The organism is Burkholderia sp. Bp9016 (assembly GCF_003857765.1).
In the GTDB taxonomy this organism is placed as follows: Bacteria; Pseudomonadota; Gammaproteobacteria; order Burkholderiales; family Burkholderiaceae; genus Burkholderia.
The window spans coordinates 55469-113139 of the sequence record NZ_QTPY01000002.1; the positions used below are offsets into that span (position 1 = coordinate 55469).

The following is a 57671-nucleotide window of genomic DNA, read 5'->3' on the forward strand; positions in this document are numbered from 1 at the left end:
GGTCCGCGCACAGGGGCGTGCCGCGTCGGGCGCAAGGCCCGCGGAGTCGGTTTCGACGCCCGGCCACGCGGCGAACACGGCCTCGGCCGTCGGGCTGCGCAGCCGGTTGCGGCTGCAAATGAAGAGCACGCGGGTCATGCCGGCTCGTGTGCGGATGCGTGCGCCGGTCGGCGGTGGCCGCCGCGTTGGTTCATCCGTTCCTTACCCTTGCGGAATCGTGCCGGGCCGCACGTACGCGAGCATGTGCGGCACATAATCGGCCTTGCCGAGATCGACGCCGTGATGGCGCAGGATCGCGTAGGCCGCGATCGTGTGAAAGTAGAACTGCGGCAGCGCCCAGTCGCGCGCGTACTGCTCGCCCGTCATGTCGAACGCGATGCCGTTCGGCAGTTCTAGGGCGATCGGCAGCGCCGCGCCGCCGTCGAGCGCATCGGGCGCGAGTTCGCCGAGAAACGCGATCGCGCCCGCGACGATGCCTTGCGCGTCGCTCAGCGTGCCGGGTTGCGCATCGGCGTTCCAGCCGGCTTCCCGCAACGCCAGCAGCGCGGCCGGCAGCGGCTCGCCGCGCAGCCGGTACACGGGTTCCATTGCCTGAAAACACGAGAAGCGCACCTGCGCGGCGAGCGGATACATGTCGGGCGCGAGCTTCAGCGTCAGCATCGCATCGGGCATGTCGCCCGCGGCCTGCCGGTGCGCGGCCGCCTTGTCGAGCCACGCGGCTTGTGCGCGCAGCATCTGGGTCAATGTCGGAACGAGCAGTTGGGTCGGGGACATCCTGGCACTCCGGGTAGTGGTTCGCGTCACGATATCAGCGTCGGCGAAAAACCGCACCCCTGCCGCCGTCAATGCGCCGGCGCGAAACCGGCAACGAATCGCAGCCGCGCGCGTTACGGCTTGCCATGGCGCGCAAGAAAGCGGTCGAGCTGCGACGCGAACGCCTTGCCGTCGCGTGCGCTGAACGGCGCCGGGCCGCCGGTATCGATCCCCGCGCTGCGCAGCTGATCCATCATCGCGCGCGTCGACAGGCGTTCCTCGATGTTCTCGCGGCTGAACCAGTTGCCGCGCGGGTCGAGCGCAAGCGCGCCCTTGTCGAGGACGGCGGCGGCCAGCGGGATGTCGGCGGTGATCACGAGGTCGCCCGCCTCGACGAGTTCGACGATCCGCGCATCGGCCACGTCGAAACCGGCGGGCACCTGCAGCGCCTTGATGAACGGCGACGGCGGCGTGCGCAGAAACTGGTTCGCGACCAGCGTCACGCAGATCTCGGCACGACGCGCGGCGCGAAACAGCATGTCCTTGATGACGGCGGGACACGCGTCGGCATCGACGAGTACTTGCATGGCAGGCATTCCGGTAAGCAGAAACGGCGATCATAGCGCAGCGCCGCCCATCGGCCTGCGTCGTCGATCAACCGGTCAATCCGCGGCAAAGCGATTCGGCCGTCACCCATTGCGCACCCCATGCGCCGGCGAGCCTTTCGCCCTGTCCGATCCGCACGGCCGCATCGTCGAAGTCGACGAACACGACGTGATCGGCGGCCGCCGGTTTCGGCGGCGTCTCGCGCGTGCGCCCGTCGGACAACACCCACAGCCAGCGCTGCTTGTCCGGCGCCGGCGTGCGCCGCGCGTCGCGCGCGAGCAACTGGGCGGCGGCCGCGATGCCATCGGCCAGCGGCGTGCCGCCGCCGCCGTCGACCGGTTCGAGCCAGCGCGCATTCCACCAGCGCGGCACGGCCGGGCCGAAGCGGCGCGCGGCACCGTTGCCGCCGAAGCAGATCAGCGCGGTTTCCATGCGCTCACGCGCGGCCAGATCGAAATACGCGACGATCAAACCCTTCGCGAGCGCGAGCCGTTCGCGCGAGAGCATCGACGCGGAACAGTCGAGCACGAAGCAATGCAGCGCACGCGGCGCGCCGGCCTGTTTGCGAAAGCGCAGATGCGTCGCATGCAACGGGCCGCCGCGCTTCGCGGCGAGCGTCGCGGGCCACGCAACGGCCGTGCCCGCGCGTGCGGTGCCCGGCACCCGCGCGGTCGCGCCTGAGTGCCATCGAGGACCGCGAACGGCGTTCGCGGCGGCGTCGGCTCGATGGCTCAGCGTTTTTTTAGCGGCAGCGGCACGACGCTTTTCACGTCGCGCAGCCCGGCCGGCTCGGGCGGCAGGTAGCCCCAGTCGCCTTGCGATGCGGTGGCGTCGTGCTTCGCCGCGCCCGGTTCGCCAGGCTGCCGACGGGTGTCCGGCGGCGATCGATCGTGCTGATCGCGGCGCTCGCCATTCGCCGGTGACGCGCCGGAAGACGGCGGCGCACCGGCATGGCGCCGGTGCCGCAACACCGTGTCGGCCACGCGCTCCACATGCGACACCGTCACCGCATCGGCATGCTCCAGCGCGGCAAGGGCACGCGCGGCGCGCAGCATCACGAGGTCGGCGCGCAGCCCGTCAACGGCCGCGTCGATGCACAGCGCACTGACGCGCGCATGCACCGCATCGTCGAAATCCAGCCTCGCCAGCCGCGCCCGCGCCGCACGAATTCCGTCACCGAGTTCATGCTGCTCAGTCGCATGACGCGCACGAAACGCGTCGGGATCGAGATCGAACGCCAGCCGCGCCTTCACGATCCGTTCGCGCTGCGCGGCATCGAAGCAGTTCTCGAGCTCGACCATCAGCCCGAAGCGGTCGAGCAGTTGCGGGCGCAGTTCGCCCTCCTCGGGATTCATCGTGCCGACCAGCACGAAGCGCGCATCGTGCGCATGCGACACGCCATCGCGTTCGACCACGTTCACACCGCTCGCGGCGACGTCGAGCAGCGTATCCACGAGCCCGTCGGCGAGCAGGTTCACCTCGTCGACGTACAGCACGCCGCGGTGCGCGCGCGCCAGCAGCCCGGGGCGGAAGCGCACGCCGTTTTCGGCGAGCGCATGCGCGAGGTCGAGCGTGCCCGTCACCTGCTCGTCGCTCGCCGACAGCGGCAGCGTGACGAACTCGCCTTCGGGCAGCAGTTCCGCGAGCGCGCGTGCGGCGGTCGATTTCGCGGTGCCGCGCGGCCCGCTGACGAGCACGCCGCCGAGCGACGGGTCGATCGCCGCGAGCAGCAGCGCCTGTTGCAACGGCTGCTGCGCGACCAGCGCCGCGAACGGGAACACCGCGCGGGCGCGGTGCGTCGTCGGATCGGTCATCGCCTTCCTCCTTCCTGCAGTTGTTCGCTCGCGAGCCAGACCGCTTCGATCCGCTCGTGATAGTCGCCCGGCCGCTGCCACAGCCCGCGCTGCATCGCTTCGACGAAGCGTTCGCAAATGCCGTGCAGCGCCTTCGGGTTGTGCCGTTCGAGGAACGCGCGCGTGTCGTCGTCGAACAGGTAGGCGTCGGCAACGAGCGCGTACTGGTGATCCGACAGCACGCGCGCGGTCGCGTCGTAGCCGTACAGATAGTCGACGGTCGCGGCCATTTCCGCCGCGCCCTTGTAGCCGTGACGCTTCACGCCGTCGAGCCATTTCGGGTTGACGACGCGCGAGCGGATCACGCGAGCGATTTCCTCGCGCAGCGTGCGCATCTTCGGCGCGGCCGGGTTCGCGTGATCGCCGTGGTAGATGCTCGGCTGCTGCCCGGACAGGTGCCGCACGGCCGCCGTCATCCCGCCCTGGAACTGGTAGTAGTCGTTCGAATCGAGGAGGTCGTGCTCGCGGCTGTCCTGGTTCTGCACGACGACGTCGATCGTGGCGAGCCGCTCGCCGAACACGTCGGGCGCGGCATCGCCCGCGCTGTTCTGCGCGTAGGCATGGCCGCCCCACTGGCGGTATGCGTCGGCGAGATCGGCGTCGGTCTGCCAGCGGCGCCGGTCGATCAGGTCCTGCAGGCCCGCGCCGTAGCTGCCCGGCCGCGCGCCGAACACGCGCCAGCCGGCACGGCGCCGCGCTTCGTCGGGCGCCACGCCCCGCGCGATCCACTGCTCGCGTTCGCGCTCGATGCGCGCGCGGATCGGGTTCAGTTCCTCCGGCTCGTCGAGCGCGGCCACTGCCTGCACGGCCGCGTCGAACAGGTGCATCAGGTTCGGGAACGCATCGCGGAAGAAGCCCGACACGCGCAGCGTCACGTCGATGCGCGGCCGGTCGAAGATCTCGATCGGCAGGATCTCGAAGTCGGTCACGCGATGGCTGCCGTGCGCCCATTTCGGCCGCACGCCGATGAGCGCGAACGCCTGTGCGATATCGTCGCCGCCGGTGCGCATCGTCGCGGTGCCCCAGACCGACAGCCCGATCGCGCGCGGATAGTCGCCGTGATCCTGCAGATGGCGCTCGATCAGTTGCTGCGCGGATTTCAGCCCGAGCGACCAGGCGGCCTGCGTCGGCACCGCGCGCGTGTCGACCGAGTAGAAGTTGCGGCCCGTGGGCAGCACGTCGGGACGGCCGCGCGACGGCGAACCGCTCGGCCCCGGCGGCACGAAGCGGCCGTCGAGCCCGCGCAGCAACTGGCGCATTTCCTCGCCGCCGCATGCGTCGAGCGCGGGGATCAGCGTCGAGCGCACGCGGTCGATCACCGCGAGCGTGTGCGGCCATTCGCCGGGCGGTGTCGTGTCGACGCCGCAAGCACCGGAATTGCCGTCGTCGTCGCAAGCGGCCGGGCACAGCCCGTCGAGCCACCGCTGCGCGAGCCATTCGAGCCGCTCGCGCGTATCGCCCGCATGACGCCACGGCGACGCATCGAGCGCCTGCAGGACCGACGGCCGCGGCCCGGTCCACGGCACGGCCCAGTCGGCCGCGAGCGGATCGAAATCGTCGCCGAGCGCGAGATCGCGCGCGAGCGCACCGATCAGCCCGGCCCGTTCGCCCTTGCCGTCGCCGACCGGAAAGCGCGCGAGCGCGAGCAGCGTGTCGCGCCGCTGGCGATCGGCCGGCGACGCGCCGAACACGTGCAGCCCGTCGCGGATCTGCGCTTCCTTCAGTTCGCACAGCCACGCGTCGACGCGCGTGAGCAGCGCGTCCTCGTCGCCCGTGTCGCGCGGCGGCGATACGCTCAGTTCGTCGTGCAGCCGATGCTCGGCGATCGTCGCGAGGATCGTCTTGCGCAGCAGCTTCGCGCGCCGCGCGTCGACCATCAGCGCTTCGTAGTATTCGTCGACCTGCCGCTCGAGATCCTGCAGCGGACCGTAGTTTTCCGCGCGCGTGAGCGGCGGCATCAGGTGATCGACGATCACGGCCTGCGCGCGGCGCTTCGCCTGGCTGCCCTCGCCCGGATCGTTGACGATGAACGGATACAGATGCGGCAGCGGCCCGAGCGTCAGGTCGGGCCAGCACGCGTCGGACAGCGCGACGCTCTTGCCCGGCAGCCATTCGAGATTGCCGTGCTTGCCGAGGTGGATGACCGCGTCGATGCCGAAGGCATCGCGCAGCCAGAAATAGAACGCGAGATACGCGTGCGGGGGCACGAGGTCCGCATCGTGGTAGCTCGCATAGTCGTTCTCGTCGCGCGAACGCGACGGCTGGATGCCGACGAACACGTTGCCCGCGCGCCAGCCGGCGATCGTGAAGCGCCCCTGCCGCAGCGTCGGGTCGGCTTCGGGCGGCCCCCAGCGTTCGTTCAGCGCGTCGCGCACCGCGGCCGGCAGCCGCGCGAAATGCGCGACGTAGTCGGCCAGCGCGAGACTCTGGAACGCCGGGCGCAGTGCGTGCACGGCCGGGTCGTTGGTCACGCCTTCGGTGAGCCGCTCGATCAGCGCGTCGCCGTCGGCCGGCAATTCGGCCACCGCGTAGCCCGCCTCGCGCAACGCCGCGAGCACGCGCAGCGCGGACGCCGGCGTATCGAGCCCGACGCCGTTGCCGATCCGCCCTTCGCTTTGCGGATAGTTCGCGAGAATCAGCGCGATGCGTTTGTCGGCATTGTCGAGCGTGCGCAGCCGGCACCAGCCGCGCGCGAGCGCCGCGACGAACGCGATCCGTTCGGCATCCGGCTGATAGCGCACGACGTCGACTTCGGTGTGCGGGCAACGATACGCGAGCCCCTTGAAGCTCACCGCGCGCGTGACGATGCGCCCGTCGACTTCAGGCAACGCGATGTGCATCGCGATGTCGCGCGCATGCAGCCCCTGGTTGTCGGCCACCCACGCGTCGCGATTGCCGCCGGACAGGATCACCTGCAGCACGGGAGCGTCGCCGGCCAGCACGTCGGGTTCGGGGCTGTCGATCGCGCCCGCCGCGAACGCGGTGGTGTTCAATACGAGCGCGACGTCATGCGTGTCGCAGAGTTGCGTGATGACCTCGCGGCTCACCGCGTCCTTCAGCGACGTGACCGCGATCGGCAGCGGATTGAGCCCTTCGCGCACGAGCGCATCGGCGAGCGCGTCGAACACGGCGGTGTTCGCGGCCTGCCAGTGCGCGCGATAGAACAGGATCGCGACGACGGGCGCGCCGGGCGTCCAGCGCGTACGCCAGTCGTCGATGCTCGCCGTGTCGCGTGCCGGGTGATACAGCGCCGCGGCCGGCAGCGGCCGCGGCGGCTCGGGCTCGTCGCCGAAGCCGAGCGTATGGAAGGCAATGCTGCGCAGCAGCGCGGCGGCGTTGTGCAGCCCGCCTTCGCGCAGGTAGCGCCACCACAGCCGGCACAGGTCCGGCGTGACCGTGCTCTTCGCGACGAGGTTCGGGTCTTCCTGCAGGTCGCCCGAGAACATCGCGAGCCGTTGCCTTTGCTTCGACGCGAGCGTCACGGCCTGCTCGATTCCGTACGGCCAGTACGCTTCGCCGCCGAGATGGTCGATCACGACCGTCTTCGCGTGGCGCAGCACGTCGTCGACATAGAAGTCGACCGACGCCGGCTGCCGCAGGAACGTGACGTTCGCGAGCCGGACGCTCGGAAAACCCGCCGGCATCGTCGGCACGACGCTCGCCAGCAGCGACAGCGTCGTGTCGGCCGAACTCAGGATCACGATGTCGGCCGGCTGCTGGTCGATCCGGACGACACCCTGCGTATCGTCGACGAAGCCGCCCGGCGTGGTGCGCAGCAGATGCATCGTGCGTTACGCCTGTTGCGTCCGGGCCGCGCACGCGGCGTCGAACGCGCGTTGCAGCGCGGCCGCGTCGAGATCCTCGCCGATCAGCACGAAGCGGCTCGCGCGCGTTTCGCCGTCCTGCCAGCGACGATCGAAATAGCTGTCGAAACGACGGCCGACGCCCTGGATCACGAGCCGCATCGGCGCACCGGGCAGCGCCGCGAAGCCTTTCGCGCGGTAGATCGTGTGCGTCTCGACGACACGTTGCAGCGCGGCGATCGTCGCTTCGCGCGAACCCGCATCGCCCGACACGACGACCGAATCGAAATCGTCGTGATGGTGGTCGTGGTCGCCGTCGTCGGCCGAGCCGTGATGGTCGTGACGCAGATGGATGGTTGCCTCCGACGCGGATTCGAGCCCGAGCAGCATCGCGAGATCCAGTTCGCCGCGCGTCGCGCGCACGATCTTCACCTGCGGCGGGATGTCTTCGCGGATCGCGGCTTCGACTTCCGCGAACTGCGCGTCGCCGACGAGGTCGGCCTTGTTCACGATCACGAGATCGGCCGACGACAGCTGGTCGGCGAACAGTTCGTGCAGCGGCGATTCGTGGTCGAGATTCGGATCGGCGCGACGCTGCGCGTCGACGGCCTGCGGGTTTGCCGCGAACTGGCCGCTCGCGGCGGCCGGCCCGTCGACGACGGTCACGACCGCGTCGACCGTGAAGCTGTTGCGGATCGTCGGCCAGTTGAACGCCTGCACGAGCGGCTTCGGCAACGCGAGGCCCGAGGTCTCGATCAGCACGTGGTCGATGTCGGCGCGGCGCTCGACGAGCGCCTCCATCACCGGATAGAACTCTTCCTGCACGGTGCAGCACAGGCAGCCGTTCGCGAGTTCGTACAACTGGCCCGCCGCCTCGCCCTGAGCGCCGTCCGCGCCGTCTGCGTCCTCGCAGCCGATGCCACAGCCCTTGAGGATTTCGCCGTCGATGCCGAGCTCGCCGAACTCGTTGACGATCACCGCGATGCGGCGGCCTTCGGCGTGCTGCAGGATGTGGCGCATCAGCGTGGTCTTGCCGCTGCCGAGAAAGCCCGTGACGATCGTGACGGGAAGCTTGCGTAGGGACATGGTAGATCCTGTGTCGAGAATGGAATCAGGCCGGGATCGTCGCGTCGGATGCGGCGCGGCATGTCAGCTGGCGGATCGCGGGAAGGTCGTGGCGCAGTCCGGACGGACGGCCGCGGAACGGACGGAACGACGAATCGGACATGACGCTTCCTTGCGAACGGTCGACATGGTGAATGCCAACACGGCCGTCGTGGGCCCTGCTCCCGCGCTGCCTGCCGTTCGTCGCGCCGGCCCGGGCGCGCAGGCGCGGCGGGCCAATCGGCGAAGAAAGCGGGAAACGCTCGGGCGTCGGGCGTGCTGCGGCCGTGGACGATGCGCCGCCTCCCCGCGGCGCTGAACCCCAACGTTTCGGCCGGTATCCGGGCTGACGAACACGCCGCTTCGCCTTCCCGGATGCACGCGGCATCCAGTGGCGGTCGTCCGCATGCGGCTGGCATGCGGCGAAGCGGCGCTGCATCGCGCTGGGCGCGACGCGTTCGCTTACCGTTGCGGGGGCAGCACAGGTTGGCTCGACTGCGGCGCAGTCACGCTCCCTGTTTCCCGTTTAACTGCGCGCGCCGGAGGAGCGCGCGCGAGCACCAAAACGCGTGCGAGTGTAGGCGGCGGTGCGGGGAGCGTCAAGGCGAAACGGGCTACCGCGGGATGTTCGGCACGGCCGCGGCACCGTGCGGGAAGCCGCATCCGGCGCCCGCGTGACGGGTTCGCGCGAATCGGTCGCTGTGCTATCGTATGCGCCGCGTTCGGTGCTCGCACGCGCATTTGCGCGCATGCAGTCAAACGGGAAACAGGAGGCGAATGTCCGCCCGGCCTGTGCTGTCCCCGCAACGGTACGCCGCCCGCGCGCCGCGCTTGCCGCGCGCGCGCCCAGGCCGCCCGCGATGCCACTGCCCTTCAGCGGGCGGGAAGGCTGCGGCCTGGCAAGCGGCCAGCCCGGATACCGGCCGACGCAAGGGGCGAGCCCGATGCTCGCCGAACGCCCGGTCCGCGGGGGACGGATGGGGTGCGTATTCCGCCCGCGCTCGCGCGGGCTTCGCTCGATCGATCATGTCTTGCCTGTCCGTCGGCAGCCGATGTGCCGCCCGCTTTCCCCTTTCCACTGCTTCGACACGGTGCGCGCCGTGCCGCCCGCGATGAGCCGCGCATGGCTCGTCGGCGCCGGCCCGGGCGATGCCGATCTGCTGACGCTGAAGGCCGTGCGCGCGATCGCCGCGGCCGACGTGCTGCTCGTCGACGATCTCGTGAACCCCGACGTGCTGTGCCACGCGCGCGCCGACGCGCGCATCGAGCATGTCGGCAAGCGCGGTGGCCATGCGTCGACGCCGCAGGACGCGATCGTCGCCGCGATGCTCGCGCACCTGCGCGCGGGCCGCAGCGTCGCGCGGCTCAAGGGCGGCGATCCGTTCGTGTTCGGCCGCGGCGGCGAGGAATTGCTCGCACTCGGTGCGGCCGGGTTCCCGGTCGAAGTCGTCAACGGCATCACGGCCGGCATCGCCGCGCCGGCCGCGCTCGGCATTCCCGTCACGCATCGCGGCGACGCGCAGGGCGTGATCTTCGTCACGGGCCACGGTGCGGGCGCCGACGAACCCGACTGGCGCGCGCTGGCCGCCACGCGCATGACGATCGTGATCTACATGGGCATTCGCCGGCTCGACGCGATCGCGGCCGCGCTGCGCGACGGCGGGCTGGCCGGCGACACGCCGTGCGCGGCGATCGAGAACGCGACGCGTGACGGGCAGCGGCACGTGCTCGCGACGCTCGATACGGTGGTCGAACGCGTCGGCGCGACCGGTATCGGCTCGCCGGCGATCGTCGTGATCGGCCGGGTCGCGGCGCTTGCCGACGACCCGGCGGTGCGCGCGGCGCTCGGCGGTAGCGGCGCGTGATGCGCGTCGCGCTCGGCGTCGGTTTCCGCGCGGGCGTGACGGCCGCACAACTCGATGCCGCGATCCGCGCAGCGCTCGCGCGTTACCCGGCCGTCGAGCCGGCCGTCGTCGCGACGCTCGCCGACAAGGCCCGCGCGCGTGCGCTGCGCACGCTGTGCGCGCGGCGCGGCTGGCCGCTCGTCGCATTCGACGCGGCGCAGCTCGCGCATTGTCCCGAACCGGCGCCGAGTGTGCCGTCGGCGGCCGCGCTTGCGCGTTTCGGCGTCGCCGGCGTGGCCGAACCCTGTGCGCAGCTCGCGGCGCCGCATGGCCGGCTGCTCGGCCCCAAATCCATCCTGGGCGGCGTGACGGTTGCACTCGCCGGCCCGCTCTGAACCCTTTGTTTCGCTTTCGACAGGACGACTCCCGATGAAGACCGATGCCGAATCCCATCAACGGATGACCGAACGCCGCCGCGCCGGCCATGAAAAGAAGCAGGCCGCCGCCACGCACGAGAAGGGCCTGCTGATCGTCAACACCGGCAACGGCAAGGGCAAGAGCACGGCCGCGTTCGGCATGGCCGTGCGCGTGCTCGGCCACGGCATGCGACTCGGTGTCGTGCAGTTCATCAAGGGCGCGCTGCACACGTCCGAGCGCGATTTCCTCGGCGCGGTCGCGGAGTGCGACTTCGTGACGATGGGCGACGGCTATACATGGAACACGCAGAACCGCGACGCCGACATCGCGACCGCCCGCAAGGGTTGGGACGAGGCGCGCCGGATGATCGAAAGCGGCGAATACCGGATGGTGATCCTCGACGAGCTGAACACCGTGCTGAAGTACGAATACCTGCCGCTCGACGAAGTGCTCGCGACGCTCGCCGCGCGACCGGATGCGGTGCATGTCGTCGTCACCGGGCGGCATGCGCCCGATGCGCTGATCGACGCGGCCGACCTCGTCACCGAAATGCGGCTCGTCAAGCATCCGTACAAGGAGCAAGGCGTAAAGGCACAGCGCGGCGTGGAGTTCTGACCGATGCCGGCCTGCCCCGCGCTGTTCGTCAGCGCACCCGCGTCCGGACAGGGCAAGACATCGGTGACGGCCGGCCTCGCGCGGCTGCACCGGCGGCTCGGCCGGCGCGTGCGCGTGTTCAAGACCGGGCCCGATTTTCTCGATCCGATGCTGCTCGAGCGCGCGAGCGGCGCGCCCGTGCATGCGCTGGACCTCGGAATGGTCGGTGAAGCCGGATGCCGCGCGCTGCTCGCCGAGGCCGCGCGCGACGCCGACCTGATCCTGATCGAAGGCGTGATGGGGCTGTTCGACGGCACGCCGAGCAGTGCCGATCTCGCGACGACGTTCGGCGTGCCGGTCGTCGCGGTGATTTCCGCGAAGGCGATGGCGCAAACCTTCGCGGCGATCGCGTTCGGGCTCGCGCGGTTCCGGCCCGGGGTGCCGTTTTACGGCGTGCTGGCGAACCGTGTCGGGTCGCCGCGCCACGCGGAACTGCTGCGGCAGGCGCTGCCCGACGACTTGCGCTGGCTCGGGCACGTGCCGGCCGATGCGGGCATCGCGCTGCCGGAGCGGCATCTCGGGCTGCACCAGCCGGCCGATATCGACGATCTCGACGCACGGCTCGATCGCGCGGCCGACGTGCTCGCGCACACCGCGCTTGTCGAGTTGCCGCCTGCCGTCACGTTCGCGGAACCGGACGTTGTCGCTCTGCTGCCGCGCGCGCTCGCCGGCAAGCGAATCGCGATCGCCCGCGATGCGGCGTTCTCGTTCATCTATCCGGCCAATCTCGCGCTGCTCGATACGCTCGGCGCGCAGTTGCGGTTCTTTTCGCCGCTTGCCGACGAACCCGTGCCCGACGATTGCGATGCGCTGTTCCTGCCGGGCGGCTATCCGGAGCTGCATGCGGCGACGCTGGCGGCGAATGCCGTGACCGCGCGGACGATTCGCATGCACGCGGCGGCCGGTCGGCCGATCGTCGCGGAATGCGGCGGGATGGTGTATCTGTGCGAATCGCTGACCGACGTGGAGGGCGTCACGACGCCGATGCTCGGACTGCTGTCAGGCCAAGCGACAATGCAGCGCCGGTTCGCGGCGCTCGGCATGCAGCGACTCGATACGTGCACCGGGCCGATGCGCGGTCATACGTTTCATTATTCTCGGCTGGATACGCCGCTGGTGCCGGTCGCGACCGCCGCCCGGCCCGATGGCGAGGCTGGCAGCGGCGAAGCCGTTTATCGCGCGGGCGCGATCGTCGCGACGTACATGCACATGTACTGGCCGTCGAATCCGGATGCGGCGGCGGCGTTGTTCGGCGGGGACGCGTTCTAGCCTGGCCGATGTCCCAATTGGTCTCGGGCAGCCGGGACCAGCGCACGCATGCACGGCCCCGGACCTCACGCGCCATCCGTCACACCAGGAACGTCTCGGCCAGCCTGACCCAGTACGACGCACCGGTCGGCAGTGCCGCGTCGTTGAAGTCGTAGCCGGGGTTGTGCACCATGCAGCCGCCCTCCCCGTCGCCGTTGCCGATGATCAGGTAGCAGCCCGGCCGCTGCTCGAGCAGGAACGCGAAATCCTCGCTGCCGGTGAGCGGCACCATCCCGTCGATCAGGTTCGCTTCGCCGACCCACTCGCGCGCGACGCCGCGTGCGAACGCGGTCATCTCCGCATCGTTGACGAGTACCGGGTAGCGCCGCTGGTAGTCGATCGTCGCGGTCGCGCCGAACACGGCCGCCTGCGCGTGAATGACTTCCTTGATGCGCGTTTCGAGCAGGTCACGCACCTCGGGCTTCAGCGCGCGCACGGACAGGCGCATCTGCGCGCGATCGGGAATCACGTTCGGCGCCTCGCCCGCGTGGATCGCGCCGACCGTGACGATCGCCATGTCGAGCGGCGACACGTTGCGCGACACGATCGTCTGCAGCGCGACGACGATCTGCGCACACACGACGACCGGATCGATCGCCTTGTGCGGCACCGCGCCGTGGCCGCCGCGCCCCTGCACGTCGACGATCACGGTATCCGACGACGCCATGAACGGCCCCGGCAGGAAGCCCAGCTTGCCCGTCGGGAAACCGGGCATGTTGTGCATCGCGAAGATCGCGTCGCACGGAAACAGATCGAACAGCCCGTCGTCGAGCATTTGCTTCGCGCCGCCGAGCCCTTCTTCGGCCGGCTGGAAAATCAGGTTCAGCGTGCCGGAGAAACGGCGCTCGCGCGCCAGGTGCTTCGCGGCCGCGAGCAGCATCGCCGTGTGGCCGTCGTGGCCGCATGCGTGCATCTTACCGGCGATCGTGCTCTGGTACGGCAGGCCGGTCGATTCGTGGATCGGCAGCGCGTCCATGTCGGCGCGCAGGCCGAGGCGCTGCGTGCCGTTGCCGACTTTCAACTGCGCGACGACGCCCGTGCCGCCGAGCCCGCGATGCACCGTGTAGCCCCACCCTTGCAACTGCTCGGCGACGAGGTCACTCGTCGCGAATTCCTCGAAACCCAGCTCGGGGTGAGCATGGATGCGGTGCCGGATCTCGATCATTTCGTCGGCGAGGCCTGCGGGGATCACGCTGTGCGTCACGGTGTCGTCTCCTGTTGTCCAGTGGGGAATGTGCAGGCAAGGATAGTCCGTTGAGCGACAACCGGACAGACATAAAGTCGTCGTGGCGACAACTACTGGTTGCTGGTTGATCATGCCGGCGCGGGACGAAGCGCGCGGCGCCCGGAAGCGCTGTCCATCCGGACGACTGCCGCATTCGATCGGTCCACCCGACACCATGCGTTCGTGATCGATTTTTCATGCGGAGGGTGTCGTTTTCTGTTGCCCATCATCCTGGAATACTTCATTTACATCAAATGGTTGAGAGAATTTGTTCATTTTTTGAAAGCTGTACATTTTTTGTGTACACTGACAAAACAGTGAACAAGCGATCCTCCGTGATGCCCGCGAACGCTCCTCTCCCGATATCGGAACAGCACGTGCTCGACGAGGCCTGCGCCGCGTTCGCGCGCGCGACCCGACGCTTCAATGCTCGGCCCGTGCGCGTGCCGGCGGCGGGCCAGGCGCGTGCCGACGCAATGATCCGCTTCGACATCGCTGGGCAGACCTTCGAAATGCCGGCGGCCGTGAGCGTCGGCGTCGAATCGCTGCAGGGCGCGCTCGCGCTGCTGCGTCGCCGCGGCGGCACGCCGGCGCCGGGCGAACGGCCGCTGATGCTGGTCGCGCCTTATTTTTCTGCCGAACTGGCCGCCCGCCTGACCGAGCACGACATTCCGTTTCTCGATACCGCCGGCAATGCGAGCCTGATCCAGCCGGAGGCCACCGTGATGATCGCCGGCCGGCCGAAACCTGCCCGCACGCCGCGCCGTCAGGCCTCGCGCGCAACGACGCCCAAGGGGCTCGCCGTGATGTTCGCGATCGCCACGCAGCCGGGGCTTGTCGCGCAGCCGTATCGCGCGATCGCCGCCGAGTCGGGCGTCGCGCTCGGCACCGTCAATCTCGCGATGGACGATCTGATTGCGCGCGGCCTCGTCGCGCAGCGGCGCAACGGCGAGCGCCTGATTCCCGACTGGCCACGCTTCGTGCAGGAATGGGTCGCACTGTACCCGAGCCGGCTGCGCGCGAAACTGCCGGCCCGGCGGTTTGCCGCGCTTGCGCCCGACTGGTGGCGCGACTTCGATTTCGCGGCGTTCGGTGCGCGGCTCGGCGGCGAACCGGCAGCCGACCTGCTGACGCACGACCTGAAACCGGCCGCGATCACCGTCTATACGCACGGCACCGTGCCGAACCGCCTGCTGCTCGAGGCGCGCCTGCGTCCGGACGAGCGCGGCGACGTCGAGTTGCTCGAAGCGTTCTGGCCGCCGTCGCCGGCACTCGACTGGCGCGAGCAGGAGGTGCCGCTCGTGCCGCCGCTCCTGATCTACGCGGATCTCGTCTCGTCTGGAGACAGCCGCAATCTTGCCGCCGCCGAGCAGATCCATGACCGATACCTCGCCCATCCGCCCGCTTGAAGTCGACCCGCGCCGGCCGCTCGAGCCGGCCGCGCTCTCGCTGCTGCGTGCGGTCGGCGCGGCCTGCACACGGCTCGACGCGGCATTCGTCGTCGCCGGCGCGACCGCGCGCGACATCCTGATGTGGCACGTCCACGGCATCCGGCCGGTGCGCGCGACGCGGGACGTCGACATCGCGGTGTGCGCGGTGAGCTGGCCGTTTCACGCGCAGCTCGTCGATGCGCTCGTCGCGACCGGGCAATTCGCGCACGCGCCGAAGCATCAGCAAAAGCTGCTGTTCGACAGCGGCACGCACGGGTTTCGCACGGAGCTCGATCTCGTGCCCTTCGGGCCGCTCGAAACGCCGCCCGGCGAAATCGCGTGGCCGCCCGGCGGCGAATTCGTGCTGAACGTGCTGGGTTTCCAGGAAGCGGTCGATACGGCGCTGCCCGTGTCGGTCGGCGCGGGCGTCGTGGTGCCGGTGGCCAGCCTGCCGGCACTCGTGCTGCTGAAACTGCTTGCGTGGAAGGACCGGCGCGCGCGCCAGAACAGCGACGCGTACGACCTGCTGTTCCTGCTCACGCATTTTCACGACGCGGGCAATCGCGAGCGCATTTGGGACGTTGCGCCCGATCTCGTGGAACTGCATGGCTTCCAGCCGGAACTGGCGGCGGCGGCGTTGCTGGCGCGCGATGCAAAGCGGATTGCGTTGCCGCCCACGCGCGACGCCATTCACGCGCTGTTATCCGACGAAGCGATTTACGCGATGCTCGGGCAGGACCTGCTGGCACGTGCGTTCGCGCTGTTGCCTGGTGAATTCAACGACGACGCAGACCGGTATCTCGACGCGTTCCGCGGCGCCTTCCTCACGGATCGGCCCGTTTCCCGGGCGTGACGTGCATCGCCGACACCGGCCTGCGCTTCATCCGGAAGAACCTGCATGATGCGTCGATCGCTTTCACGGGTATCTATCCGCATGCCGAAGATGAGCGGCAGTACGACAAACAGTCCGGGGCGCGCCAGCAAGATGCGAGACGCGCCCTCGAGACTTGCGGGCGTAAAATGCCGTGCATGTCGTCGATCTGACTCCTCTTTTCCATCGATGCCATACTCGCCGATAACGCATCGGGAAACGTCAAGTTCTCGGCCGACGATATCGAGGCGTTGTTCGAGCCCATTCCGAGTCTGCCGATGTACGTGTCAGCCGCCCGAACCGGGACATGACTTTTTCACTTGCGGGAACGCACGTTAGGCCGACATTGCCCAGTCTTCGACGGACAACCCCGCGACGCAACTGAATTCACGACTGTTATTCGTCACGAGCACCGCGCCGGCGGCAATCGCATGGCCGGCGATCGACGCATCGTTTGCGCCGATCGGCGTGCCGCGAGCCCGGCTCGAACCGCGGTCGTTGCGTCGACTGCGGCCGTATCCCACGACAGCCCGCCGTCCAGCCTTGCGACGAAGGCCGTCACGAGTTCCGCATGCCTGGGCGATGCCTTCTTGCCCACGGCGCCGAATCGCATTTCGGCATAGGTGATCGCCGACACGACGATCCGGTGCTGCGCATTGACGCACGACTGCAGCCGGGACAACGCCACGGGCGGCCGCTCGCGCATGATGAACGAACGGATGTTCGTATCGAGCATGTAGAGCGTCGTCACTGGCCCGACTCCGGCGAGGCGTCGTGATCGGCGCCGGACAGGTCGAAACGGCCGGTTTCGACGACGGCCGGGCGCTCGATGAGGAAGTCGGAATCGGCCAGAGGTTCGTTCGCGAACGACAGCCATGTCGGTCGCACCGGACGCAGCAGCGTATCGCCCTCGCGGCGGATCTCGAGCTCGGTTACGCCCTCGAATTCCATGTCCTTCGGGATACGGATTGCCTGGTTACGGGCGGTCTTGAAAATGGAAACGGTGCGCATGAGCCACTCCTCGGGAGTTCGATGCGCCCATTCCAGGCATATGTTGGCATATGTCAATGCCGGGGGCGTGGACCGGGAGGCGCGCCCCGCGCTGTGGCGAGTGTACTGGCCATATCGTCACGACCTGTCGTGGATGGGAAGGAAATCCATTCTTCCTCATGCGGCCCGGCTGATCCATATCCCGAACGGCCGATGCCCACCCCGGCAGGTCGCGAGGCACGTCACCCGGCCGCCGCGCGTCCCCGTCCGGTCACGGCAACCGGAAAGTGTCGAAGAACGTTTCGCGCTCCATCACGGTCAGCGCCGCGCGCTTGTGCGGGAAATCGAATTCCTTCAGCGTGTAGAACCCGAGCCGGTGCATGTATGCGATATGCCGCACGTGATCAACCCGCGGCTCGCCCACGAGCCGCTGCGTGCGCGGTTCGTCGACGAACATGTAGTGCAGCACCCCGCTCCACCACGCATGCAGCTTGCCCGCGCTCTGGAACCGCGAGTCGCCGATCAGCAGGTGCAGCCCGCGATCGTAGTCGTGCGCATCGTAGAACGGCGCGAGCCGATCCTCCTTCGCCCAGTAGAACTCGAAATAGCCGAACGGCGTGTCGTCGAAATAGCCGATCATCGGATGCATGTGCGGATCGGCGAGCCGCTCCGTCAGATACGCGGCGTGCTCGTCGCGCGTGCCGCGCTGATCCCAGAAGTGCGCGACGCGATCAAGGTTCATCCAGTCGCTGAAAAGCTGCGCATGCGTGTCGACGTCGACGGTGCGCAGGCTGAACGTCATCCCGACCTGCGGCATGTAGCGCGCATAGATCTCGCCGGCCGGCGACGGCGGTCGCACCGGATGCCGATGGCCGTTCGTGATCGCGTAGCGCAGCGGCATCCCGCTCGATGCGGGCGCCGTCAGCCACGGTTGCGGGTTCTGCCAGAACGTCGCGCGCGATGCATTCAGGCGCAACCGGCCGCCTTCGATCTGCGCGCCGTCGATCACGCCCCCGCGCACCGCGCGGTCGACGTACGACGCGATAGCCGCCGGATCGGCACTCCCCAGCGGCACGGACACCGTCGCCATATCGTGCCGCGTATCCGTGTTGAACAGCGCGACGAATTCCGCGAGCAGCGCAGCCGGCGGATCGTCGGGCCGCCATGCATCGAGCGCGCGCTCGACGGGAGACGTCGGCTGCGTCCTCGCATGCGCCGCGCCGTCGAGCGCCGCGGCCACCTCGCCTTCGACGGCATCTGCCGCACCAGCCGGTTTCGTCAGCGTGTCTTCCATCACAGTGCTCCCGCGTCGTGGCGGTCGGCGAGGATGTGCAGCCCCCGCTCGAGCGCCGGAAACAGGCTGCGCTGGAAGTTGTTCCAGCGCAGTTCGAGAATCGTGTCGTCCGGCGCGATCGGCGTGTCGAGCACGTCGCAGATCACTTCGCCGGAATCGATGCCGTTGTCGACGTAGTGAAACGATGCACCCGTCATCGTCACGGGTTCGACGCGCGTGCTCGCGCCGCTTGCCCAGTCGACGCGCTCGCCGCGCGCGCCGTGCAGCGCATCGAGCGTCGCCCATGCGCCGCGCCGCTGGTACGGTGAATCGTCGGCCGTGATGCCGGGGTGGATGTTCGCGATGCGCCGGTGAAAGCGCGCGCCGGGCCGCACGAGCTCGTCGAGGATCACGAGCAGCCCGTCGAGCACAACCACGTCGGCGTCGAGCTCGAGCAGGCGTTCGAGCAGCCGGCGCTCGAACGCCTGCTTGCCCGTCACGCGCTCACGCGCATCGCGCGGCAGCCGGCGATACGTCGACGCAATCGTGCAGAACAGTTCGTCGACGAGCCGGCCCTGCACCGTCAGCCCTTCCGGCAGGATCCACGGGCGGCCCGGCGTGCGCGCGAACCCGTAGTCTGCGACCTTCGCGCGGTCGGCCGGCGAGCCTTCGTCGTCGTCGACGATCACGCCCTGGAGCGCATAGCGCTCGCCGAGCGTTGAATCGTTCAGGCGTTCGACAAGGAATTCGAGCGGCGCCTTCATGTAGCGCGTGCCGCCCCGGTAAGCGACCGGCTGGCCGGCGCGATCGGCCGCGCCGTTGCGCAGCGACTGGATATAGACGAGATTTTTCTTCGGCATGGAGGCGTCGTGGAAAAAGCGGACGGCGCCGCCGCGGCTCGCGCGGACCGGCCCGAAGGCCGGCCGGCACGCCGCGGCGCGCGGCGTCACCAGTTGTATTTCGCGGTGGCGATCACCGTGCGGTCGGTGCCGAAAATGCAGACGTTCGCCGACTGGCAACCGCTGATGTAGTGGCGGTTGAACAGGTTGGTCCCGTTCACGGCAAAGCGCCAGTTACGCATGTCGTAATGCACGCCCGCGTCGAACAGCGTGACGCTCGAGACCGACAGCGAGTTGTCGGACGCACCGGCCGACGCGCTCTGATAGCGAACGCCGCCGCCGAGGCCGAAGCCCGCGAGCGGCCCCGTGTGCCACGTCCAGTCGGTCCACAGCGACGCCATCTGGCGCGGACGCGGAATGTCGACCGGCCAGTTGTTCAGCGAATCGTCGTTGGCCTTCACGTTCTTCACGTCCTGGTAGACGTAAGACGCGATCACCGACAGGTTTCGCGTGAGCTTGCCGGTCGCGCTCAGTTCGATCCCGCGCGAGCGCACTTCACCCGTCTGGATCTGCGTCGTGCCGGCCGGATCGAGATCCGTCGGCGTCGGCGTGAGCACGTTGGTCTGGTTGATCTGGTAGATCGCCGCGTTCAGCATCATGTTCTTGCCGGGCGGCTGCCAGCGCAGGCCGGCCTCGATCTGCTTGCCGCGCGTCGGCTGCGGCAGGCCGCCGCCGTACAGGCTCACGCCGATCAGCGGGTTGAACGACGTCGCGTAGCTGACGTACGGCGACAGGCCATAGTCGCCCTCGTACGTCAGCCCGACGCGGCCCGTGAACGCCGTCACGTCGGCCTTCGACTGCGTGCCGCCCGCGCGGTCGTCCATTCGCATGTTGACCCAGTCCTCGCGGCCGCCGAGCGTCAGCGTCCAGCGGTTCCACTTGATCTGATCCTGCGCGTACAGGCCGAACGTGTTCATCGTCGTGTACGTGTTGGTCCGGTACGTGGTGTTCGGATCGGAGAACACCGACAGCGTGACCGGCGTATAGACCGGGTTGTACAGGTTCAGCGTCGGTGCGGCGGCCAGCCATTCGCTGTCGGTCGCGGTCTGGCGGTTGTACTGGAAACCGAGCAGCAGCGTGTGCTGGAGCGGGCCCGTCGCGAAGCGGCCCTCGAGGTTGTTGTCGATGTCAAAGCGGCTGTAGTTCATCTGGAACACGCCGGCCCAGCGGTTGACGTCGGTCAGGGTGTCGTCGGCGAAGCCCGCGCCCCACACCGACCCGTTGTCGAGCGACAGGTGCATCAGGCGGGTGTTCTGGCGGAACGTCCACGCCGGCGTCAGCTTCTGCTCGAACTGGTAGCCGAGCGACCACTGCTTCTTGCGGTAGTAGTTGAAGCTGCCATCGCCTTCGTAGATGTCCTGGTTGATCTGACCGTTCGGGTTCGGCAGCACCGTGCCCTGCGCGGGCAGGAAGTTCGACGAGATGTCGCCCCAGTCCTGCAGGTACGTCGCGGACAGCGTCAGCGACGTATCCGCGTTGGGGCGCCAGCGGAACGACGGCGCGAGCGACACGCGCTGGTCGTTGTTCGGGCCGGACAGCGCGTTGCCGTCGCGCGCGACACCGACGAACCGGTACGCATACTGGCCGTCCGGGTCGAGCTTGTCGCCTACGTCGATCATGAACTGCTTGCGCGCATAGTTGCCGATCTGCACGCCGGCTTCGCGCACGCGCTCGCCGTCGGCGGTCTTGGTCTGCACGTCGATGATCGCACCCGGGTCGCCCGCGCCGTACAGCACCGAGGTCGGCCCGCGCAGCACCGAGATGCTGTCGATCATGTATGGATCGACGCGCCAGCTCGACAGGTTGAGCGTGTTCGGCACCTGCAGCCCGTTCACGTAGGCGGTCGGCGTGAAGCCGCGCAGCGCCGCGTACCAGTCGGAACGGTTGTCCGAACCGTACGACGAGAAACCGGGCACGTAGCGCAGCGCCGCGTTCACGTCGGTCGCGCCCGTCATCTCGATCTGCTGTGCCGTGACGACGTTGATCGTCTGCGGGATTTCGGTGATCGGGGTGTCGGTCTTCGTGCCACTGCGGCTGCGCTTCGCGACGAGCCCGACCGTGCCGTCGCCTTCCGAGCCCGCGTTGACGTTGATCGCCGGCAGCGTGCCGGTCGCCGCGCCGCTCGATGCACCGGCCGCCGCACTCGCCGCCGTGCCGTTCTGCGCACTGCTGACCGGCGCCGCAGCGCCTGCGTTCACGGCCGGCGCCGTCTGGGCGAATGCGTGCCCTGCCGCCGCGGTCCCGAACGCCACGCTTGCCGCGGCTGCGATCGCACGCAAACGCGTGCCTGTTGCCCACTCCATCTTTCTCTGCTCCAGTTTTTTATGCGGTCTCCGACCGCGCCTTTGTCAAAGAGCGAAAGCCATCCGGCCCGCGCTCACCCCGTTTTGATGTCGTTGTTCATGTACTGCCCGGGCCGCGCCGTCGTCATGGCCGGGCGCGCTCCCGTCTTCGAGCGACGCGCAGATTTCGTCCGCGCGGCGTGCGAGGACCGACAGCAGCGTGTCGGACAAACCGTGGCTGTCTTCGCAGCAGCCTTGCAGGTAGATGCGCGGCGCGAAGTGCTCGGGCGTCGCGAGCAGGTAGTCGCGCGTCACGTCGCCGCGCGTGAGCGCGTCTCCCAGGTACGGCGCGAGCCCTTCGAGCAGCGCCGAATGCGTGTCGCGCCGGTAGCCGGTCGCGAGCACGAGTGCGTCGAAGCGCTCGACGCGCGTGGCGCCGTTCATCCGGTCGCGCAGCGTCAGCTCGATGCGGCCGTCGGCGGCACGCACCGCGGCTTCGATCGCGCTGTTCGCGAGCAGCGCATGACGCGGCGTGCCGTCGATGCGCTGCAGGTACAGCATTTCGTAGATCTGCTCGATCAGCGGCCGGTCGACTACCGCGTAGTTGGTGTCGCGATAGCGCTCGAGCAGCGCGCGGCGCGCGTCCTGCGGCTGTGCGTAAACGACATCGGTGAACGCCGGGCTGAAAATCTCGTTGACGAACGGGCTGTCGTCGGCCGGTTTCAGCGCGCCGGCGCGCATCACGAGGCTCGCGTCGACGTGCGGGAAGCGGCGCGCGAGGTCGATGAACACCTCGGCCGCGCTCTGCCCCGCGCCGATCACCGCGACGCGGCGGCGCTCGCCGTCCGGCGACGCGACCAGCCGGTCGATGTCGGTCAAATACGACGACGAGTGGATCACGCGGTCCCGGCCGAGCGCGGCGAACGCGTCCGGCACCGCCGGCGTGCCGCCGACGCCGACCGACAGCGCGCGTGTCACGCGCTGGCGCTCGTGGCCCGCGGCATCGCGCGACAGCACGCGCAGCGCGTCGATGCGCGCGCCGTCGCCGCGCACGGGCTCGATCGCCGTGACGGTCTCGCTGTAATGGACGTGCTCGTCGAACGCTTCCGCGACCCAGCTCAGGTAGTCGTGGAATTCGACGCGGGTCGGATAGAAATTCTTCAGGTTGACGAATTCGTTCAGCCGGCCCCGTTCGAACAGATAGTTGATGAACGTATAGCGGCTCTTCGGATCGCGCATCGTGACGAGATCCTTCAGAAACGAGATCTGCATCCGGCAGTCGTCGAGCAGCATCCCGCGATGCCAGCCGAACTCCGGCTGGCGTTCGACGAAGCAATGCGCGAACGGGCGCGCACCGCCGCGCTCGGCAAGGCGCACGGCCAGCGCCAGATTCGACGGCCCGAAGCCGACGCCGATCAGGTCGAATACGGTTTCTCTCTGCATGTCTCTCAGCTCCCTTGTCGGTGAAACCGGCCCGTCAGACATGACGGCCGGAGAAGAACGTCTCGCGCAGCGCGTGCATCCACAGCGGCTGCGCGTCGGCCAGCGCCAGACGGCGCTGCCGCGCGAAGCCATGCCGCGCGAGGATGTCGACGACCCGCGCGTGGCCGGCCGGGACCGCGCAGCCGAGCGCTTCGGTACGCGGATCGTCGAGAAACAGGTAATGGACGACGGACGGCAGCCAGCCCGCCACGCAATGCGGGCCGCGCCAGCGCGATTCGCCGACCAGCATCCGCAGGCCGCGGTCGTAGTCGCGCGCGCCGACGTGCGGTGCGAGCGGGTCTTCCTTCAGCCAGAACGCTTCGAAGTACGCGAACGGCTCGCCGTCGAAGCAGCCGACGAGCGGCGTTACGTGCGGATCGGCATCGGGCGCCGTGCCGTCCGCGCCGGGCTGCGTGCCGGGCCAGCCGTCGCGCACGCGCGGCTCGTCGAACCAGCGCGCGACGCGCGCGGCGTCCTCGCCCGGCTGCCAGCCGCGCAGCGTGAAGCGCACGCCGAGCGCCGGCAGGTCGCGGGCGTACACGTCGCCGCGCGGCGCCGGCGGCCGGCGCGGATGACGCCGGCCGTCGGTCAGCATCGGCAGCGTCGCGCAAGGCAGATGCGCACCGACGCGCCACAGGTCCGCCTGTTGCGCCCAGCCTTCGCGCATGCACAGGCCACCGTCGGCGAGCACGCCGCTCGCGCGCAGCGCGTCGAGCGCGACTGCCGGCCACGCGGCCGGGTCGAGCCGGATCGCCGCGCGGCGGACATCGTCGGAAAACGCCGCGGCGAGCGCGGCCAGCAGCGCGCGGCGCTGGTCGGCCGGCGCCGCGCGATGGTTGTATGCGACGAGGCGCAGCGTGCCGTCGTCCGCGAGTTGCGCGCGCAGCAACTGCGCGCCGATGCCGTCGCCGTGCGCAACGCGGATCTCCGCGTCGTCACGCGCGGCGAACAGGTCGTCCGCGAATACGAGGCGGCACGTGTCGGGCATCGTGATTCCGTCCGGGCGGACTTCAGCCAGCATCGCGCACCTCCAGGCCGGTTTGGACCGGTGTGCCGATGCATGCGCCGAGCGCAGCGAGCGTCGGCGACGCGAACACGTCGGCCACCGTCAGCGGATGACCGGCGCGGTTCGCCGCGTCGACGAAGCGCACGACGTCGAACGACGTCGCACCGGCCTCGAACAGATCGGCGTCGGGCGCAGGCGCGGCCGTCGCGAAGGTGTCGGACCACAACGCCGCGAGCGATGCAACGGCGTTCGGGGCGGCCGACGCTGCCGTGCCGTGCGCCGCATGGCGCACCGGCGCGACTGCGTCCGCGGTGGGTGCAGCGACCCGCGCATCGGGCGCACCAAGCATCGCTTCCGGCGCACCGGCGAAACGGGCGACTTCGTCGTGATACAGCCGGACGAGCGTGTCGACGAACGTGCCGTCGAGCAGTTCGTCCGCATACGAGAACGCGGCGCTCACGCGGCCGTCCGGATGTTCGACGACGTCGAGCTCCAGCGTGAACACGACGCGATGCCGCACGTCGCCGAATTCGGCGAGCGACAATCCGGCCCAGTCGCGCGCAGTCGCACCGGTCGGGCGCAGGTAGTTGAACATCACCTGGAACAGCGGATTGGCCTGCGCCGTGCGTGGCGCGCGCAGTGCCGCGACGACGTCGGCGAACGGCACGTCGGCATGCGCATACGCGGCGAGCGCCGTGTCGCGCACCTGGGCGAGCACGTCCGCGCGGCGGGCCGCCGCGCCGATACGCGTGCGCACGACGACGGAATTGATGAAGAGTCCCAGCGCATCGCGCGCCGCGTCGCCCGTCAACTCGCGCGTCGACGCGAGCACGCCGACCGGCTGGTCGGCCGCGCCGGTCGCGCGGAACAGCGCGGTATTGAGCGCCGCGTGCAGCAGCATCGGCAACGTCGCATGCGCGGCCGATGCTGCGTCGCGCGCAGTACGGATCAGCGCCGCATCGAACTCGAACGCGATGCGTGCCGCGCGCCATTGCGGGACGGCCGGCGCATCCGCACGCTGCGGCAGCACGCACGACGGCAGCTCTGCCAGCGCGTCGCGCCAGTATGCGACGCGGGCCGGGTGGCATGGCGCAGGCAAGACGAGCGTGCGGTTTTCCACCGCGGGCGTCGATGCCGATGCCGTTTCACCGCGCACGCTATCGACATAGCGAGCGCGCACCGCATCGAGCCACAGCTCGATCGATTCGCCATCCGACACGATGTGATGGATCGTCACCGACAATACGTGATCATCGGCGCCGAGCCGCAGCACGCGTGCGCGCCACAGCGGCGCATCGGCGACGAGATCGAACGGTGCGAGTGCATCCGCATCGGTCAGCGCTGCCGCGCGAGCGAGCGCATCGGGCTGTGCCGACAGATCGACGACCGGCAACGCGACGGTCGAGGCGTCTTCGATCCGCTGGCCCGGCAGCATGCCGTCGCGCACGACGAGCCGTGTGCGCAGCGCCGGATGCGCGGCTGCCGCAGCGGAAAACGCTGCGCGCAGCGCAGCGACGTCGAGCGGACCGCGCACGCGCAGCGCGACCGGAATGTTGTACGCGGCGCTGTCCGGCTGCGCGCGCCACAGGAACCAGAGGCCGAGCTGCGCGGGCGACAGCGGCCACACACCGTGCGCATCGGGTTTGACCACCGCGATGCCCGGCGCCGCGGCACCGGCGTATGCAGCGCGCGGTGCGTCGGCAACCTGCCGCGCATATTGCGCCAGCACCGGCGCTTCGAACAGCGCGCGTACCGGCACATCGCGGCGAAGCCGCTCGGCGACACGCGTCGCGACGCGCACCGCGGCCAGCGAATGGCCGCCGAGGTCGAAGAAGTGATCGCCACGGCCGACGCGCACGACGTTCAACACGTCGCGCCAGATCGCCGCAAGCACGGCCTCGTCGCCGTCGTGCGGCGCTTCGTATTCACGTTCGACGCGCACCGGCGCGGGCAGCCGCGCGCGGTCGACCTTGCTGTTGGCATTGCGCGGCAGCGCGTCGAGCACGATCAGTTGCGCGGGCACCATGTAGTCGGGCAGCGTGCGGCGCAGATGCGCATCGAGCGTCGCGGCTTCGACGGGTTGCGCCGCGGCCTGCGCGTCTGCGCTCAGTTCGACGTACGCGACGAGCTGGGCCTGCGCGCCCTGCCCGTGCACGACCGCGCATGCTTCGCGCACCGCATCGTGCGCGGCGAGCTGGGCCTCGATTTCGCCGAGTTCGATGCGCAACCCGCGCAGCTTCACCTGATGATCGACGCGACCGATGAAGTCGAACACGCCATCCGCGCGACGCCTCACGAGGTCGCCGGTGCGGTACAGGCGTGCGCCCGGCGCGCCGTACGGGTCAGGCACGAAACGCTCGGCCGTCAGCGCCGGACGGTCCAGATAGCCGCGCGCCACGCCGATTCCCTCGCCGCCCAGATACAGTTCGCCGATCACGCCCACCGGCAGCGGATGCAGCCGCTCGTCGAGCACGTGCGCGGTGCGCGCGCCGACCAGCGTGCCGATCGGCAGGTACGCGGCGTCGCCGAGTGCCGCGAGATCGTCGCCGGGACGGAACATCCACAACGTCGGCGTGATGACGGTCTCGGTCGGGCCGTAGCCGTTGACCACCCGTACGTTCGGCATCGCGCGGCGCAGCATCGCGAACGCTTCGCGCGACGTCGCCTCGCCGCCGACGGTCAGCGAACGCAGCGTCGGCGGTGCGCCGTGCGCGAGCGCCCATTCGGCGAGTTGCGCGGCGCAGCCGGGCGGCACGTAGGTCATCGTCACGCCGTCGCGGACCATCATCGCGCAGGTCTGCGCCGGCGGCCACAGCACGTCGGCCGTCACCGACACGGCGGCACCCGACAGGTATTGCGAAAACCATCCTTCGTGCGCGCCGTCGAAGTTGACCGACTGGAACAGCAGGAATACGTCGTTTTCGCTCGCGCCGTAGCGCTCGGCGATCGCCACGCAGTGCCGCGCGAATGCCGCGTGATCGACGATCACGCCCTTCGGCTTGCCGGTCGAGCCCGACGTGTAGATTGCATATGCCGCATGGCCGGGCAGCACGTCCGGCAGCTCGACCTGAGCGGCTTCGTCGAATGCCTCCACCTGGTCCGCTCGCCAGATGCGCAGTTGCGGCAGATCGGGCAGCGACGCGGCGCTCGCGGCGTCGGTCAGCACGTGCGCGATGCCCGCGTCGCCGACGATCTGTGCGAGCCGTTCGCGCGGATGGGCCGGATCGAGCGGCACGAACGCGGCACCCGACTTCAGCACCGCGATCAGCGCGACCAGCAGGTCGACCGAACGCTGCAGCGCGACGCCGACGCGCATCTCGGGCCGCACGCCGGCCGCGACGAGATTGCGCGCGATGCGTGCGGCGCGGGCGTCGACTTCGCCGCGCGTGAATGCGCGATCGATGTCGGCGACGCCGCGCGCGCCGGGCCGCGCCTGCGCATGCGCGGCGATGCGCGCATGCACAGGCACGAACGGTTCGGCCTCGGCCGCACCCGCCGGCGCGTTCCACGCGAAGAGTTGCGCGAGTTCATTGGCGGGCAGCCAGTCGAGATCGCCGATCGGCATGTCGGGGCGCGCGAGCGCGTCGCCGAGCAGCGTGACGAAGCGCGCGGCGAGCCGCGCGATCGCGTCCGCGTCGAACAGGTCGAGCGCGTAGATGAAGGCGGCGTCGAACGTGCCGTCGGGCGTTGCCTCGACGGCGAGCGTCAGGTCGAATTTCGCGGACGGCGTGCCGGACGGCAACAGCGCGGCCGACGCCGCGCCCAGGGCGGGCAGCGCGCGGCGCTCGCCATAGGCGGCCATCACCTGAAACAGCGGATGGTGGCTCGCGCTGCGCGGCACGCCGAGCGCGTCGACGACCTGTTCGAACGGCACGTCCTGGTGCATTTGCGCATCGACGAGCGCACGCTGCGTACGCGCGACCAGCGACGAGAAATCGCCATGCGCGGGCACGTCGACATCGATCGCGAGCGTGTTGACGAAGAACCCGATCAGGCCGCCCGTCTCCGCGCGTTCGCGGTTCGCGGCCGGCACGCCAACGCAGATCCGCGCGTCGCCCGTCGCGCGGGCGAGCAACGCATCGAGCGCGGCAAGCAGCACCGCGAACGGCGTCGCACCCGACGCGGCCGCGAAGGCGCGCAGTTGCGCGCCGATCCGCGCGTCGAGCGAAAACATCTGGCGCGCGCCGCGCGCACTGCGTCGTGCGGGCCGTGCGGCCGCACCCGGCAACGTAAGCACGCCGCGCTGCGGATCGAGCCGCTCGCGCCAGAACGCGAGCTGACGGTCGCGTTCGCCGGCGTCGAGCCAGCGGCGCTGCCACAGCGCGTAGTCCGCATACTGGATCGGCAGCGGCGGGAGCGGCACCGGTTCGTTCGACGCATAGGCGCGATAGAACGCAGCGAGCTCGTCGAGCATCACGCCCGACGACCAGCCGTCCGACACGATGTGGTGAACAGTCAGCGCGAGCCAGTGATGCGTCGCGTCGAAGCGGATCAGGTGGGCACGCACGAGCGGCGCCGCGCCGAGATCGAACGCAATGGCTTCGTCGGCGGTCGCGACGCTGTCGGCGCGCGCGCCGCGCTGCGCGTCGGGCAGCGCTTCGAGATCGGTCTCGCGCCACGGGCAGCGCAGCGGTGGATGGATCGTCTGCGCGACACCGTCCTCCGCTTCGTCGAAGGTCGTGCGCAGCGCTTCATGGCGCGCGATCAGTGCGTCGCAAGCAAGCCGCAGCGCATGCGCGTCGAGCGGGCCCGTCAGCGCGAGCCGCTCGGTGATGTGATACGCGTCCGGCGCGTCGATCAGTCGCGCATGCAGCCACAGCCGCGTCTGCGCGAACGATGCGCTCACGCGGTCGCTGCGCGGCGTGCGCGGCGGGATCGGCAGCACGCGAAAGTCGATGCCGGCCGCATCGAGCTTGTCGATGAAGACGGCGCGCTGCGCGTCGGGCAGTTGCGCGAAACGCGTCGCGAGCGCGAGCCAGTCGGGTTGAACCTTCGTCATCCGTCGTCCTTATTGGGTTTCCAGTTCGCCGAGCAGCGCGTCGATCGCGCTCGCCGCATCGGTCTCGCCTCGCGCCGCGCATGCCGCATCGATCGCGTCCGCGCAGCGTGCGAGCGTGCGGGTGTCGAACAGCGTGCGCAGCGGCAGCGCGAGGCCCCAGTGCAGGTTCGCCTGCGCATGCGCCTGCGTCGCGAGCAGCGAGTGGCCGCCGAGCAGGAAGAAATCGTCGTCGCGGCCGATCGCGTCCACGTGCAGCACGCGCTGCCAGATCGCCGCGAGCGCGCGCTCGGTGTCGGTGGCGAGTTCGACCGCTGCCGACATTTCACGCACCGGTGCGGGCAGCGCATGGCGGTCGCACTTGCCGTTCGGCGTGACCGGCAACGCGTCGAGCTCGATCAGTTGCGACGGCACCATGTACGCCGGCAGTTGCGCACGCAACGCATCGAGCAGCGCCGCGCGATCGAGCGGGCCCGCGTCGCCACGTGCGATATAAGCGATCAGCTGCTCGTCGCGCACGATCACGACCGCGTCGTGTACGCCCGGCGCCGCGCGCAACAACGCCTCGATTTCGCCCGGCTCGATCCGCTGGCCGCGCAGCTTCACCTGCGTGTCGACGCGGCCGAGGTAGTCGAGCGCGCCGTCGGCGCGACGCCGCGCGAGGTCGCCGGTGCGGTACATGCGCGCGCCCGGCACGAACGGATCGGGCACGAAGCGCTCGGCGGTCAGCCCCGGGCGGCCGAGATAGCCTCGCGCGAGGCCCGCGCCGGCCAGATACAGCTCGCCGGTCGCGCCGGCCGGCACCGGTTGCCATGCCGCGTCGAGCACGTGCAGTTGCAGGTTCGCGATCGGATGGCCGATCGGCACCGCGATCGCATTCGCGTCGTCGGGACCGCACGTCCAGTGCGACACGTCGATCGCGGCTTCCGTCGGCCCGTACAGGTTCACGAGCGTCGCGTTCGGCAGCAGCCGCGCGACCTTCGCGACGAGCTCGGGCGCAAGCGCCTCGCCGCTCGCGACGATCAGGCGCACGCTGTCGCATTGCGCGGCGGCCGCAAAATCGTCGAGATACGCGGCGAATGCGGCGAGCATCGACGGCACGAAGTGCAGCACCGTCACGCCGTGCGCATGGATCGCGGCCGCGAGGCGTGCCGGATCGCGGTGGTCGCCGGGCGCGGCGATCGCGAGCTTCGCGCCGATCGCGAGCGGCCACACGAATTCCCACACCGACACGTCGAAACCGAACGGCGTCTTGTGCAGCACGACGTCATCGCGCGTGAGGCGGTACGCGTGCTGCATCCACGCGATCCGGTTCGCGAGCGCGCCGTGCGTGTTGCCGGCGCCCTTCGGCTTGCCGGTCGAGCCGGAGGTGTAGATCAGGTACGCGAGCTGCGCATCGTCGATGTCGGTTGCGACGCCGGCGGGCATCTCGTCCGGTTCGTCTGCAAGCAGATCGGCCACCGTCAGCAGTTGCGTCGCCGCGCCATCGCCGAGTGCGGCCTCGACCTGCGCGCGCAGATGGGCCTGCGTGATCGCGACGGCCGGACGTGCATCCTGCAGCAGGTACGCGATGCGCTCGGCCGGATAGTCGGGATCGATCGGCAGGTACGCGGCGCCTGCCTTCAGCACGCCGACGAGCGCCGTCACCATGTCGAACGAGCGCTCGACGCACAGCGCGACCGGCGTGTCGGGCCGCACGCCGCGCCGGCGCAATGCAGCGGCGACGCGCGCCGTGCTCAGGTCGAGTTCGCGATAGGTTGCGCGTTGCACACGGCCATGCGAGTCCGCGTATTCGAGTGCGATCGCGTCCGGCGTCGCGCGTGCGGCGTCGGCGAATTGCAGATGCAGCGGCTGGCGCTGCGCGTGCGGCCACGTCTGTGCGGTGTGCTGCGCGCGTACCAGCGCATCGCGTGCCGCATCGTCCGCGATCGACAGCGTGCCGAGCAGCGCGTCCGGCGTGCGGGCCAGCGCGTCGAGCGCGCAGGCGAACGCGCGGTGCCAGGTTTCGACCTGCCGCGCATCGATACGCGCGGTGTCGTAGCCATAGTCGATCGTCAGTTCGGCGCCGCTTTCGATCACGAGTGTCAGCGCGAAATCGGTCGCTTCGATGCTGCGCACGTCGCTCAGCGCGAGTGCGCGCGGATCGGCGTCGCGCGCCGTGTCGTCGACCGGGTAGTTCTCGAACACGACCAGCGTGTCGAACAGTGCGCCGCCGGCGCCGCGCGCCCAGCGCTGGATGTCGGCAAGCGGCGTATGCGCATGCTCGGCAGCGGCTGCGTTGTCGCGTTGCAGCGCCTGCAGCCAGTCGGCCGCGCGCTGTTGCGGCGCGGGTGCCGTGATCACCGGCAGCGTGTTGATGAAAAGGCCGAGCACCGTGTCGACGTCCGCGAGCGCATCGGGACGGCCCGCGACGGTCGCGCCGAACGCAACGGCCGGCTGATGCGTCATGCGCTGCAGCGCGAGCGCCCAGGCGCCCTGCACCAGCGTGTTCACGGTCAGCTTCAGCGCCCGTGCGGTGTGCGCGACACGCGCCAGCGCATCGGCGGCGATCGTCGCACGCCACGTGACCATTTCGGCATCCGCACGGTCGGCCGCGCGCTCGGCGATCAGCGTCGGCGCGTCGAGGCGCGCGAGCCGTTCGGTCCAGAAGCGTTCGTCCGCGTCGCGGTCGCGCGTGCCGAGCCAGGCGATGAAGTCGCGATAGCGCAGCGCCGGGCGGCTCGCGAACGGCGACACCGCATCGGGGTCGCGATAGTCGCGCAGCACATCCGCGAGCAGGCGCGCGGTGCTCCAGCCGTCGAGCAGCACATGGTGGCGCGTCCACACGACACGCCAGGCGTCGTCGGCCACGCGGATCAGCGTGAGCCGCATCAGCGGCGGCTCGCGCCAGTCGAAGCCGCGGGCGCGGTCGGCCGCGAGCCATGCGTCGAAATCGGCGTCGAACGCGGCGCCGTGCGCGCGCCAGTCGAGCTGTTCGACCGGCATCTGCGCATGGCGATGCACGCATTGCAGCGGCGCCGCTTCGTCGGGCATCACGCTGGTGCGCAGGATGTCGTGGCGCGCGACCGACGCGGCGAACGCGGCCGCGAGCCGGTCGGCGTCGAGCGCTGTCGCGGTCGCGACGAGCTGGTTCACGTAGCTTGCGTGACCGGGCGCGAACAACGCATGGAACAGGATCCCCTGCTGCATCGGCGACAGCGGATAGACATCGTCGATCGTGCGCCAGTCGAGCGGCGCGCGCTCGATCGCGGCCTGCGTGAGGCCGGCCGTCTGCGCGAGCGGGAAATCGCCCGGCGTCGCACCGCCGCCGCGATGCGCGACACGTGCCGCGCAGGCATCGGCAAGCGCGCGCAGTGCGCTCGCGAAGCGTTCGGCGAAAGCATCGATCGTCGCGCGTTCGAATTGCGGTGCGCCGTACACCCAGTGCACCTTGAGCGTGCGGGCGCCGTCGCGATCGGTATCCAGATATGCGTGAATCGCGAGCGTGTTGCCGAGCGGGCCCTGGGGGTCGCGCTCGGTGCCGGTGCCGCCGAAGCGCGGCACGAGCGTCGCATCGCGCGGCGCGTCGAACTGGCCGAGATAGTTGAACGTGACGCGCGGGCGCGGCGCGGCGGCCAGCGCCGCGCGCGTCGCCGCATCGCCGTAGTGCGCGAGCACGCCGAAGCCGAGCCCCTTGTTCGGCACCGCGCGCAGCGTGTCCTTGACCGCGCACAACGTGTCGCGTGCGCTCGCGTCGACCGGCAGCGTCACCGGATAGTGGCTCGTCAGCCAGCCGATCGTACGGCTCGCGTCCGCATCGTCGAACAGCGCCTCGCGGCCGTGTCCTTCGAATTCGACGCGGCACGAAGCGGCGCCGTCGGCTTCAGTCAGCGCCAGTGCGAGCGCCGCGCCCAGCAGTTCGATCGTCTGCGTGCGATATGCCGCGTGCGCATCGGTCAGCGCCGCGCGGGTCAATGCCGCGTCGATCGTCTGCACGACGACGGCCGCATCGGCATTCGTCGCCGGTGCGTCGGGATGATCGGGCACGAGGTCGTCGCCCTGCGCCATCCCGGCCCAGTATGCGGTTTCGGCGGCGAACGGCGATGCCGGGTCTGTCGCGGCTCGTGCCAGCCGCGCCGCCCATGCATCCGCACGCAGGCCCGGTTGCGACAGGCGAACCGGCGTGCGCTCGCATGCGGCCCGATAGGCCGAGTCGAGATCGTCGAGCAGGATGCGCCACGACACGCCGTCGACGATCGCATGATGAATCGCCAGATAGAGTTGCGTCGAACCGTCCGGCAGCCGCGCCGCGCATGCGCACGCGAGCGGCCCGCGGCCGAGGTCGAGGCGGCGCTGCAACGCGTCGAAGCGTGCCAGTGCGTCGGTTTCGTCGCGTGCCGAGACTTCGACGAACGGCAGCGCGTCGTGCGGCTTCGCCGCGTCGCTTGCGTGCCAGTTGCCGTTCGCGTCGCGCGCAAAGCGCTGGCGGAACGCGTCGTGATGCGTGAGCAATGCGTCGAATGCGCGTGCGAACGCATCGGCGTCGAACGGGCCGCGCACGTCGAACGCGACCGACTGGTTCCAGTGGCCCGGATGCGGCACGTCGAGTGCGAAGAAGCGCTGCTGTGCCGGTGTCAGGATTGCCGCGGCAGCCGGCGCGGCCAGGACTGGCGTCGGCGTCGCCGCGACCGCCTCCACCGTCTTCGCGATGCGCGCGAGCTCGGCGACCGTCGGGCCGTCGAACAGTTGTTTCGGCGTGAAGCGCACGCCGCGCTTGCGGGCACGTGCGATCACCTGCAGCACGAGGATCGAGTCGCCGCCGAGTTCGAAGAAGTTGTCGTCGCGGCCGACGCTCGGCGCCTTCAGCACCGCTTGCCACACTTCGGCGAGCGCTGTTTCGACCGGGCCCTGCGGCGCGTCGCCCGCGGCGACCGTCACCGGCACGGCGGCCAGCTCGCGCAGCGCGGCGCGATCGATCTTGCCGTTCGCGGTGACCGGCAGGCGCGCGAGCGCGACGAACTGCGCGGGCACCATGTAGTCGGGCAGCGTCGCGCCGAGTGCCGCGCGCACGGCGGCTTCGTCGAATGCCGCGCCGTCGCGCATCACGACGAACGTCGCGAGCCGCAGGCGGCCGTCGTACTCGATCGCGAGCGTTTCGGCCTGCGCGATCGGGCCGGCCGCGCGTACGGCCGCGCTCACTTCGCCCGGTTCGACGCGATAGCCGCGAATTTTCACCTGGTCGTCGATACGCCCGAGGAAGGCGATCCGGCCGTCCGCGCGCAAACGCACGCGGTCGCCGGTGCGGTACAGGCGCGCGCCGGGCGTGAACGGATCGGGCACGAAGCGCTCGGCGGTCTGCGCCGGCCGGTTCAGGTAGCCGCGCGCGACGCCCGGCCCGCCCAGATACAACTCGCCCGTCGCGCCTGCCGGCACGCATGCGCCGAACGCATCGAGCACCAGCGCGCGCGCATTCGGCAGTGGTGCGCCGAGCGGCACGCCGCTCGCGGGATCGCGCGCGTCGACGGCGATCGATGCGGTGTCGCACGCGATCGCGCCGACCGTCGCTTCGGTCGGCCCGTAATGGTTGATCACGCGGCAGGCCGGCGCGAGCGCGGCGAGACGCGCGACGAGCGCCCACGTCAGCGTTTCGCCGCCGGTCACGAGCGCGTGGCGCGGCAGCACGTCGGCCGGCGCGCGCGCGTCGAGCAGCGCCTGCAGGTGGCTCGGCACGATCTTCAGCACGCCGACGTCGCGGCGGCGCATTTCGTCGGCGAACAGGTCCGGGTCGAATGCGCACGCGGCCGGCAGCAGGTGCAGCGTGCGGCCCGCGCACAGCGCGCCGAACAGCGTCGTATGGCCGAGGTCGGCCGCGACGGTCGATACCATCGCGAACGACGCGTCCGGTGCGAACGCGAGTTCGTCGAGCATGCCCTGCACATAGTCGGCGAGTGCGCCGTGCGACACGACAACACCCTTCGGCGTGCCGGTCGAGCCCGACGTATAGATCAGATAGGCGCCCTGTTCGGGATGCGGCGCGACACGTACGCCGGCCGCATGGGCGAGCGTCGCGTCCTGCGCGAGCGTATCGACGTCGAGCGGTTGCGTGTCGGTGCCGGCCGGCCAGGCGGCCGCGTCCGCGACGAGCGCCCAGCGCGCGCCGCAATCGGCGGCGGCGGCGGCCAGTCGCGCGGCCGGCTGCGCCGGATCGAGCAGCACGGCCAGCGCACCGGCTTTCAGCGCACCGAGCAGACCGACGACGAAGCGGGCCGAACGTTCTACGCAGACGATCACGGACGCCTCGGCCGTTACGCCGCGCAGTTTCAGTGCGTGCGCGATCCGGTTTGACGCGTCGTCGAGTTCGGCGAACGTCAGCGCTGCCGATGCATCGGCGAGCGCAACGCGATGCGGATAGGCAGCCGCCTGCCGCGCGAACGCGGCAACGATGTCCGCATGCTCGACACGCAGTGCCCGGCCGTCACGCGGCTGGCGCGACACCGGCGACGCATCGCACGGCAATGCGGCCGTCGTGCGTTGCGGTTCATGTGCGGCGGCCGCGACCAGCGCTGCATAGCTGTCGAGCCATGCGCGTGCGGTATCCGTATCGATGCAGTCGGTCGCGTATGCGGCGACCAGTTCGATGCCGTTCGCGTCGTCGGTGAAATCCAGCGCGAAGTCGAAGCGCGCGGCAAGATCGGGGCCCGGCGTCGCCACGGCGGTCGCGCCCGGCAGCACGCTGTCGTGACGCGCATCGAACTGCTGCGCGAATTTCACGCGCAGCCATTCGTCGCCGCGCTTGACGGGCGGCTTCACCGCGTCGACGACGCGCTCGAACGGCACGTCCTGATGCGCGACCGCATCGAGCGCCGCCGCACGTGCGGCGTCGACGAGCGCGCGGAACGGCTGCGTCGGCGCCACGCGTACGCGCATCGCCACGGTATTCAGGAACAGTCCGAGCAGCGCGCGGGTTTCCGGACGCTGGCGATGCGCGACCGGCACCGCGACGACCACGTCCGTCTCGCCGGTCACGCGCGCCAGCCATGCGTCGAGCGCGGCCAGCAGCACCGTGAAGACCGTGGCCTGCGCATCGCGTGCAAGGCGCCGCACGTCGGCTGCAACCGCGTCGGGCAGGCGTACCGACGCACGCGCGCCCTGCAGCGTGCGCGTCGCGCCCGGCTGACGGTCGACCGGCAGCGCGAGCGGGCCCGGCACGTCGCGCAGCGCGCCGCGCCAGTAGTCGAGCTGTCGTTCGCCCTCGCCGCCGGCAAGCATGTCGCGCTGCCAGTCCGCATAGTCCGCGTACTGGATCGGCAGCCCGGGCAACGACGGTTCGCGACCTTGCGCATACGCACGGTACGCGGCCGACAGTTCGTCGAACGCGCAGCGCGAGCTCCAGCCGTCGGTGATCGCGTGGTGTGCAGTCAGCAGCAGCCGGTGGCGATCGTCGGCGAGCACGAGAAGCGTCGCGCGCAGCAGCGGCCCGCCCGACAGATCGAACGGCGCACCCGCATCGTGTTCAGCCACGTGCGCGGCTTGCGCATCGCGCGCAGCCAGCGGTTGTGCGCGCAGGTCCAGCGTGGCGATCGCAACCGGCAAGTGTGCGTGGATACGCTGCATCACGATGCCGTCGTCGCTGTCGACGAGCGTCGTGCGCCATGCCTCGTGCCGTCCGATCACGTGATCGAGCGCGCGCTGCAGCGCGTCGCGGTCGAGCACGCCGTCGATCGTCCAGTGTGCGGCGATGTGATATGCGGCGCTTGCATCGCGCGTCTGGGCGAGCACCCAGAAACGTTGCTGTGCGAGCGATGCGGCGCGATCGACGTACGGCGCGGCCGATGCAGCCACGACGGCGGCGCTGCGACGCGCGGAGATCGCGGCCAGCGGCTCGCCTGTCTCGCGTTCCGCGCGATCGACGTGCGCGGCCAGATCGGCGAGCGACGGATCGGCGAACAGCGTGTCGAGGCGCAGGTTCACGCGCAATGCAGCACGAATCGCGGCCTGAAGCTGCATCGCGGCCAGCGAATCGGCGCCGAGCGCGAAGAAGCGATCAGCGCGCGACGGAATGACGTCGAGAGCCAGCAGCGTCTGCCAGACACCGGCGATCTGCTGCTCGGTCGGCGTGTGCGGCGCGTCACCCTCGCGTTGCGCCGTATCGCGGGCGGCGGCAATGCGCTCGCGCAGCGCGGCCCGGTCGATCTTGCCGTTCAGCGTATACGGCAGCGCGTCGCACCGGACGAACCGGTGCGGTTGCCACGCTGCGGGCAATTGCGCGCCCACGTGCGCCTTCAGCAGCGCATCGTCGGCGGCCGCGCGCAGCGCGACGCACGCGATCAGCCGCGTCGGCCCGTTGCCGGTTTCGGCGATCACCGCTGCATCGGCAACAGCCGGATGCGTGCGCAGGCATGCGGCGATTTCCGCAGGCTCTACACGCACGCCGCGCACCTGGACCTGATCGTCGAGCCGGCCGAGGTAGTCGAATGCGCCGTCGCCCCGCAAGCGCGCGAGGTCGCCGGTGCGATAGACGCGCGCGCCCGGCTCGCCATCCGCGTCGGGAATGAAGCGCTCGGCCGTCAACGCCGGACGACCGTGATAGCCGCGCGCAAGACACACGCCGCCGAGCAGCAATTCGCCGCCCTCGCGCGCTTCGTCGCCGTCGATACGCGCGACGCGCGGGCCGATCACGCGACCGATCGGCAGCGACGCATACACATCGTCCGCCGCGAGCACCGGCGTTTCGCCCGGCTCGACCGGCCACAGCATCGGCGAGATCACGGCCTCGGTCGGCCCGTAACCGTTGATCAGGCGCACCGACGGGAACGTCCGGCGCACGAATTCGAACGCCTGCTGCGGCAGCGCCTCGCCGCCGAACGCGAGCACGCGCAATGCCGGCGGCACGCCGTCGCGCGCGGCCACGGCCGCGAATTCGCGCAGATACGCCGGCGGGAACGCGGCGACGTTGACCGACTCGCGCACCATCAGCGCATGCGCGGCGTCCGGCGCGAACGGCTGCGGCGGCGCAATCGTCACGCTGGCGCCGACCGCGAGCGGCGCGAGCCAGCATTCGTGCGCGGCGTCGAAATTGACCGACGCGAAATGCAGCAGGCAGTCGTCGCGCTCGATCGGCAGCGCGGCCGCAAGCGCGTCGCAATGCGCGGCGAGCGGCCCGTGCTCGACGACGACCGCCTTCGGCGTGCCGGTCGAACCCGAGGTATAGATCATGTAGGCGGCCGAGCGCGGATGCACCGGCGTGTCGTCGTGGTCGTCATCGCCGAAGGCTGCGGCCTGCGCGCGATCGGCCGCCACGGCCGTCGCATCGAACGCATGCTCGAACGGCATGCCGAGCGCCACGCGGCCGGCCGCGTCGACGATGCCGTGCCGCAATTGCGCATCCCTGACGATCCAGTCGAGGCGCGCGGCCGGATGGCGCGGATCGAGCGGCACGAACACGCCGCCCGCCTTCAGCACGGCCAGCAACGCGACGAACAGATCGCACGAGCGCTCGACGCACACGCCGACCCGCACTTCCGCGCCCACGCCCGCCGCACGCAATTGCCGGGCAAGCTGCGACGCGCGCGCGTCGAGCACGCCGCGCGACAGGCGCAGATCGTTCTGGAAAGGTGCGGCGAGCGCGGGCGCGTCGGGCGCGACGCGCGCCAGTTCGCGGATTCGGTGATGCAGCGCAGTCGGGAAACTCGTCATGTGCGTGAAGTCCTTCGGTCCGGCCGCTTCGGCCAAGTCTCGGGGCCGCTTTGGGCGGCTTCACTGGTGTGACGAACGACGCGGCCGATTTTTTACCGTTTTGCGTGCAAATCGCGCACGGGGCGGCTTTCTGGAAGGAACGACTAAATATTTGCGTGTCCCGTTCGTCTATCAGGGAGGAAAGCCGCAACCGGGCTCGTGCTCGCGCGCTGCTTTCGCGTCAGTTTTTCCGTTTCCGCATGTTTCGCCTGCCCTCTTATTACCGACGTTGCCGATGACAGCCGCCCACGAGCCTTCTTCCCCGCCGTCCCTCGACGCCTCCCCCGGCCGCCCCGCGGCGCGCCTGATCCTCGCGCTGCTGCGCGAAAGCCGCGCATCACTCGCGCTTGCGCTCGTCGCCTGCGTGCTCAACGGCGTCGCGAGCGTGCTGCTCGTCGCGACGCTGAACCGCGCGCTCGCGCAGCCCGGCGCGGCCGATGCGTCGCTCGCGTGGCGCTTCGCGCTATGCGCGGTGATCGCCCTCGTCACGCGCATCGTGTCGGGCACGCTGTTCGCGCGGCTGTCGCAGGACACGATGGCGCGGCTGCGCGTGCACCTCGCGCGGCGCGTCGGCGCGGCCGAGCTGCGCGACATCGAGCGGATCGGCGCCGCCCCCGTGCAGTCGGTGCTGACCGACGACGCGACCAACGTGTCGATGCTGTTCTTCGCGCTGCCGAACCTGGTGATGCACGGCTCGATCGTGTTCGGCTGCCTCGGCTACCTCGCATGGCTGTCTTGGCCCGTTTGCCTGCTGGCGCTCACCGCGATCGTCGCGGGCTCGCTCGGCTACCACACCGGCGACCGTCGCGCGATCGCGTCGCTCGAAGCGGCCGGCCAGGCGCAGGACCGCCTGTTCGGCTATCTCGGCTCGCTGTTCTCCGGGGCGAAGGAGCTGAAGCTGCATGACGCGCGCGCGCGCCAGTTCGTCGACGGCCAGCTCGGCGCCGCGATCGGCGAGGTGCGCGATCACCGCCGCCGCGCGTTCAGCGCGTATGCGGTCGGGGTCGGCTGGATCATCTTCCTGTTCTACGTGTTCCTCGGTGCGGCCGCGTTCTGGCCGCAGCTCGGCGTACATGCCGATGCCGGCACCGCGGCCGGCTATGTCGTCGTGTTCCTGTTCATGCTGGTGCCGCTCGACGGGCTGCTGAACAACCTGCCGACCGTCAACGCGGCGCGCGTGTCGCTCGGCCGGATCGAAGGCGTGATGGCCGAATTCGGCGCGCTGCGCACGGTGCCGCCCGCCAGCGACGCCCCCGACGTGCCGCCGGCCGGCGCGGTCACGCTGCGCGGCGTCACGCATGCGTATTTCCACGAGCGCGACGAACGGATGTTCCGGATCGGGCCGATCAACCTGACGATCCAGCCGGGCGAACTGGTGTTCATCGTCGGCGGCAACGGCAGCGGCAAGACGACGCTCGCGAAGGTGCTGACGGGGCTTTACGAGCCCGAGGAAGGCGCGATCGAGGTCGACGGCCGCCCGATCGGCTGGCGCGAGCGTGCCGCGTACCGGCAGCGCTTCAGCGCGGTGTTCAACGATTTCCACCTGTTCGATGCGCTGCTCGGCATCGTCGATCCGGACGATCCGGAGCGTGCGCAGGCCGATGCGCGCGCGAACGCCCTCGTCGCGAAGCTCGCGCTCGACCACAAGGTGAAGGTCGTCGACGGCGCGTTCTCGAACCGTGCGCTGTCGACCGGCCAGCGCAAGCGGCTCGCGCTGGTTGTCGCGTATCTGGAAGACCGGCCGTTCTACCTGTTCGACGAATGGGCGGCCGACCAGGATCCGTCGTTCAAGGCCGTGTTCTACGAGCAACTGTTGCCCGAACTGCGCGCGCGCGGCAAGGCCGTGATCGTGATCACGCACGACGACCGCTATTTCGGTCTCGCCGACCGGTTGCTGAAGCTCGACAACGGGCAGATCGTCAGCGATACGACACCTGCGCGCTCGCGTGCGCAGAATGGTGTCGACGCGTTGAGCGCGTAAGCAAGAGGTTTATCGCCCGCGCGCCGTGATTGCGGTGCGCGGGCGGTGTGCCGGTTCGTCCGGCACGACGAGGCACCACCTTCCCGTCAAACCGCTGCTCCGCCCGCTGGCGTTCAATCACGCATTCAGCGCACGGCCGGCAGCTTCAGCATCGTATCGGTCATCACGTCAGCCAGCTTCAGCGCCGACATCGGGCCGCCGAATCCCCAGATGTTGCGCTCGATCAGTGCGATCCGGCGGTCACGCAACGCAGGCACGAAACGCCACACCGGCGAATCGAGCTTCGCCGACAGCGGCACGTCCATCCCCGTCGCGGTGACGAACAGCACGGCCAGGTCGCGCTGCCTGAGCAGGTCGGCGGACGTCACGTACAGCGTGCCTTCGCGAGTCGGCTTGCGCGGCCACGGTTCGAGCCCGAGCGCGCGCGCGAGGCCCGCCGACGTGCTGTTGCCCGTATAGGCCCAGTAACGGTCGGGCAACCCGAGATCCTGCAGCAATGCGATGCGTTCGCCGCTGCGCCCCGCCGCCTTGAGCCGCGACGCATTGCGCACGAGGCCCGCGTCGAGTCGCGCGTCGACCGCCTGCGCACGCGCATCGCGGCCGGTCACGGCGCCGATCGTCCGGAAAATCCGCCGCATCCAGTCGAGCTGCGTGACGGGCACGCCGTCTTCCGACACGTTCGGGCTGAACTGGAACAGGATCGTCGGCGCGATCCGGTCGAGCGCGTCGAAGATCGGCGCATGGCGGAAACCGACGCCGATGATCAGATCGGGCTTCACCGCGGCGATCGCCTCGAGCCCCGGCTCCTGTCGCGAGCCGATGTCGGTCACGTGCGCGAGCCGGTCGCTCTCGTAGCCGAGCCAGCCCGGATAGAACGCGGTATCGGCCATGCCGACCGGCACGATGTCGAGCGCGATCACGCTTTCCGCGAACATGAAGTCGAGTGCGACCACGCGTTGCGGGCGCACGGGCATCGTCTTGCTTGCCTGCGACACGACCGGATTGCCGGCGAGCGAAGAGCGACCCGGTTGCGATGCCGTGCCGCGCGCATCATCCGCGGCGGCGGCTGCAACGTTCGGTGCGACGAACGCGCCGCAGCACGCAGCGCCTAGCGCGGCCAGCGCACCGAGCGCATGACGGCGGCCGGCGTGCTTCACCGGATCGCGTCCTGCCCAGCCAGCGCCGAGTCGTCCATCGTCAGTAGCAGGGGGCAGCTTCCACACAGTTGCGTTTCTCCAGGAATTTCATAGCGCAGGCAGCACACGCGGCGCGCGCGAAACGGCGTCGGCAGCAGCGACGAGCGCGGCACGGCATCGCGCACCGGCAGACGCAGCGGATTCGGCTCGCCGTGCACGCAGGCCGCGCCGAACAGCCAGTCGGCATCGCGCACCGGGTCCGCGCGGCACGGCAGCGACCGGTACGTGTCGAGCAGATAGTCGAGCAGGTTGCCCGCGTTGCTCCACAGCACGCGCGGCGTGACGCGGCCCATCGCCGCCAGCAGGTCGATCACCGCGCCGAGGTGCGCGACGAGACCCGCGTAACGCAATGCGGGTTCGTCGCACGGCGCGCCGAGCGCGTCCCGCGGGAAATACAGCGCGGCCGGCATCCCGTCGTCGAGCGCGACGAACGTGTGCTCCGGCGCCATGTCGAGCGGCCGGCCGAGCGTCAGCGCGGCAATTACACCGGCGGGCGCGGCACGCCCGAAGTAGTACTTGCTCCATTGCGACATCAGCGCACGCGCATGTCGGGCCGGGTCGCCGCCATAGTGACGGACCATCGCGTCGAGCACCGCCTCGCGATGCTCGGGCAACGCGCTGACGGGCACGACGATGCGCCCCGGCGGCGCATGGGCGTCATCGGGCATCCCGAGCCACACGACGTCGAGATGCCCGGCGAACGCCGCAGGCGCGAACGCCGAGAACCGCGTGGCGCGCGTGCCGTCGAGCGCCGGCGTCATCGGCCCGCGCGCCGGGCGCGGCGCCCCTCGAGAATCAGCAGTCCGAGCAGATACGGTGCGCCGATCAGCGCGGTCAGCACGCCGGCCGGCACTTCGCGCGGCGCGACCACCGTGCGAGCCGCCAGATCGGCGAAGCCGAGAATCAGCGCACCGCATGCCGCCGCGAGCCACAGGCGCGTGCGGTGCCGGCGTGCGCCGAGCATCGTCGCGACGTGCGGCGCCATCAGCCCGATGAAACCGACCGGACCGACGGCCGCGACGGCCGCACACGCGGCGAGCGTGGCGATCGTCAGCGCGAGCGGCCGCAGCGCGGCGACCGGCAGGCCGAGCGCGGCCGCCTGGTCGTCGCCGAGCGCGAGCATGTCGAGGGGCCGGGCGAGCCATGCGAAGACGGGCACCGCCAGCACGCACCACGGCAGCAGCATCGACACCTCGCCCCAGCTGCGGCCATAGGTGCCGCCGACGAGCCAGACGACGAAGCGCGCGGGCTGCACGCTTTGCTGCGTGATCAGCCACTGCGCGAGCGTGGTCCACAGCGCGCCGATCGCGATGCCGGTCAGCGCGACGGCCAGCGGCGCATAACGATGCCGGTGATTCAGCGCAAGCGTGATCGCGAGCGACAAGCCGCCGCCGATCAGCGCGGCCGCGGCGAGCGTCACGTGCCCCACCAACGGCCACGTCGACAAGGCGAACAACGTGACGAGCCCCGCGCCCTGCGTGACGCCGAGCACTTCGGGGCCGGCGAGCGGGTTGCGCACGACGCTCTGCATCGCGACGCCGCTCACGGCGAGCAGCGCACCCGCGAGAAGCGCGCACAGCAACCTCGGCATGCGCAGGTCGATGAGCATCCGCGCGACGGCATCGTGGCCCGACAGCGCGGCGGACCAGCGCGCGGGCGACAGCCATTCGGGGCCGGCCGACACGCCGACGAACACCGCGAGCGCGGCGAGCGCGGCGAACAGCCCGGTGCGCAACGGCCAGCCGAGCCGTTCGAGCCAGCCGACCACGCGTGTCGAGCCGCTGCCCGTAGCGCGTTCGCCATCCGCGTGCAGCACGCCCGACCACGCGGCGCCGCGCCGGATCATCGCGAGCATCAGCGGCGTGCCGACGAGCGCGATCGCGACGCCGGTCGACAGCGTCGCGTCGAGGCCCGATGCAAGCACCGCGCTGTCGGTGACGAGCACCAGCGCGCCGCCTGCGAGCGCGGACAACGGCACCAGCACGCCGAGCCGTGCCGCGCGCGCGCCGCGCACCTGGCGCAGCAGGTTCGGCGCCACGAGACCGACGTACGACAGCGGGCCCGCGATGCTGACGGCCACGCTCGTGAACGCGACCGCGACGATCGTCGCGGCGAGCCGCGTCGCGTCGACGCGCACGCCGGCCGCGGCCGCCGCATCGTCGCCGAGCGCGAGCGGATTCAGCGGCCGGATCACGAACGGCAGCGCGAGCAGCGGCACGACGAGCCAGCGCGCGACGAGCGCAAGCCCTGCCGCGCCCGGTTGATAGAGGCTGCCGTTGGTCCACAGCGCGGCACCCGCGATGTTCTGCTCGAAAAACGCGAGCACGAGCGTCGACAGCGCGGCGAACAGCAGCATGCAGACGCTGCCGGCGAGTACGAGCCGCAGCGGCGTCGCGCGCCAGCCGCCGGCCGCGACGATCGCGCACGCGGCGGCGATCAGCCCGCAGACGAACAGCAGCGGCACCGATGCGACACCGGCGAGTGCAGGGACCAGCATCGCCGCCAGCAGCCCCAGCTGTGCGCCGCCCGTCACGCCGAGCAGATCGGGCGAAGCGAGCGGATTACGCGTGAGCGACTGGAACAGCGCACCGGCGATGCCGAGGCAGCCGCCCGCGACCAGCGCGGCCGCGACGCGCGGCAGATTGAGGTCGAACAGAAACACGTGGGCGAGCGCGGCGGCGTCGCTGCCCGGCGCCGCGTTCCACCACACGCGCAGGTCGGGGGCCACACGCAGCACGGCCAGCACCGCGATCAGCGCGACGAGGCCGAGCGCGATCGCACCGGCCCGACGGCCGGCCGCAGCGCCCTGCCCGCTCGCCGCGAGACGCTTGCGCATCGCGAACGTCGTCATACCGCGACGTCCCGGTCGAGTGCGCCCGCCGCGTGCGCTGCGCCGGCCGCCGCCGGCCCGTAGGCCGGCACGCACATCGGCGCGCCCGTCTGCGGATGCGCGAGCTTCAGCATGTCGACGCCGAACGCAGCACGCAACCGCGCGGGATCGAGCATCGCGTCGGGCGTGCCTTGCGCGACGAGGCGGCCGGCGCGCATCAGCACGATTTCGTCGCTGTACGCGGCCGCCTGGTTCAGGTCGTGCAGCACCCACACGATCGTCAGTCCGCGCGTACGGTTCAGCGTGCGCAGCGCATCGAGGATGTCGAGCTGGTGATGGATGTCGAGATAGGTCGTCGGTTCGTCGAGCAGCACGATCGGCGCCTGCTGCGCGAGCGCCATCGCGATCCACGCGCGTTGCCGTTCGCCGCCCGACAGTGCGCCGACGTCGCGCTCCGCGTCGCCCGCCAGGCCGCTCGTATCGAGCGCCTCGTCGATCGCCGCATGGTCGGCGCGCGACAGCCCGCGCAGGAACCCCCCGTACGCGTAGCGCCCGTAGGCGACGAGTTCGCGCACGGTGAGTCCCGACGGAATCTGGTTGAACTGCGCGAGCATCGTCAGTTCGCGCGCGAGCGCGCGACGGCGAAACGACGCGAGCGGCTGGCCGTTCACGTCGACCTGCCCGGCAAGCGCGGGCTGCAGGCCCGCGAGCGTGCGCAACAGCGTGCTCTTGCCGCAGCCGTTCGGCCCGCACAGCGCCGTTATGCGGCCGGCCGCGATCGACAGGTCCAGCCCGTCGATCACGACATGGTCGCGATAACCCACCGTCAGCCCGCGCGCGGCAAGCGCGGCGGTACTACGCGTCATCGGTCCTCCGTTCGGTCGCGCGCGGGACCGTGTAACTCTGCGCCATCGCGACGACCACCTTGCGCGGCCCTTCGAACGGGTCGCGCGCATGCGCGGTCAGCATGTTGTCGAGCATCAGCACGTCGCCCGTGCGCCACGGAAACACGATGCGCTGGCGATCGAGCACGCCGCGGATCTCCGCGAGCGCGTCGGCCTCGAGCGGCGCGCCGTCGCCGTAGTACACGTTGCGCGGCACGTTCTCGAGCCCGACCGCGTCGACGAGCGCTTCCTGCATGTCGTCGTCGAGCGCGGACAGGTGAAACAGGTTCGCCTGGTTGAACCACACGCGATCGCCGGTGCGCGGATGACGCGCAACGGCCTGACAGCGTTCGCGGGTGCGCAACAGCAGTTCGCCGTCGTCGTCGGTGCGCCACGCGCATTCGATGCCGCGCGCCGCGCACATCCGTTCGACCTCGGACGGCTCGTCGGTGCCGAACGATTGCTGCCACGGCAGGTCGAGCCCCTGGCCGAAGTTGCGAACGTACAGCAGCTCGCGCTGCTCGAAGCGAGCAACCAGCGCCGGATCGAGCGTGCGACAGACGGCACGGCTGTCCGCGATCGGCGTCGCGCCGCCCTTGGGCGCCGCCTGCGCGCAATGGAACCAGATCCGCAGCGGCCATTCGCGTGTATACGACTGCTCGTTGTGCAGCGGAATCGCGCGGTGCGGCGGGTATTCGGTCGACGTGTAGACGGCGCCTTCGACCTGGCTGCGCGGCGTCGACGCGTATTCATAGCCGACCAGCGGATCGCCGAACGATGCCGCGAACTGCTGGAACGCGTCGATCGACGGCACGTGAAAGCCCGTGAACAGCACACCGCCCGCCCGTTCGAGCGTGTCGGCCGCGATGGCGTGCGCGAGCGGCGCGACTTCGTCGATCGACATGCCGTCGGCGCTGCGCGGCGACACGACGGTGGGCAGCCCCGGCTCGATACGCAGGTCGTCGAGCGTCGGCAACGAAAGCAGGGTCATGCAACGTCCTCTTCAGGTGGCGCGCCGGATCCCGGCGCAGCGGGTCACGACGCGCGCGATGCGCGCTCGCCGTCCATCGCGCGGCGCAGGCTCGCCGGGCGCATGTCGGTCCAGACGGTTTCGATGTGCGCGAGACACTCGGCCTTCGTGCCGCGCACGCCTACCTCGCGCCAGCCGGCCGGCACGGGCCGGAACGTCGGCCAGATCGAATACTGTTCTTCGTCGTTGATGACGACCGTGTGGACCAGGTCGTCGATGTCGGAGGAAGGCGTCGTGGCTTGCGTCATGATCGAAAAAAAGCGGAAGACGGTTGAAGGAGGCGAAACGGCGAACCCGGCGAACTGTCGGAACTGTCGCATTGGCCGCTCCTGTTTTGAAGACGATTGGCCGGCGCGATTTTTTACCGCCGCCGCGCACGACCGCCGAGAAACACCGGGCACGCGACGCCGCGATGGCACGCGTCGAGACATTCCGCGCAGTGCCGCTCCGCGTCGCGCACCATGAAATGCACGAGCGTCTGCGACACGTTCAGCGCGCGCGCCGCGGTCTGCAGCGTTTCCTCGCGCAACCGCACCATCTCGAACGCCGCGCGGCTGCGCGCCGGCAGGTCGTCGAGCGCGGCCCATACGCGGCGCAGCGTGTCGCGCGTCAGCAGCGCGGCTTCGGGCGTCGGCTCCGGCGACGGCACGTCGAAGCCGTCGTCCTCTTCCGTGTGATAGACGTTCTCGAGGCTTTGCCGGCGGCACGCGTCGATCGAGGCGTTACGCACCATCCGCGTTACGTAGGCGACCGGCTGACGCACCGCATCCTGGTTCGGGAATTCGACGAGCTTCACGAACACGTCGTGCACGACGTCCTCGGCCCGGCTCGCGCAGCCGACGAAACCGCGCGCGACGTTGACCAGCATCGCCCGATGGGAAATCAGCACGTCGAGCAGCGCACCCTGCACCTGCCGCTCCGCGGCCCGGTTCGCACGCTGCGCGGCGCGCGGCGGCAGGTCCGGATAACTGCCGAGGAACGGGTTTGCCGTTGCCGCCGCCGGTCGTTCGAGCACTTCCGCCATTGCCATCGATCTGCTCCGTCAAATTCCGAGATAGCGCAATTTAACGTAAACGCAAATCATTCTCAATCACATTACCCGATTTACCTTTCGCTCATCCGGATTTGTCCGATCAATTGGCGGAATCGCCGCCCGGGCGAATGTGTATCGGTCGTCAATCGGCCCGCACGCCGAAGCTTTCATGATGAAAGGAGTTGCACGGCGATCGATATGCATCGAACATCCGCGCCGGACCTGGCATGCGCCGAATGTCGGGGCCACGCGGCCGCCTTGCGGGGCACCGACACGATCTTTCAACACGCCGACGAAACGGGCGGGCTTGTCATTTACGGTAGCAACTTATTACGACGTGAAATTTTGGGGGCTCGTACGATCGAATTGCTGTTTCCAAGGGAGAACAACATGAAGACCATCGTGTTATCCGCAGTCATGGTCGGCGCGCTGTCCAGCGTGATGCTGACCGGGTGTGTTGCGTACCCTGCCGGCCCGGCCGAAGTGACAATTGGCTGGCACGGCGATCGCTACTGGGACGGACATCGCTACTGGGAGCGCCGCGACTGGGAAGCGCGGCATCCCGGCGGTCATGACGATCACCACGACGATCAGCGACCGCAGTGGTAATGCCTTTCCCTTCCCGTGATCCGATACTGAACGACAGGACCTCAACATGAAGACGCTACTCAAGACCCTGACCGCAGCCGTCGTTGCCGCCGCCGTGCTCGTGCCGGCCATCGCCGAAGCCCACCCGCACCGCGTGTGCCACTTCGAGCACCACCACCACAAGGTGTGCCGCTGGGTGCGTTGAGCATCGCGCAGCGAGTTTGAAAAAAGCGCCGGCAACCCGGCGCTTTTTTCATGCTGACGGGCAGCGGCGCACGCGCCGCATGCGTCAGTAGATGAACAGCCGGATCGTCGCCGTACCGTTGAACGGGCCGATCTTCGGCGCTCCGAACGCCTTCAGCACCGCGTCGAGCGTCACGCTCTGGTAGTTCACGCTGCCCGGCATCTGCGCAAGCACGAACTGCTGGTTGAACGGGATCGCCGTGCCGTTGCGGTCCTCGATGCCGATCCCGAAGTTGCTGTTCGAGTCCGGCACGAGCAGCCCGTTTCGCACGGTCTGCGACGTCTCGAAGTAACCGTCCACGCGCAGCGCCACGTTGCATTGCTTGGTCAGCGCGAGACTGAACGACTTGCGCGGCACCGCCGGCGAGAAACCGTTGCCGGTCGCCTGGACCTGGCCGAACTTCACGACGCCGGGTTCCGGCGTGACCTTCACGTCGACCAAGCAAGGCGTTGGTTTCAGGTTCCGCAGGCCGCTCAGCTTGTAGCGAAAGCTGGGGTTGATGTAGTTCAGGCCACCCTTGCCGTCGAACTGGAACACGGCGTAGATGTCCGACGGCGGCTGCACCCAGTTGCCGCGCTTGCGCACCACCACCTGATACGTGATGCTCAGCGGGAACCGCGTGCACCGTCCGGCCTTGACGTCGGCGTCGCTCAGCGTGCACGGATCCACGTACGTCTTCGTCTGTACGCCGTCGCCCGGCTGACTGCTGCGGCCGAAATAATCCTGGCCGAGATAGCGGATGCCGATCTCGAGCCCCCACGCGGCCGGATTCTGCTGTTCGGGGTTCGCGTAGAAATAGATCCACTCGCCGAACTTCTTCATGTCGCCGCCGAGATCCTTGTAGCAATACCCCGTCGTCGTGCGCGGCGGCGACACCCAGATCACGTAGCCGTCCGGTGCATCGGTCGGATACGACGCGACGTTGCCGATGGCCTCGGTCAGCATCGTGCCCCCCTCGTTCGCAATGCAGCGCACCGCCCACGCCGGCTGGGCCAGCCCGATCAACAGCGCGAGCATGCCCCACCTGAGCCAGGCAGGCTGCGTCACCGCGATGGCGTTGCGTCGCACGCCGCTCATTTCTTCACGCTCTTGCAGGCACCGGCCTCGCACGCATACTCGACCGCCACCTGGCCGCCGTAATCGTCGATATGCGTGACGAACAGCGTCGCCGGCGTCGCGGCCTTGAACGGCACGTCCGCCGTGCTCATCGGGTTCACCATGACCGGCTCGATCGGCACGCGCGTCTTCTGCGCGCCCGAGCTCACGTCGACCACCGTCACGTGATACGGCGTCGGGTTGTCGAACACGAGCTGATGCGCGGCCGCATCGACGCGCAGCGTCATCGGCAGCGTCCAGTCTTCGTCGCGCGCGGGCTGCACGCCCTTCGGCCGGTAGAACAGCTTCATCTGCGTGTGCAGCGCGATCTGCAGCGTGTTCGGCGTATCGGTCTTCGGCGGCACTTCGCGGATGTTCAGGTAGAACACCGATTCGCGGTCGGCCGGCAACGCGGCGCCGGGCAGCTTCGCGATACGCAGCACGTTGCGCTCGTTCGCCTCGACGCGCTGCAGCGGCGGCACGACCATCAGCGGCGACGTGATCTTGTTGCCGTCGGCGTCCTCGAGCCACGACTGCACGAGATACGGATACGTCGTGCTCTTGTTGGTGATCGTTACGATCGCGGCCTGTTCGCCTTCGTTGAAGATCACGCGCGTGCGGTCCGGCACGATCGCCGCATGCGCGGTGCCGGCGAACAGCGTGGACACGACGGCGAGCGCGCCCGGCGCGCGCCGCAGGAAGGAAAGGGAAAAAGCATGGTTCATCGCAGTATCCGTGAAGTCATCGTTCGTTCCGCGCGGCCGCTGCATGCGGTTCGCCGGGCATCTGGCACGTGACCGGAATCGGCGTGCCTTCGAGTTGGAGCTGGTTCGGCAGCGTGTCGACCGTGCAGAGCGTGCGTTCGCCCGCCCGCACCGCGAGCACGGATTTCGGCTGCACCTGGGTCAGGAAGGCGGCGCCGCCCTCGCCCACGATGCCGAGCTCCTTGCCGTTCGCCGCGTCCTGCACCGATGCGCCGAACGGCAACGGCTTGCCGAGCGCATCGGTCAGCGTCAGGTACAAGTTGCTGCCGCGCGCGGCGGAAAACTTCGCGAAGCCGATCGCGCCGTCGGTCAACACCATGCGCTGGATCGGGTTCGACACCTGCACCTCGAGCGGCAGCTTCTCGACGTTGACCGTCGCGTCGTACACGTTGTAGGGCGAGATCCCATCGAGCACCGCATAGCCGCGCGAATCGGTGTGCGTGAGCGTGCCGGACAGCGGCACGTCGGGCACGCCGTCGGTCGACACCAGCAGGCGCGTGTCGCCCGCGTTGCCGTTCGAGTGGGCGGACACGCCATACTGCGTCGCGACGAGCGAGCCGTCGACCTCGAGCGACGCGGCCGCATACGCGTTCGCGACCGTCGATGCCTGTGCGGTGAGCTGGTACGCCGACGTGCGCCGGCGGAAGCTCGCGTTCGCCGCGGCGCGGCCGTCGGTCGCGCCCGCGTTGACCTGGTACGTGCGGCCGTCCGGATCGTCGTAGATATATCCCGCGTTCACACTCGTGCTGCCGCTGCCCGTCGTCAGGTTCGACGTGACGGTGTGGCGCCCGCCGATCGGCAGCGTCGCGGTGACCGAGAACTGATTGCCGCTCGCGCCCGCGCTCTGCGTGCGAAATGCCGACAGGCTGACGTTCAGGTTGCGCAGCGTGCCGATCGAGAACGCGCGCGTGAGCGTCAGGCCGACGCGTTGCTCCGACGCGCGCGTCCAGTAGGTCGTCTGGTCGTACGAAAAGTAAGTCGACGTGTCGCCGAAACGCTTCGACATCGTCGCCGAGTAGCGCTGCTTGCTGTTGGCCAGGCCGTACGCGGTCGGGTCGCCCGAGAATTGCGCGAAGTTCGTGTATTCGCGCTCGGAGAAGCGATAGCCGAAGAAGCGCACGTCGGCATCCAGCCCGTCGAAGTGCTTCGAATAGTTCACGCGGTACGAGTTGCCGTTGCGCGTCGCGCCGTTCCACCACAGGCGGGCGCGCGCATGCGTGACGTCGGCCGACACCGCGCCGAACGCGCCGAAATCGCGGCCGACGCCGAGCGCGATCGACGTATAGCCCGATGCGGCGATGAAGCCGCCATATACGGTCACGTCGAACGGCAGCCCGTATGCGGCTTCGCCGAAACCGAAGAACGGCGTGATGCCGGCGCCGCCGAACTGGCGCGGCTTGCCGAGCGCGGCCTTGTAGCGCAACTGGCCGGTGCGCGCGAGGAACGGCACGGCAGCCGTTGTCACCTGGAAGCGCTGTACGCTGCCGTCCTCTTCCTCGACCGCGACGTCGAGCGTGCCCTGCACGCTCGTGTTGATGTTCTGCAGCGCGAATGCGCCCGGCGACACGCGCGTCACGTACAGCACGCGGCCCGCCTGCGACACGGTCACGGTCGCATTGGTGCGCGCGACGCCCGAGATCAGCGGCGCATAGCCGCGCAGCGAAGGCGGCAGCATGCGATCGTCGCTGCGGATCGACGCACCCGTCAGCGCGAACGTATCGAAGATGTCGGAGCTCAGGTAGTCGTCGCCGAACGTTACCGTCGACTGGATCGACGGCAGCGCGCGAAACGCATAAAGCCGGCTGAAGCGGAACGTGCGGTCCGCGTACGCCGTGTTGCCGACGTTCGACTGCGCCTGGTAGTCGCCGCGAAAGCGCCATGCATCCCAGTTCGCGCCGATCGTCCCGTAGGCCTGGATCGAATTCGTTTGTGTGCCGCTCGTACCGAAATTGCGGTTCGTGTTCGCGATCACGCGATAGTCGAGCATCGCGCCCGGAATCCCTTCGGACCAGCGCTCCGGCGGCAGGTACGTCGAATCGGTGAATTCGAGCGCGGCCTGCGGAATCGTGATCTTGAGCCGCCCGTCACTTTTCAGGTAACGCACCGTCGCGCCTTCGATCGCGCCCAGATCGACACAGCGGCCGCCCTGGAAGCGCGGCAGATCCTTCGCGAGCGAGCGCTTCAGCCCGAACTGCGCGACGAGCGCTGGAGGCAGGCACGGCTTGCCCGCGCCCGAATCGTCGACGGCGATGAACTCGATCGCCTGCAGCCCGTAGAACAGGTCGTTGACCTGCACGTCCAGCATGTACTCGCCCGGCAGCGTGAAATCGGGCTGCGAGAACTGCGACAGGTCGACATTGTTCGAGCCGTCGATGTTCAGAAACGATGAATTGAATTCCGTCGCATGGCTCTGGCTGCCGACGACCAGCACGGAGACGCAAAGGAAGGAATGTCTGATTCGCACGCGGTGCTCGGGAAGTCCGACTAAGAAAAGCGGGAGGAAAAGGAAGAAGGGGAAAGGGTGCCCCCCTTCCCCGGCACGGACGCTTATTGATAGCGGACCGTGAAGTTCGCGACGCCGTCAGCGGTACCCGGCGTCACGCCGGCTGCCGTCGCTTCGTACATGGCCGCGAAGCGTGCGACGTTCGTGCCGTTCTGCAGGAGCGTCGGTGCCTTTTGCTCGGCGCCGTTGTCGAGGTATTCGCCCGATGCAGCCTGCAGGCGGATGCCGACATTGGTGGCCGAGCCGATCGTCGCGATCAGCTTCGGCTGGCCCGAGCTCGACGAGCCCGTGAACGTGAAGTACGCGTTCTGCGCGATGCTGGTGTCGCAGTCGGTCAGCTGGATGTCGAAGTTGGTCGGCGTGGACTTGTCGCCGGCCTGCTTGAACACGTGCGTCGGCACCTTGCCGAGGTTCACGGTCTGGTTGACCGAGCCCGAATCGATGCCGCACGCGCCCGCGACGATCTCGCCCGTGAAGTTGATCGTGCCGGTGCCGTCCGCGAAGGCCGACGTGGACAGGGCTGCAAGTGCGACAGCGGTCAGGAGGGATTTTTTCATCATGTTTTCCGTATGGGTTGCAATGCGAATGGACGACGTGGCGGATACAAAAGGCAGCGTGTGGTTGGCTCCCGTCCGACACGAGGCGGCATTATCGAGATAACAATGAAAGAATTCTGTAAATCATTGTTAAATATAAAATGACATTGCTGTCCTTTCATTCTTTATGATGAATTACACCCCTGCAATTTTTAATTCATGAATTTTCTTTTGCAGTCCTTTTTTAATTTCAGAAAGTCGATTGAAAATCAAATACTTTTCCGGATCGGTGTCGAACATCACCCGCCGTCCCTTGCGAGCACAGACCTTCGCGAACACATGCAGCCGAATGACAAAACCCTGTCCGATACCGCCACAGTTGCCGATTCACAACGAAAAATTCCAGAAATTCCCAAATGACAGGAAATTAATGGTCGATTTCCGCCAACCTAAATCCATCGCGCAAACGATTGCGAATCGATACAAACGTTTTACCGCGACACTTTGCCACCCCATTGATTTCAATATGTGAATTAATCCAATCGTTAATTCAGTTTCGAAAAACGCACGTAATGCCACGCACCGCCGAGACAATCGGCGCATCGATACGGAGGAAGGAAAAGGAAGGAAGTCGGCACGGATTCGTGCCGCGCGGCGACCCGATCGGCCGCTGCGCCCCTGACGAGCCGAAGGCGGTGCTTCAGGTCGATAACCGGGCGGAAGAATGAAGATCACGACGACGCACAGCTGCGGGCGTCGCCGCTTTCTGCCGATGCGTCGGCAGAAGAAATGCCCCGCCGGCGAGGGCAGCGACGACGCGTCACCGCGCGTCGCAGCCCGTCGCCGTGCATGGCTACGACATCACGCGGCAGACTCGTCGGCCGATGCCGGCGCCCACCCGCCGCCCAGCGCGCGATACAGCGCGATTGCGTTCGCGAGTCTGAGCGCCTTGAGCCGGATCAGTTCCTGCCCCGACTCGTACGTGCTGCGCTGCGCGTCGAGCAGTTCGAGATAGGTCGCCACACCGCCCGCATAGCGGCGCTCGGCGAGCCTCAACCGCGCGCCGTCCGCCGTATGGACGTCCTGCTGCGCGTCCAGTTGCCGGTCGATCCAGTCACGCGCGGCAAACGCGTCGGCCACTTCGCGGAATGCAGTCTGCACGGTCTTCTCGTATTCCGCGACCGCGATGTGCTTGCGTGCGTTCGCGACGTCGAGATTCGCGCGATTGCGCCCGCCCGCGAAGAGCGGCAGCGTGATGCGCGGCGCGAACGTCCACACGCTCGCGCCGCTCGCGAACAGGCCCGAGAACGCGTCGCTGACCGAGCCGTAGTCGGTCGTCAGCGCAATGCGCGGGAAGAACGCCGCGCGCGCCGCGCCGATCTGCGCGTTCGCGGCCTTGAGCCGCGACTCGGCCTGCCGGATGTCCGGCCGCCGTTCGAGCAGCGCGCTCGGTGCGCCGGGCGCCACCGGCGCCATCGCGAGCGTGTCGAGCGCGCTGCCGCCGGCCGGCACGTCGCGCGCGAAGTCGCCCGCGAGCAATTGCAGCGCTCGCACGGTCTGCGCGTGTTCGCGCTCCAGCGCGGCCTGCGACGCACGTGCGGATGCGACGAGCATCTGCGCCGAACGCAACTCGATCGCATCGCTCGTGCCGGCCGCGTAGCGACGCTGCGTGAGCGATGCGATGTGTTCCCGTGCGTCGAGCGTGCGACGCGCCAGCGCCAGTTGCGCGTGCAACGAACGCTCGGACACGTACGCACCGGCGACTTCGGCAATCACGCCGATGCGCACCGTACGCTGCGCGTCGGCCGTCGCGAAATACTCGGCCAGCGCCGCATCGGAGAGACTGCGCACACGGCCGAACAGATCGAGTTCGTACGCGCTGACACCGACGCCCGCACGATACAGCCCGCTCACCGCGCTCTCGCGCACGACCGGGTCGTACTGGCGCGTGCGCTCGTAGCCGAGATTCGCATCGACCGACGGCATCAGGTCCGCACGCTGCACGCCGTATAGCGCGCGCGCTTCGTCGAGCCGTGCGGCGGCGATCCGCAGATCGCGATTATTCGCCAGCGCCGCGTCGATCCATGCCTGCAGCGCCGGGGCGGTGAAGTACGCGCGCCAGTCGTCGAGCAGCGCGGCATCGGCCGGCGTCGCGGCGGCGGCCACGGTGCCGTCGTCGACCGGCGCGTAGCTGCTCGGCACCGGCGCGGCCGGCCGCTCGTCGCGCGGCGCGAGCGAGCAGCCCGCGAGCGCGAGCGCCGCGGCCAGCGCCAGTTGAACCTTCAGCGTCGCGCGTGCATTACACGCAAACATCATTGCGAACCCTCCATCGTCGCCGGCTGCGCCCCGCCGCGTCGGCGCGGGCCGACGTCGAACAGGCGGCCGACGATCACGAAAAACAGCGGGACGAGAAACACCGCGAGCACCGTCGCCGTGATCACGCCGCCGAGCACGCCGGTGCCGATCGCCATCTGCGCACCGGACGCGGCGCCTGAAGCGAACGCGAGCGGCAGCACGCCGACCCCGAACGCGAGCGACGTCATCACGATCGGCCGCAGCCGCAGGCGTGCCGCCTCGAGTGCGGCGTCGACGAGCGACATGCGCTGCGCGACCAGGTCCTTCGCGACTTCGACGATCAGGATCGCGTTCTTCGCCGACAACCCGATCGTCGCGATCAGCCCCACCTTGAAGTAGATGTCGTTGGGCATTCCGCGCAGCGTGACGCCCAGCACCGCGCCGATCACGCCGAGCGGGACGACCAGCATCACCGCGAACGGGATCGACCAGCTCTCGTATAGCGCCGCGAGCGCGAGAAACACGACAAGCACCGACAGCGCGAACAGCATCGGCGCCTGCGTGCCCGACAGCCGCTCCTCGAACGACTGCCCCGACCACGCGTGGCCGACGCCGGCCGGCAGCTTCCCGGCGAGCCGCTCGATCGCGCTCATCGCTTCGCCGCTGCTGTGGCCCGGCGCGGCCGAGCCGTTGATCGTGAACGACGGATAGCCGTTGTAGCGCGTGAGCTGCGGCGGCCCGAGCGTCCAGTGCAAGGTCGTGAACGCGGCAAGCGGCACCATCTCGCCGCGCGCGTTGCGCACGCGCAGCTTCTTCACGTCGCCCGGATCGAGCCGGTGCAGCCCGTCGGCCTGCACGACCACGCGGCGCACCTGCGTGCCGTGCATGAAATCGCCGATATAGTCGGAGCCGAACATCACCGCGAGCGTCGTGTTGATCTCGTCCATCGACACGCCGAGCGCCGACGCCTTCGCGCGATCGATGTCGAGCTTCAGTTGCGGCGCGTCCTGCGTGCCCGCGAACATCAGATCGGTGAGCGCCGGATCCTTGCCGCCCGCCGCGAGCAGCTGCTCGCGCGCGGCGCTGAATGCTGCATGGTCGAGCCCGCCGCGATTCTGCAGCCGGAAGTCGAAGCCGCTCGTCGAACCGAGATCGGGCAGCGCCGGCGAGTTCATCGCGAACACCGTCGTGTTCGGCGTATGCGCGAAGCGCTCGTTCACGCGCGCGACGATCGCCTGCACGTGATCACGTTCGGCCTTGCGCGCCTGCCAGCTCTTCAGCGTGACGAAGATCATCCCGCCGTTCGGTCCTTCGCCGTACAGGTTGAAGCCGCCGAGCGCGAACGTGTACGCGGCCGGCTCGTCGTGCCGGATGTACGACTCGACCTCGCGCACGCTTTGCATCGTTTCCGCGAGGGGCGTGCCTTGCGGGCGAATCACCATCACCATGAAATTGCCCTGGTCCTCGTCGGGCAGGAACGCGCTCGGCAACTGCGTGAGCATCAGCGCCGCGGCCGCGGTCAGAGCGCCGTACACGACCAGCCAGCGCAGCGGCTTCTTCAGCATCGCGCCGACGCGCGTCGCATAACGCTGCGTCGAACGCGCGACGAAGCGGTTGAACCAACCGAAGAACCCGCGCTTCTCGTGATGGTCGCCGGATACGGGCTTGAGCAACGTCGCGCACAACGCGGGCGTCAGCGACAGCGCGAGGAATGCGGAGAAGCCGATCGATACCGCCAGCGCGAGCGCGAACTGCCGATAGATGTTGCCGACCGCACCGCCGAAGAATGCCATCGGCACGAACACCGACGTCAGCACCACCGTGATGCCGACGATCGCGCCGCTGATCTGCCGCATCGCCTTCACGGTCGCCTCATAGGGGCCGAGCCCTTCCTCGACCATCAGCCGCTCGACGTTCTCGACGACGACGATCGCATCGTCGACGAGGATGCCGATCGCGAGCACCATCCCGAACATCGTCAGCACGTTGATCGAGAAACCGGCCGCGTACATCACGCCGAACGTGCCCGCGAGCGCGACCGGCACGACGAGCGTCGGGATCAGCGTCGCGCGCAGATTCTGCATGAACAGGAACATCACGAGGAACACCAGCACGCCGGCCTCGATCAGCGTCGTGACGACCTTGTTCATCGACACGCGCACGAACGACGACGTCTCGTACG

38 protein-coding genes, 2 pseudogenes and 2 riboswitches (2 of these 42 running past the window's edge) are annotated in these 57671 nt (G+C 69.4%); of the genes and pseudogenes, 10 read left to right on the plus strand and 30 right to left on the minus strand.

The annotated features are described in order from the left end of the window. From DIE13_RS02705 to cobW, 7 genes and pseudogenes are all read right to left on the minus strand, one after another. A pseudogene (locus DIE13_RS02705) lies at positions 1-138 on the minus strand (low molecular weight protein tyrosine phosphatase family protein); it reaches 188 nt to the left of the window's first position. Between the two features lie 63 nt (positions 139-201). After that, positions 202-774 (minus strand): DUF1993 family protein, encoded by a 573-nt coding sequence (locus DIE13_RS02710; RefSeq protein ID WP_124825718.1) that lies wholly within the window; start codon positions 772-774, stop codon positions 202-204. A gap of 113 nt (positions 775-887) precedes the next feature. Further along, positions 888-1340, minus strand: coding sequence for a YaiI/YqxD family protein (locus tag DIE13_RS02715; RefSeq protein WP_124825719.1), 453 nt, complete (start codon positions 1338-1340; stop codon positions 888-890). Between the two features lie 67 nt (positions 1341-1407). Then, positions 1408-2022, minus strand: coding sequence for a VWA domain-containing protein (locus DIE13_RS02720; protein WP_124825720.1), 615 nt, complete (start codon positions 2020-2022; stop codon positions 1408-1410). Positions 2023-2090: 68 nt separating this feature from the next. Beyond that, positions 2091-3173: an ATP-binding protein gene (locus DIE13_RS02725; protein WP_124825721.1), complete on the minus strand. Its 1083-nt coding sequence runs from the start codon at positions 3171-3173 to the stop codon at positions 2091-2093. Beyond that, entirely contained in the window at positions 3170-6997 is a 3828-nt protein-coding gene (gene cobN / locus DIE13_RS02730; protein ID WP_124825722.1) for a cobaltochelatase subunit CobN, read from the minus strand. The genes DIE13_RS02725 and cobN overlap by 4 nt, the downstream gene beginning before the upstream one ends. Before the next feature lie 6 nt (positions 6998-7003). Further along, complete coding sequence (cobW, locus tag DIE13_RS02735) at positions 7004-8101, minus strand: cobalamin biosynthesis protein CobW (protein WP_124825723.1); 1098 nt, start codon at positions 8099-8101, stop codon at positions 7004-7006. A gap of 332 nt (positions 8102-8433) precedes the next feature. Continuing rightward, positions 8434-8699: riboswitch (cobalamin riboswitch) on the minus strand. A gap of 126 nt (positions 8700-8825) precedes the next feature. Further along, positions 8826-9062: riboswitch (cobalamin riboswitch) on the plus strand. 109 nt (positions 9063-9171) lie between these two features. On the opposite strand from cobW, the gene cobA reads away from it, so the two are divergent. From cobA to DIE13_RS02760, 4 genes are read left to right on the plus strand one after another with little or no spacing between them, the layout of a single operon-like run. Continuing rightward, positions 9172-9984: a uroporphyrinogen-III C-methyltransferase gene (gene cobA, locus DIE13_RS02745; protein ID WP_175750874.1), complete on the plus strand. Its 813-nt coding sequence runs from the start codon at positions 9172-9174 to the stop codon at positions 9982-9984. Next, positions 9984-10358, plus strand: a complete 375-nt coding sequence (locus tag DIE13_RS02750; RefSeq protein ID WP_124825725.1) for a cobalamin biosynthesis protein — start codon at positions 9984-9986, stop codon at positions 10356-10358. Before cobA ends, DIE13_RS02750 begins: the two co-directional genes overlap by 1 nt. Positions 10359-10392: 34 nt before the next feature. After that, positions 10393-10995: a cob(I)yrinic acid a,c-diamide adenosyltransferase gene (cobO, locus tag DIE13_RS02755; RefSeq protein WP_124825726.1), complete on the plus strand. Its 603-nt coding sequence runs from the start codon at positions 10393-10395 to the stop codon at positions 10993-10995. A gap of 3 nt (positions 10996-10998) precedes the next feature. Beyond that, positions 10999-12303, plus strand: a complete 1305-nt coding sequence (locus DIE13_RS02760; RefSeq protein WP_124825727.1) for a cobyrinate a,c-diamide synthase — start codon at positions 10999-11001, stop codon at positions 12301-12303. 79 nt (positions 12304-12382) lie between these two features. Here DIE13_RS02760 and DIE13_RS02765 read toward each other — a convergent pair whose 3' ends face one another. Continuing rightward, positions 12383-13546 (minus strand): M20 aminoacylase family protein, encoded by a 1164-nt coding sequence (locus DIE13_RS02765; RefSeq protein ID WP_124825728.1) that lies wholly within the window; start codon positions 13544-13546, stop codon positions 12383-12385. A 359-nt stretch (positions 13547-13905) separates the two neighbouring features. Here DIE13_RS02765 and DIE13_RS02770 point away from each other — a divergent pair, with 359 nt between their 5' ends. Continuing rightward, positions 13906-14976: a type IV toxin-antitoxin system AbiEi family antitoxin gene (locus DIE13_RS02770; RefSeq protein WP_124825978.1), complete on the plus strand. Its 1071-nt coding sequence runs from the start codon at positions 13906-13908 to the stop codon at positions 14974-14976. Further along, entirely contained in the window at positions 14945-15850 is a 906-nt protein-coding gene (locus DIE13_RS02775) for a nucleotidyl transferase AbiEii/AbiGii toxin family protein (protein ID WP_124825729.1), read from the plus strand. Before DIE13_RS02770 ends, DIE13_RS02775 begins: the two co-directional genes overlap by 32 nt. Positions 15851-16203: 353 nt before the next feature. Here the strand turns inward: DIE13_RS02775 and DIE13_RS02780 are convergent. From DIE13_RS02780 to DIE13_RS02820, 9 genes and pseudogenes are all read right to left on the minus strand, one after another. Beyond that, a pseudogene (locus DIE13_RS02780) lies at positions 16204-16619 on the minus strand (type II toxin-antitoxin system VapC family toxin). Next, the gene (gene vapB, locus DIE13_RS02785) at positions 16616-16879 is read right to left on the minus strand and encodes a type II toxin-antitoxin system VapB family antitoxin (RefSeq protein WP_124825730.1); all 264 of its coding nucleotides are present in this window, start codon (positions 16877-16879) and stop codon (positions 16616-16618) included. Before vapB ends, DIE13_RS02780 begins: the two are co-directional and overlap by 4 nt. A 250-nt stretch (positions 16880-17129) precedes the next feature. Then, complete coding sequence (locus DIE13_RS02790) at positions 17130-18152, minus strand: GNAT family N-acetyltransferase (protein WP_124825731.1); 1023 nt, start codon at positions 18150-18152, stop codon at positions 17130-17132. Continuing rightward, the gene (locus DIE13_RS02795; protein WP_124825732.1) at positions 18152-18991 is read right to left on the minus strand and encodes a formyltransferase family protein; all 840 of its coding nucleotides are present in this window, start codon (positions 18989-18991) and stop codon (positions 18152-18154) included. The genes DIE13_RS02790 and DIE13_RS02795 overlap by 1 nt, the downstream gene beginning before the upstream one ends. Positions 18992-19077: 86 nt before the next feature. Continuing rightward, positions 19078-21333 (minus strand): TonB-dependent siderophore receptor, encoded by a 2256-nt coding sequence (locus tag DIE13_RS02800; protein ID WP_124825733.1) that lies wholly within the window; start codon positions 21331-21333, stop codon positions 19078-19080. Positions 21334-21378: 45 nt separating this feature from the next. After that, positions 21379-22755: a lysine N(6)-hydroxylase/L-ornithine N(5)-oxygenase family protein gene (locus DIE13_RS02805; RefSeq protein ID WP_124825734.1), complete on the minus strand. Its 1377-nt coding sequence runs from the start codon at positions 22753-22755 to the stop codon at positions 21379-21381. Positions 22756-22789: 34 nt separating this feature from the next. Next, positions 22790-23815, minus strand: a complete 1026-nt coding sequence (locus tag DIE13_RS02810) for a GNAT family N-acetyltransferase (protein ID WP_124825735.1) — start codon at positions 23813-23815, stop codon at positions 22790-22792. Further along, positions 23805-28799: a non-ribosomal peptide synthetase gene (locus DIE13_RS02815; RefSeq protein ID WP_124825736.1), complete on the minus strand. Its 4995-nt coding sequence runs from the start codon at positions 28797-28799 to the stop codon at positions 23805-23807. The genes DIE13_RS02810 and DIE13_RS02815 overlap by 11 nt, the downstream gene beginning before the upstream one ends. 9 nt (positions 28800-28808) lie before the next feature. Beyond that, positions 28809-38471: a non-ribosomal peptide synthetase gene (locus DIE13_RS02820; protein ID WP_124825737.1), complete on the minus strand. Its 9663-nt coding sequence runs from the start codon at positions 38469-38471 to the stop codon at positions 28809-28811. A gap of 274 nt (positions 38472-38745) precedes the next feature. Between DIE13_RS02820 and DIE13_RS02825 the strand changes: the two genes are divergently transcribed. Further along, on the plus strand, positions 38746-40491 hold the full coding sequence (locus tag DIE13_RS02825) for a cyclic peptide export ABC transporter (protein WP_124825738.1): 1746 nt from the start codon (positions 38746-38748) through the stop codon (positions 40489-40491). Between the two features lie 125 nt (positions 40492-40616). Here the strand turns inward: DIE13_RS02825 and DIE13_RS02830 are convergent, their stop codons facing one another. The 7 genes from DIE13_RS02830 to DIE13_RS02860 all read right to left on the minus strand — a co-directional run bounded on the left by DIE13_RS02830 (position 40617) and on the right by DIE13_RS02860 (position 47461). Next, positions 40617-41648, minus strand: coding sequence for an ABC transporter substrate-binding protein (locus tag DIE13_RS02830; RefSeq protein WP_124825739.1), 1032 nt, complete (start codon positions 41646-41648; stop codon positions 40617-40619). Further along, positions 41645-42448, minus strand: coding sequence for a siderophore-iron reductase FhuF (gene fhuF, locus DIE13_RS02835; RefSeq protein WP_124825740.1), 804 nt, complete (start codon positions 42446-42448; stop codon positions 41645-41647). The genes DIE13_RS02830 and fhuF overlap by 4 nt, the downstream gene beginning before the upstream one ends. Beyond that, positions 42445-44538 (minus strand): Fe(3+)-hydroxamate ABC transporter permease FhuB, encoded by a 2094-nt coding sequence (fhuB, locus tag DIE13_RS02840; RefSeq protein WP_124825741.1) that lies wholly within the window; start codon positions 44536-44538, stop codon positions 42445-42447. The genes fhuF and fhuB overlap by 4 nt, the downstream gene beginning before the upstream one ends. Continuing rightward, the gene (locus DIE13_RS02845) at positions 44535-45383 is read right to left on the minus strand and encodes an ABC transporter ATP-binding protein (protein WP_124825742.1); all 849 of its coding nucleotides are present in this window, start codon (positions 45381-45383) and stop codon (positions 44535-44537) included. The genes fhuB and DIE13_RS02845 overlap by 4 nt, the downstream gene beginning before the upstream one ends. Further along, a complete protein-coding gene (locus DIE13_RS02850) occupies positions 45373-46392 on the minus strand; it encodes a TauD/TfdA family dioxygenase (RefSeq protein ID WP_124825743.1) in 1020 nt (339 codons plus the stop codon). Before DIE13_RS02850 ends, DIE13_RS02845 begins: the two co-directional genes overlap by 11 nt. Before the next feature lie 44 nt (positions 46393-46436). Further along, positions 46437-46679: an MbtH family NRPS accessory protein gene (locus DIE13_RS02855; protein WP_124825744.1), complete on the minus strand. Its 243-nt coding sequence runs from the start codon at positions 46677-46679 to the stop codon at positions 46437-46439. A gap of 113 nt (positions 46680-46792) precedes the next feature. Then, positions 46793-47461, minus strand: coding sequence for an RNA polymerase factor sigma-70 (locus DIE13_RS02860; protein ID WP_124825745.1), 669 nt, complete (start codon positions 47459-47461; stop codon positions 46793-46795). 393 nt (positions 47462-47854) lie between these two features. Here DIE13_RS02860 and DIE13_RS02865 point away from each other — a divergent pair, with 393 nt between their 5' ends. Further along, positions 47855-48073, plus strand: a complete 219-nt coding sequence (locus tag DIE13_RS02865; protein ID WP_124825746.1) for a hypothetical protein — start codon at positions 47855-47857, stop codon at positions 48071-48073. A 46-nt stretch (positions 48074-48119) separates the two neighbouring features. Beyond that, entirely contained in the window at positions 48120-48257 is a 138-nt protein-coding gene (locus DIE13_RS32770) for an HHHH-motif protein (RefSeq protein ID WP_175786783.1), read from the plus strand. 84 nt (positions 48258-48341) lie between these two features. Here the strand turns inward: DIE13_RS32770 and DIE13_RS02870 are convergent, their stop codons facing one another. The 4 genes from DIE13_RS02870 to DIE13_RS02885 all read right to left on the minus strand — a co-directional run bounded on the left by DIE13_RS02870 (position 48342) and on the right by DIE13_RS02885 (position 53215). Then, positions 48342-49373 carry a fimbrial protein gene (locus tag DIE13_RS02870; RefSeq protein ID WP_124825747.1) on the minus strand — a complete coding sequence of 344 codons (1032 nt, stop codon included), beginning with the start codon at positions 49371-49373 and terminating at the stop codon, positions 48342-48344. Further along, on the minus strand, positions 49370-50116 hold the full coding sequence (locus DIE13_RS02875) for a molecular chaperone (RefSeq protein ID WP_124825748.1): 747 nt from the start codon (positions 50114-50116) through the stop codon (positions 49370-49372). Before DIE13_RS02875 ends, DIE13_RS02870 begins: the two co-directional genes overlap by 4 nt. A gap of 16 nt (positions 50117-50132) precedes the next feature. Further along, positions 50133-52586 carry a fimbria/pilus outer membrane usher protein gene (locus DIE13_RS02880; protein ID WP_124825979.1) on the minus strand — a complete coding sequence of 818 codons (2454 nt, stop codon included), beginning with the start codon at positions 52584-52586 and terminating at the stop codon, positions 50133-50135. A 116-nt stretch (positions 52587-52702) separates the two neighbouring features. Beyond that, the gene (locus DIE13_RS02885) at positions 52703-53215 is read right to left on the minus strand and encodes a fimbrial protein (protein WP_124825749.1); all 513 of its coding nucleotides are present in this window, start codon (positions 53213-53215) and stop codon (positions 52703-52705) included. A 198-nt stretch (positions 53216-53413) separates the two neighbouring features. Here DIE13_RS02885 and DIE13_RS02890 point away from each other — a divergent pair, with 198 nt between their 5' ends. Beyond that, positions 53414-53614 (plus strand): hypothetical protein, encoded by a 201-nt coding sequence (locus DIE13_RS02890; RefSeq protein WP_124825750.1) that lies wholly within the window; start codon positions 53414-53416, stop codon positions 53612-53614. Between the two features lie 441 nt (positions 53615-54055). Here DIE13_RS02890 and DIE13_RS02895 read toward each other — a convergent pair whose 3' ends face one another. Both DIE13_RS02895 and DIE13_RS02900 read right to left on the minus strand, forming a co-directional pair. Further along, entirely contained in the window at positions 54056-55507 is a 1452-nt protein-coding gene (locus tag DIE13_RS02895) for an efflux transporter outer membrane subunit (protein ID WP_124825980.1), read from the minus strand. Beyond that, positions 55507-57671: the 3' portion of a multidrug efflux RND transporter permease subunit gene (locus DIE13_RS02900; protein WP_124825751.1), read on the minus strand. 973 nt of this gene lie beyond the right edge of the window; only the last 2165 of its 3138 coding nucleotides appear in the window; its start codon lies off the right edge, out of view; its stop codon occupies positions 55507-55509. Before DIE13_RS02900 ends, DIE13_RS02895 begins: the two co-directional genes overlap by 1 nt.

Excerpts from the sequence above, each read along its gene's own strand:
- DIE13_RS02710 (WP_124825718.1), bottom strand. The coding sequence starts at position 774 with ATGTCCCCGACCCAACTGCTCGTTCCGACATTGACCCAGATGCTGCGC.
- DIE13_RS02715 (WP_124825719.1), bottom strand. The coding sequence starts at position 1,340 with ATGCAAGTACTCGTCGATGCCGACGCGTGTCCCGCCGTCATCAAGGAC.
- DIE13_RS02725 (WP_124825721.1), bottom strand. The coding sequence starts at position 3,173 with ATGACCGATCCGACGACGCACCGCGCCCGCGCGGTGTTCCCGTTCGCG.
- cobN (WP_124825722.1), bottom strand. The coding sequence starts at position 6,997 with ATGCATCTGCTGCGCACCACGCCGGGCGGCTTCGTCGACGATACGCAG.
- cobW (WP_124825723.1), bottom strand. The coding sequence starts at position 8,101 with ATGTCCCTACGCAAGCTTCCCGTCACGATCGTCACGGGCTTTCTCGGC.
- cobA (WP_175750874.1), top strand. The coding sequence starts at position 9,172 with ATGTGCCGCCCGCTTTCCCCTTTCCACTGCTTCGACACGGTGCGCGCC.
- DIE13_RS02750 (WP_124825725.1), top strand. The coding sequence starts at position 9,984 with ATGCGCGTCGCGCTCGGCGTCGGTTTCCGCGCGGGCGTGACGGCCGCA.
- cobO (WP_124825726.1), top strand. The coding sequence starts at position 10,393 with ATGAAGACCGATGCCGAATCCCATCAACGGATGACCGAACGCCGCCGC.
- DIE13_RS02760 (WP_124825727.1), top strand. The coding sequence starts at position 10,999 with ATGCCGGCCTGCCCCGCGCTGTTCGTCAGCGCACCCGCGTCCGGACAG.
- DIE13_RS02770 (WP_124825978.1), top strand. The coding sequence starts at position 13,906 with ATGCCCGCGAACGCTCCTCTCCCGATATCGGAACAGCACGTGCTCGAC.
- DIE13_RS02775 (WP_124825729.1), top strand. The coding sequence starts at position 14,945 with ATGACCGATACCTCGCCCATCCGCCCGCTTGAAGTCGACCCGCGCCGG.
- vapB (WP_124825730.1), bottom strand. The coding sequence starts at position 16,879 with ATGCGCACCGTTTCCATTTTCAAGACCGCCCGTAACCAGGCAATCCGT.
- DIE13_RS02790 (WP_124825731.1), bottom strand. The coding sequence starts at position 18,152 with ATGGAAGACACGCTGACGAAACCGGCTGGTGCGGCAGATGCCGTCGAA.
- DIE13_RS02795 (WP_124825732.1), bottom strand. The coding sequence starts at position 18,991 with ATGCCGAAGAAAAATCTCGTCTATATCCAGTCGCTGCGCAACGGCGCG.
- DIE13_RS02800 (WP_124825733.1), bottom strand. The coding sequence starts at position 21,333 with ATGGAGTGGGCAACAGGCACGCGTTTGCGTGCGATCGCAGCCGCGGCA.
- DIE13_RS02805 (WP_124825734.1), bottom strand. The coding sequence starts at position 22,755 with ATGCAGAGAGAAACCGTATTCGACCTGATCGGCGTCGGCTTCGGGCCG.
- DIE13_RS02810 (WP_124825735.1), bottom strand. The coding sequence starts at position 23,815 with ATGCTGGCTGAAGTCCGCCCGGACGGAATCACGATGCCCGACACGTGC.
- DIE13_RS02815 (WP_124825736.1), bottom strand. The coding sequence starts at position 28,799 with ATGACGAAGGTTCAACCCGACTGGCTCGCGCTCGCGACGCGTTTCGCG.
- DIE13_RS02820 (WP_124825737.1), bottom strand. The coding sequence starts at position 38,471 with ATGACGAGTTTCCCGACTGCGCTGCATCACCGAATCCGCGAACTGGCG.
- DIE13_RS02825 (WP_124825738.1), top strand. The coding sequence starts at position 38,746 with ATGACAGCCGCCCACGAGCCTTCTTCCCCGCCGTCCCTCGACGCCTCC.
- fhuF (WP_124825740.1), bottom strand. The coding sequence starts at position 42,448 with ATGACGCCGGCGCTCGACGGCACGCGCGCCACGCGGTTCTCGGCGTTC.
- fhuB (WP_124825741.1), bottom strand. The coding sequence starts at position 44,538 with ATGACGACGTTCGCGATGCGCAAGCGTCTCGCGGCGAGCGGGCAGGGC.
- DIE13_RS02845 (WP_124825742.1), bottom strand. The coding sequence starts at position 45,383 with ATGACGCGTAGTACCGCCGCGCTTGCCGCGCGCGGGCTGACGGTGGGT.
- DIE13_RS02850 (WP_124825743.1), bottom strand. The coding sequence starts at position 46,392 with ATGACCCTGCTTTCGTTGCCGACGCTCGACGACCTGCGTATCGAGCCG.
- DIE13_RS02855 (WP_124825744.1), bottom strand. The coding sequence starts at position 46,679 with ATGACGCAAGCCACGACGCCTTCCTCCGACATCGACGACCTGGTCCAC.
- DIE13_RS02860 (WP_124825745.1), bottom strand. The coding sequence starts at position 47,461 with ATGGCAATGGCGGAAGTGCTCGAACGACCGGCGGCGGCAACGGCAAAC.
- DIE13_RS02865 (WP_124825746.1), top strand. The coding sequence starts at position 47,855 with ATGAAGACCATCGTGTTATCCGCAGTCATGGTCGGCGCGCTGTCCAGC.
- DIE13_RS32770 (WP_175786783.1), top strand. The coding sequence starts at position 48,120 with ATGAAGACGCTACTCAAGACCCTGACCGCAGCCGTCGTTGCCGCCGCC.
- DIE13_RS02870 (WP_124825747.1), bottom strand. The coding sequence starts at position 49,373 with ATGAGCGGCGTGCGACGCAACGCCATCGCGGTGACGCAGCCTGCCTGG.
- DIE13_RS02875 (WP_124825748.1), bottom strand. The coding sequence starts at position 50,116 with ATGAACCATGCTTTTTCCCTTTCCTTCCTGCGGCGCGCGCCGGGCGCG.
- DIE13_RS02885 (WP_124825749.1), bottom strand. The coding sequence starts at position 53,215 with ATGAAAAAATCCCTCCTGACCGCTGTCGCACTTGCAGCCCTGTCCACG.
- DIE13_RS02890 (WP_124825750.1), top strand. The coding sequence starts at position 53,414 with ATGAATTTTCTTTTGCAGTCCTTTTTTAATTTCAGAAAGTCGATTGAA.
- DIE13_RS02895 (WP_124825980.1), bottom strand. The coding sequence starts at position 55,507 with ATGTTTGCGTGTAATGCACGCGCGACGCTGAAGGTTCAACTGGCGCTG.